This window comes from Amphritea sp. 1_MG-2023 (assembly GCF_030547545.1).
Taxonomy (GTDB): domain Bacteria; phylum Pseudomonadota; class Gammaproteobacteria; order Pseudomonadales; family Balneatricaceae; genus Amphritea.
In genome coordinates, this window is the sequence record NZ_JAUOQE010000006.1 from 1 (window position 1) to 57,671 (window position 57,671).

Annotated in this window: 56 protein-coding genes and 1 riboswitch (1 of these 57 running past the window's edge); of the genes, 21 read left to right on the top strand and 35 right to left on the bottom strand. The window is 48.9% G+C overall.

Annotation, left to right across the window (positions count from 1 at the left end; all coding sequences use genetic code 11):
* Window positions 1-595: 595 nt before the first annotated feature.
* Both Q4488_RS04925 and aceK read right to left on the bottom strand, forming a co-directional pair.
* Window positions 596-1,576, bottom strand: a complete 981-nt coding sequence (locus Q4488_RS04925; RefSeq protein WP_303579354.1) for a TAXI family TRAP transporter solute-binding subunit — start codon at window positions 1,574-1,576, stop codon at window positions 596-598.
* 114 nt (window positions 1,577-1,690) lie between these two features.
* Window positions 1,691-3,427 carry a bifunctional isocitrate dehydrogenase kinase/phosphatase gene (gene aceK, locus Q4488_RS04930; protein WP_303579355.1) on the bottom strand — a complete coding sequence of 579 codons (1,737 nt, stop codon included), beginning with the start codon at window positions 3,425-3,427 and terminating at the stop codon, window positions 1,691-1,693.
* A 147-nt stretch (window positions 3,428-3,574) separates the two neighbouring features.
* Here aceK and pfkA point away from each other — a divergent pair, with 147 nt between their 5' ends.
* Window positions 3,575-4,579, top strand: coding sequence for a 6-phosphofructokinase (pfkA, locus tag Q4488_RS04935; RefSeq protein ID WP_303579356.1), 1,005 nt, complete (start codon window positions 3,575-3,577; stop codon window positions 4,577-4,579).
* A gap of 52 nt (window positions 4,580-4,631) precedes the next feature.
* Here pfkA and Q4488_RS04940 read toward each other — a convergent pair whose 3' ends face one another.
* A complete protein-coding gene (locus tag Q4488_RS04940) occupies window positions 4,632-5,366 on the bottom strand; it encodes a hypothetical protein (RefSeq protein WP_303579357.1) in 735 nt (244 codons plus the stop codon).
* Between the two features lie 93 nt (window positions 5,367-5,459).
* Between Q4488_RS04940 and zapE the strand changes: the two genes are divergently transcribed.
* Window positions 5,460-6,602 (top strand): cell division protein ZapE, encoded by a 1,143-nt coding sequence (gene zapE, locus Q4488_RS04945; RefSeq protein WP_303579358.1) that lies wholly within the window; start codon window positions 5,460-5,462, stop codon window positions 6,600-6,602.
* Between the two features lie 73 nt (window positions 6,603-6,675).
* Window positions 6,676-7,281: a DUF502 domain-containing protein gene (locus tag Q4488_RS04950; protein ID WP_303579359.1), complete on the top strand. Its 606-nt coding sequence runs from the start codon at window positions 6,676-6,678 to the stop codon at window positions 7,279-7,281.
* Here Q4488_RS04950 and Q4488_RS04955 read toward each other — a convergent pair.
* On the bottom strand, window positions 7,278-7,919 hold the full coding sequence (locus tag Q4488_RS04955) for an MBL fold metallo-hydrolase (RefSeq protein WP_303579360.1): 642 nt from the start codon (window positions 7,917-7,919) through the stop codon (window positions 7,278-7,280). The genes Q4488_RS04950 and Q4488_RS04955 overlap by 4 nt on opposite strands.
* Window positions 7,920-8,057: 138 nt before the next feature.
* Between Q4488_RS04955 and Q4488_RS04960 the strand changes: the two genes are divergently transcribed.
* The 3 genes from Q4488_RS04960 to Q4488_RS04970 all read left to right on the top strand — a co-directional run bounded on the left by Q4488_RS04960 (window position 8,058) and on the right by Q4488_RS04970 (window position 9,453).
* Entirely contained in the window at window positions 8,058-8,522 is a 465-nt protein-coding gene (locus tag Q4488_RS04960) for an aminoacyl-tRNA deacylase (protein WP_303579361.1), read from the top strand.
* A 147-nt stretch (window positions 8,523-8,669) separates the two neighbouring features.
* Complete coding sequence (locus Q4488_RS04965) at window positions 8,670-8,933, top strand: DUF5062 family protein (RefSeq protein WP_303579362.1); 264 nt, start codon at window positions 8,670-8,672, stop codon at window positions 8,931-8,933.
* Between the two features lies 1 nt (window position 8,934).
* Entirely contained in the window at window positions 8,935-9,453 is a 519-nt protein-coding gene (locus Q4488_RS04970) for a nucleoside 2-deoxyribosyltransferase (RefSeq protein WP_303579363.1), read from the top strand.
* A 122-nt stretch (window positions 9,454-9,575) separates the two neighbouring features.
* On the opposite strand, the gene thiC is transcribed toward Q4488_RS04970, so the two are convergent.
* The 10 genes from thiC to radC all read right to left on the bottom strand — a co-directional run bounded on the left by thiC (window position 9,576) and on the right by radC (window position 19,877).
* Window positions 9,576-11,456, bottom strand: coding sequence for a phosphomethylpyrimidine synthase ThiC (gene thiC / locus Q4488_RS04975; RefSeq protein WP_303579364.1), 1,881 nt, complete (start codon window positions 11,454-11,456; stop codon window positions 9,576-9,578).
* A gap of 90 nt (window positions 11,457-11,546) precedes the next feature.
* Complete coding sequence (locus Q4488_RS04980) at window positions 11,547-11,951, bottom strand: hypothetical protein (RefSeq protein ID WP_303579365.1); 405 nt, start codon at window positions 11,949-11,951, stop codon at window positions 11,547-11,549.
* Window positions 11,952-12,000: 49 nt separating this feature from the next.
* A riboswitch (TPP riboswitch) is annotated at window positions 12,001-12,108 on the bottom strand.
* A 668-nt stretch (window positions 12,109-12,776) separates the two neighbouring features.
* Complete coding sequence (locus Q4488_RS04985) at window positions 12,777-13,796, bottom strand: MJ1255/VC2487 family glycosyltransferase (RefSeq protein ID WP_303579366.1); 1,020 nt, start codon at window positions 13,794-13,796, stop codon at window positions 12,777-12,779.
* Window positions 13,797-13,830: 34 nt separating this feature from the next.
* Window positions 13,831-14,364: a phosphatase PAP2 family protein gene (locus Q4488_RS04990; protein WP_303579367.1), complete on the bottom strand. Its 534-nt coding sequence runs from the start codon at window positions 14,362-14,364 to the stop codon at window positions 13,831-13,833.
* Window positions 14,365-14,436: 72 nt separating this feature from the next.
* Complete coding sequence (locus Q4488_RS04995) at window positions 14,437-16,722, bottom strand: bifunctional diguanylate cyclase/phosphodiesterase (RefSeq protein ID WP_303579368.1); 2,286 nt, start codon at window positions 16,720-16,722, stop codon at window positions 14,437-14,439.
* Between the two features lie 55 nt (window positions 16,723-16,777).
* A complete protein-coding gene (locus tag Q4488_RS05000) occupies window positions 16,778-17,686 on the bottom strand; it encodes an alpha/beta hydrolase (protein WP_303579369.1) in 909 nt (302 codons plus the stop codon).
* Window positions 17,686-18,498, bottom strand: a complete 813-nt coding sequence (gene mutM, locus Q4488_RS05005) for a bifunctional DNA-formamidopyrimidine glycosylase/DNA-(apurinic or apyrimidinic site) lyase (protein WP_303579370.1) — start codon at window positions 18,496-18,498, stop codon at window positions 17,686-17,688. Before mutM ends, Q4488_RS05000 begins: the two co-directional genes overlap by 1 nt.
* Before the next feature lie 90 nt (window positions 18,499-18,588).
* Window positions 18,589-18,744, bottom strand: a complete 156-nt coding sequence (gene rpmG, locus Q4488_RS05010; protein WP_019622531.1) for a 50S ribosomal protein L33 — start codon at window positions 18,742-18,744, stop codon at window positions 18,589-18,591.
* Window positions 18,745-18,755: 11 nt separating this feature from the next.
* Window positions 18,756-18,992, bottom strand: a complete 237-nt coding sequence (gene rpmB, locus Q4488_RS05015; RefSeq protein ID WP_126160021.1) for a 50S ribosomal protein L28 — start codon at window positions 18,990-18,992, stop codon at window positions 18,756-18,758.
* A 210-nt stretch (window positions 18,993-19,202) separates the two neighbouring features.
* Complete coding sequence (gene radC, locus Q4488_RS05020; protein ID WP_303579371.1) at window positions 19,203-19,877, bottom strand: DNA repair protein RadC; 675 nt, start codon at window positions 19,875-19,877, stop codon at window positions 19,203-19,205.
* Between the two features lie 158 nt (window positions 19,878-20,035).
* Here radC and coaBC point away from each other — a divergent pair, with 158 nt between their 5' ends.
* From coaBC to Q4488_RS05045, 5 genes are all read left to right on the top strand, one after another.
* A complete protein-coding gene (gene coaBC, locus Q4488_RS05025) occupies window positions 20,036-21,271 on the top strand; it encodes a bifunctional phosphopantothenoylcysteine decarboxylase/phosphopantothenate--cysteine ligase CoaBC (protein ID WP_303579372.1) in 1,236 nt (411 codons plus the stop codon).
* Window positions 21,272-21,274: 3 nt separating this feature from the next.
* A complete protein-coding gene (locus Q4488_RS05030) occupies window positions 21,275-22,714 on the top strand; it encodes a phosphomannomutase/phosphoglucomutase (RefSeq protein ID WP_303579373.1) in 1,440 nt (479 codons plus the stop codon).
* Window positions 22,698-23,612 carry an acetylglutamate kinase gene (gene argB / locus Q4488_RS05035; RefSeq protein WP_303579374.1) on the top strand — a complete coding sequence of 305 codons (915 nt, stop codon included), beginning with the start codon at window positions 22,698-22,700 and terminating at the stop codon, window positions 23,610-23,612. Before Q4488_RS05030 ends, argB begins: the two co-directional genes overlap by 17 nt.
* On the top strand, window positions 23,612-24,208 hold the full coding sequence (slmA, locus tag Q4488_RS05040; protein WP_303579375.1) for a nucleoid occlusion factor SlmA: 597 nt from the start codon (window positions 23,612-23,614) through the stop codon (window positions 24,206-24,208). Before argB ends, slmA begins: the two co-directional genes overlap by 1 nt.
* Window positions 24,209-24,273: 65 nt before the next feature.
* Window positions 24,274-25,044, top strand: coding sequence for a sulfite exporter TauE/SafE family protein (locus Q4488_RS05045; protein ID WP_303579376.1), 771 nt, complete (start codon window positions 24,274-24,276; stop codon window positions 25,042-25,044).
* Window positions 25,045-25,226: 182 nt separating this feature from the next.
* Here Q4488_RS05045 and Q4488_RS05050 read toward each other — a convergent pair whose 3' ends face one another.
* From Q4488_RS05050 to gpmI, 4 genes are all read right to left on the bottom strand, one after another.
* A complete protein-coding gene (locus Q4488_RS05050; protein WP_303579377.1) occupies window positions 25,227-26,024 on the bottom strand; it encodes a divergent polysaccharide deacetylase family protein in 798 nt (265 codons plus the stop codon).
* Window positions 26,025-26,062: 38 nt separating this feature from the next.
* Window positions 26,063-27,412 carry a S41 family peptidase gene (locus Q4488_RS05055; RefSeq protein WP_303579378.1) on the bottom strand — a complete coding sequence of 450 codons (1,350 nt, stop codon included), beginning with the start codon at window positions 27,410-27,412 and terminating at the stop codon, window positions 26,063-26,065.
* Between the two features lie 52 nt (window positions 27,413-27,464).
* Window positions 27,465-28,577 (bottom strand): murein hydrolase activator EnvC, encoded by a 1,113-nt coding sequence (locus Q4488_RS05060; protein ID WP_303579379.1) that lies wholly within the window; start codon window positions 28,575-28,577, stop codon window positions 27,465-27,467.
* Window positions 28,578-28,640: 63 nt separating this feature from the next.
* Complete coding sequence (gene gpmI / locus Q4488_RS05065) at window positions 28,641-30,191, bottom strand: 2,3-bisphosphoglycerate-independent phosphoglycerate mutase (RefSeq protein WP_303579380.1); 1,551 nt, start codon at window positions 30,189-30,191, stop codon at window positions 28,641-28,643.
* Window positions 30,192-30,516: 325 nt separating this feature from the next.
* On the opposite strand from gpmI, the gene Q4488_RS05070 reads away from it, so the two are divergent.
* Genes Q4488_RS05070 through secB form a run of 3 tightly spaced genes read left to right on the top strand, consistent with a single transcriptional unit; the run spans window position 30,517 to window position 31,700 of the window.
* Complete coding sequence (locus tag Q4488_RS05070; protein WP_303579381.1) at window positions 30,517-30,930, top strand: rhodanese-like domain-containing protein; 414 nt, start codon at window positions 30,517-30,519, stop codon at window positions 30,928-30,930.
* 2 nt (window positions 30,931-30,932) lie between these two features.
* Entirely contained in the window at window positions 30,933-31,187 is a 255-nt protein-coding gene (gene grxC / locus Q4488_RS05075) for a glutaredoxin 3 (protein ID WP_303579382.1), read from the top strand.
* 24 nt (window positions 31,188-31,211) lie between these two features.
* Window positions 31,212-31,700: a protein-export chaperone SecB gene (secB, locus tag Q4488_RS05080; RefSeq protein ID WP_303579383.1), complete on the top strand. Its 489-nt coding sequence runs from the start codon at window positions 31,212-31,214 to the stop codon at window positions 31,698-31,700.
* 78 nt (window positions 31,701-31,778) lie between these two features.
* Here the strand turns inward: secB and trmL are convergent, their stop codons facing one another.
* The 4 genes from trmL to glnA all read right to left on the bottom strand — a co-directional run bounded on the left by trmL (window position 31,779) and on the right by glnA (window position 36,451).
* Window positions 31,779-32,243, bottom strand: a complete 465-nt coding sequence (gene trmL, locus Q4488_RS05085) for a tRNA (uridine(34)/cytosine(34)/5-carboxymethylaminomethyluridine(34)-2'-O)-methyltransferase TrmL (RefSeq protein ID WP_303579384.1) — start codon at window positions 32,241-32,243, stop codon at window positions 31,779-31,781.
* 56 nt (window positions 32,244-32,299) lie between these two features.
* Window positions 32,300-33,724 carry a nitrogen regulation protein NR(I) gene (gene glnG, locus Q4488_RS05090; RefSeq protein ID WP_303579385.1) on the bottom strand — a complete coding sequence of 475 codons (1,425 nt, stop codon included), beginning with the start codon at window positions 33,722-33,724 and terminating at the stop codon, window positions 32,300-32,302.
* Window positions 33,717-34,787: a nitrogen regulation protein NR(II) gene (glnL, locus tag Q4488_RS05095; RefSeq protein ID WP_303579386.1), complete on the bottom strand. Its 1,071-nt coding sequence runs from the start codon at window positions 34,785-34,787 to the stop codon at window positions 33,717-33,719. The genes glnG and glnL overlap by 8 nt, the downstream gene beginning before the upstream one ends.
* 260 nt (window positions 34,788-35,047) lie before the next feature.
* Entirely contained in the window at window positions 35,048-36,451 is a 1,404-nt protein-coding gene (gene glnA / locus Q4488_RS05100; RefSeq protein WP_303579387.1) for a glutamate--ammonia ligase, read from the bottom strand.
* Window positions 36,452-36,892: 441 nt separating this feature from the next.
* Here glnA and typA point away from each other — a divergent pair, with 441 nt between their 5' ends.
* The 4 genes from typA (at window position 36,893) to Q4488_RS05120 (ending at window position 41,125) form a co-directional block, all read left to right on the top strand.
* Window positions 36,893-38,710 carry a translational GTPase TypA gene (typA, locus tag Q4488_RS05105; protein ID WP_303579388.1) on the top strand — a complete coding sequence of 606 codons (1,818 nt, stop codon included), beginning with the start codon at window positions 36,893-36,895 and terminating at the stop codon, window positions 38,708-38,710.
* Between the two features lie 99 nt (window positions 38,711-38,809).
* Window positions 38,810-39,760, top strand: a complete 951-nt coding sequence (gene pip / locus Q4488_RS05110; protein WP_303579389.1) for a prolyl aminopeptidase — start codon at window positions 38,810-38,812, stop codon at window positions 39,758-39,760.
* A 29-nt stretch (window positions 39,761-39,789) separates the two neighbouring features.
* A complete protein-coding gene (gene dtd / locus Q4488_RS05115; protein WP_303579390.1) occupies window positions 39,790-40,227 on the top strand; it encodes a D-aminoacyl-tRNA deacylase in 438 nt (145 codons plus the stop codon).
* A 4-nt stretch (window positions 40,228-40,231) separates the two neighbouring features.
* Window positions 40,232-41,125, top strand: coding sequence for an AEC family transporter (locus Q4488_RS05120; RefSeq protein WP_303579391.1), 894 nt, complete (start codon window positions 40,232-40,234; stop codon window positions 41,123-41,125).
* A gap of 133 nt (window positions 41,126-41,258) precedes the next feature.
* Here Q4488_RS05120 and Q4488_RS05125 read toward each other — a convergent pair whose 3' ends face one another.
* From Q4488_RS05125 to gyrA, 12 genes are all read right to left on the bottom strand, one after another.
* Entirely contained in the window at window positions 41,259-41,540 is a 282-nt protein-coding gene (locus tag Q4488_RS05125) for a ComEA family DNA-binding protein (RefSeq protein WP_303579392.1), read from the bottom strand.
* A gap of 80 nt (window positions 41,541-41,620) precedes the next feature.
* Window positions 41,621-42,328: an orotidine-5'-phosphate decarboxylase gene (pyrF, locus tag Q4488_RS05130; RefSeq protein ID WP_303579393.1), complete on the bottom strand. Its 708-nt coding sequence runs from the start codon at window positions 42,326-42,328 to the stop codon at window positions 41,621-41,623.
* A gap of 32 nt (window positions 42,329-42,360) precedes the next feature.
* A complete protein-coding gene (lapB, locus tag Q4488_RS05135) occupies window positions 42,361-43,533 on the bottom strand; it encodes a lipopolysaccharide assembly protein LapB (protein ID WP_303579394.1) in 1,173 nt (390 codons plus the stop codon).
* Window position 43,534: 1 nt separating this feature from the next.
* Window positions 43,535-43,840: a LapA family protein gene (locus tag Q4488_RS05140; RefSeq protein ID WP_303579395.1), complete on the bottom strand. Its 306-nt coding sequence runs from the start codon at window positions 43,838-43,840 to the stop codon at window positions 43,535-43,537.
* 27 nt (window positions 43,841-43,867) lie between these two features.
* Complete coding sequence (ihfB, locus tag Q4488_RS05145; RefSeq protein WP_303579396.1) at window positions 43,868-44,167, bottom strand: integration host factor subunit beta; 300 nt, start codon at window positions 44,165-44,167, stop codon at window positions 43,868-43,870.
* A gap of 70 nt (window positions 44,168-44,237) precedes the next feature.
* Window positions 44,238-45,914, bottom strand: a complete 1,677-nt coding sequence (gene rpsA / locus Q4488_RS05150) for a 30S ribosomal protein S1 (protein WP_303579397.1) — start codon at window positions 45,912-45,914, stop codon at window positions 44,238-44,240.
* A gap of 26 nt (window positions 45,915-45,940) precedes the next feature.
* Window positions 45,941-46,624, bottom strand: a complete 684-nt coding sequence (gene cmk, locus Q4488_RS05155; RefSeq protein ID WP_303579398.1) for a (d)CMP kinase — start codon at window positions 46,622-46,624, stop codon at window positions 45,941-45,943.
* Window position 46,625: 1 nt separating this feature from the next.
* On the bottom strand, window positions 46,626-48,839 hold the full coding sequence (locus Q4488_RS05160) for a bifunctional prephenate dehydrogenase/3-phosphoshikimate 1-carboxyvinyltransferase (protein WP_303579399.1): 2,214 nt from the start codon (window positions 48,837-48,839) through the stop codon (window positions 46,626-46,628).
* Window positions 48,840-48,846: 7 nt separating this feature from the next.
* Entirely contained in the window at window positions 48,847-49,962 is a 1,116-nt protein-coding gene (gene hisC / locus Q4488_RS05165; RefSeq protein WP_303579400.1) for a histidinol-phosphate transaminase, read from the bottom strand.
* Between the two features lie 15 nt (window positions 49,963-49,977).
* Window positions 49,978-51,078: a prephenate dehydratase gene (gene pheA / locus Q4488_RS05170; RefSeq protein ID WP_303579401.1), complete on the bottom strand. Its 1,101-nt coding sequence runs from the start codon at window positions 51,076-51,078 to the stop codon at window positions 49,978-49,980.
* A 24-nt stretch (window positions 51,079-51,102) separates the two neighbouring features.
* The gene (serC, locus tag Q4488_RS05175; RefSeq protein WP_303579402.1) at window positions 51,103-52,185 is read right to left on the bottom strand and encodes a 3-phosphoserine/phosphohydroxythreonine transaminase; all 1,083 of its coding nucleotides are present in this window, start codon (window positions 52,183-52,185) and stop codon (window positions 51,103-51,105) included.
* A gap of 215 nt (window positions 52,186-52,400) precedes the next feature.
* Complete coding sequence (gyrA, locus tag Q4488_RS05180; RefSeq protein WP_303579403.1) at window positions 52,401-55,037, bottom strand: DNA gyrase subunit A; 2,637 nt, start codon at window positions 55,035-55,037, stop codon at window positions 52,401-52,403.
* Between the two features lie 243 nt (window positions 55,038-55,280).
* Here gyrA and ubiG point away from each other — a divergent pair, with 243 nt between their 5' ends.
* The 3 genes from ubiG to Q4488_RS05195 are packed head-to-tail and all read left to right on the top strand — an operon-like array spanning window position 55,281 to window position 57,451.
* Complete coding sequence (ubiG, locus tag Q4488_RS05185; protein ID WP_303579404.1) at window positions 55,281-56,006, top strand: bifunctional 2-polyprenyl-6-hydroxyphenol methylase/3-demethylubiquinol 3-O-methyltransferase UbiG; 726 nt, start codon at window positions 55,281-55,283, stop codon at window positions 56,004-56,006.
* Between the two features lie 3 nt (window positions 56,007-56,009).
* Window positions 56,010-56,690 carry an HAD-IA family hydrolase gene (locus Q4488_RS05190; RefSeq protein WP_303579405.1) on the top strand — a complete coding sequence of 227 codons (681 nt, stop codon included), beginning with the start codon at window positions 56,010-56,012 and terminating at the stop codon, window positions 56,688-56,690.
* A 20-nt stretch (window positions 56,691-56,710) separates the two neighbouring features.
* Window positions 56,711-57,451, top strand: coding sequence for a YciK family oxidoreductase (locus Q4488_RS05195; RefSeq protein WP_303579406.1), 741 nt, complete (start codon window positions 56,711-56,713; stop codon window positions 57,449-57,451).
* Between the two features lie 93 nt (window positions 57,452-57,544).
* On the opposite strand, the gene rluB is transcribed toward Q4488_RS05195, so the two are convergent.
* Window positions 57,545-57,671, bottom strand: partial view of a 23S rRNA pseudouridine(2605) synthase RluB gene (gene rluB, locus Q4488_RS05200; RefSeq protein WP_303579407.1) — the 3' portion only. The gene runs 719 nt beyond the window's last position; only the last 127 of its 846 coding nucleotides appear in the window; the start codon falls outside the window, past its right edge; the stop codon is at window positions 57,545-57,547.

Below are 57,671 nucleotides of genomic sequence, written 5' to 3' on the forward strand. Positions count from 1 at the left end.
CGACCGTTTCCGGTGGCTGTCTCAAGCGAGGAGGCGCATTCTACACCGGACAGGCAGAGAGTCAACAGGGACAGCACGAAAAAGTGAAAAATTTGTTACGAAAGCGTGAATTGTGAGTAACGAGGGTTCTTTTAAGAGCTGGGGGTTAATCGCGGCGGGATAGCCAGAGGGCATGCCAGCGGCGTTCGCTACAAAGGTTGCTGCGCGTTGGTGATTAAATCAGGTTTTATCGCGACGGGGGCGTCGCTCGCTACAAAGATTGTTGGTTCTGGAGTTAATCGCGACGGGGGCGTTGCTCGTTACAAAGATTGTTGGTTCTAGGGTTAATCGCGACGGGGGCGTCGCTCGCTACAAAGATTGTTGGTTTTGAGGTTAATCGCGACGGGGGCGTTGCTCGTTACAAAGATTGTTGATTCTGAGGTTGATCGCGACGGGGGCGTTGCTCGTTACAAAGATTGTTGGTTCTGGAGTTAATCGCGACGGGGGCGTTGCTCGCTACAAAGATTATTGATTCTGAGGTTAATCGCGATGTGTACCCTGAGGGCATGCTAGCGTCGTGCTGGCATACCCCTTGGGCAGCTTACCTTTGAACGCCTTAGAGCAAACCTGCTTCTTTATAGTATCTTATCGCCCCTGGATGCAGGGGTGTCGAACCGACAGCAGTAACCATCTCCTGTTTATTCAGATCGGCAAAGGCGGGATGTAGCTTTCTAAAGATATCAAAACTTTCGAATACTGATTTAACTAACTGATAGACCACTTCATCCGATAGGTCTGTTGAGGCAACCAACAGACTCTCTACAGCAAAGCTTTTGATTGGCCGATCATTATTTCGATATAAGCCACCGGGTATTTCAGCTAAATGATAATAGTCATTATCCATTACTAGCTTATCAATCACCGGACCACTCACATCAACCAGCACACTATCACAAGATGTGGTGGCTTCTTTAACGGCATTACTCGGGTGTCCGATGAGATAAACCATTACATCAATGTCACCCGCGCACAGCGCACTGGCTTGTGCGGATGCAGTCAATTCAGCCGCAAGCGCAAAGTCTTGCTTACTCCAGCCTTTAGCCTTCATTAACAGATCCATGGTGCCGCGTTGACCCGAACCTGGAACCCCTACATTGACTTTTTTTCCTTTTAAATCGTCAAACTTGTGAATACCACTTCCGGCACGCGATAGCACCGTGAGTGGCTCAGAATAGATAGCAAACACCGCTTTGAGATCATGATTAGCGCCAGATTTGGCAAACTGCTCTGTGCCGTTATAGGCCTGTGCCAGCCGATCAGACTGAGTGATACCAAAAGAAAGCTCTTTATCGGCTAGCATTTCTAGATTCGCGACCGAACCTGCGGTACTTTCCGTTGAACAACGTATACCGTGGTCTGCTCTGGTTTTGTTAACCAGTCGACAGATAGCCCCTCCCGTAGGGTAGTAAACACCGGTAACACCACCGGTACCTATGGTAATGACTTCATTTATAGGTGCAGCCGCCATAGCACCCATTGACGCCACACCCAGCCCCAATGCGATCACTAATGCGTTTATTGTATTGCGAAAAGCCATAGCCCACTCCTTTGATTGTTTATCAGCACCCTATTTTCACGCTGATTATAACAGTAATAATGATTTATCATATGACGCCTGCTGCTTTTACCACGATGATGATTCAGCGCCCCTTTAGCTAGACACTTGACGATGAAATCGACACCGATTTCGATACGGAAAGAGATCGATAATAGTACCTTGCTTTACCTTCACCTGCATATCAATCCACCAGCCCGGTTCTAACAGATCACCATGCAGCCCATTAAACGTTTCTCTGATGCGTTGATCGCAAGCGGTCAATAAACCAAACTCTTCTGGAAATACATCCTTTTCAGAAACCGAATACCAGGGTTCGGCCGCTAACTCTTGCTCAGGATATAGCGGTTCTGGTATGTAGCGAAACTGACATTCCGTTAGATACATAATCTCATCGTAATCATAAAAGACAACTCGTCCATGTCGCGTCACGCCAAAGTTTTTAAAAAACATATCACCGGCAAAAATATTGGCCGCGGCTAGCTCTTTTATGCACTGACCAAACTCATTAATGGCTAATGAGATCGCCTGCTCGTTATTCTGTCGTAGCATCTCATCGAGATAGATATTCAACGGAATCATACGTCGCTCAATCCATAAATGCTTAATCACAACCAGATCATCAACCACATCGATCGATGACGCCGCTACGTCTAATAGCTCGTTAAGTAATGCATCGGAAAAGCGCTTTCGCGGCAGCGAAAAATTAACGAACTCCTGTGTATCTGCCATCCGCCCCGCTCTATCATGCCGCTTCACTAATTCATACTTACCCATGACGCCCGCTCGAGTGATCTTTTTGGAGGTTGCAAATCGATCCTTGATGATTTTGAACACCACCGGATAGGAGGGTAATGTAAACACGGTCATCACCATCCCTTTTGTCCCCAGCGCAACCTTAAACTGATCGCTAGAATTCGCTAAGTGCTCGATATAACCGCGATAAAATTCCGCTTTACCCTGCTTATAAAACCCAATCGCATTGTAAAGTTCGGCTATCGATTTCATGGGCATAAGGGAGTGTAAAAAGTGGATCAGGGCGGAGGGGTGATCGACTTCAACTAAAAAATAAGTGCGCGTGAAACTAAAGATAATCGACACATCATTTTCATCAATCAACGCGGTATCGATATAGACGCCACCTGCCTCATTATTCAATATCGGCAATATGAAAGGTACAGAGCGGGTCGATAACGTCACTCGTCCGACGATATAGGCGCCTTTATTGCGATAAAAACGGCTTCGAATCACGTGTACGACCGCATCATCATTGACGATCTCATTAGCTAGATGCGTACCAATATAACGTAGTAGATGACTGATATCCCGCCGCTTATTCTCCCAAGGAATGCCAAAACGGTAATCCTCGAGTAACTGATGAATAAACGCTAGCAACCCATGACGCAGGGTATAGGTACGATAGAGGTCCGCAATAACGGCGTTATCATCGGCCGGACACTGAGTATCGATAAACATAAACTGATCATCGATCTGTCGATGTTGACGTAAGCGACAATAAATAGAGTTATAAAACGTTTTGCCTAACTCGGCGTCCACCTGCTGAGCTATTTTAATAAGATAGTCAGCCTTGATCGATATCCACAATGCATTGTTGAGGCCAGCATTCATCTCTGCCTCGATTTTACCACTCACCTGATCGACCAAGGTGTTATAAAGATCTATTCGCTGAGTCGATAAACGTTGAATAGCGTGCCAATCAGCCGCTTCAAAATACACGTTTGCCTGACGGGTAAGCGCCCGAAACTGCTGCCGATAGGCATTAAAGCCTTCTAGTATAAGGCGAGCAATCGCGTCAGCTTGGCATGGATTCATTACACTTTAATTGTCATGGTGTGTTTTTATACTGTTTAGCAGTGATTAGGCCGTGTTGCCATTAATTAACCAAAAAGCGTAGCAACCTATTGTCTATTCCAACGATCTGCATAATATTAACTCAATCACTGTTTACGGAGGCTCGCTATGTATCATCTTCCTCAACTGACAAAAAACAGCAGTATTAGTGCTATCGCGGTGATGACCAGCGGGGGTGATTCGCCCGGCATGAATCCCGCGATTCGCAGTGTGACGCGGGCCGCGTTAAATCAAGGCGTTCGAGTATTTGGTATTAATAAGGGTTATAGCGGCTTAATCATCGGCGACCTTTTTGAATTAAAAAGCCATGATGTCTCCAATATCGTTCAACGAGGCGGCACCCTCCTAAAAAGTGATCGCTGTGAAGCGTTCAAAGACCCCATCGTGCGCCGTCAAGCCGCTGAGATTCTAAAAGAACATGGTATCGGTGGATTGATTGTGATTGGCGGCGATGGCTCCCTCACCGGTGCTCATCTACTCACCCATGAGTCCGGTATCCCTGTGATCGGCTTACCCGGCACCATCGATAATGATATCTATGGCACTGACGATACTATCGGCTTCGATACGGCACTCAATACGGCACTCGAAGCGATCGATAAAATTCGTGATACAGCAGTATCCCATGAACGTATTTTTCTGGTTGAAGTCATGGGGCGAAACTCAGGACATATTGCCTCGCAAGTCGGAGTCGCTTGTGGGGCGGAAATGATTATCGTACCAGAGATCGACTTTAAACTTGAAACACTGAGTTTTACACTGGCTAATCAACGAGCTGAAGGGCGTGGCAGTAGTGGTATTATTGTTGTCGCTGAAGGACCTAAACCTGGGTTAACCTATCGCTTAGCACGACAGCTAGAGCTCGATGGACAAACCGCTGGCGTCTGTATTCTCGGCCATATACAGCGAGGCGGTCGCCCTACAGGACACGATCGCGTACTGGCATCGTGCCTTGGCGCCTCGGCGGTGACTTATTTACTTGCTGGGTTTAGCGATATTATGGTGGGTATCCTCAATAGTAAAATTACGGCTACCCCGCTATTAGATATTGTAGAGAAGCAAAAGCCGCTTAACCCCGAGCTGGTGACGCTGGCTCAATTGCTCCACAAATAGGTCTTGCTGAGCGAGGCTACAAGGTTACACACCCTTAACATCAGAAAACAGCTTATGCTGTTTTCTGTTCAAACGCCGCTGACACTCGCTGCATCAATACATCGATCACGCGAGGCAGTAACTGTTCCACAGCAATACCCGATAAACTCTGCGCATCGCTATTGAGTCCTGCCAAAGTATCCCCCCGCTGTGGGTTATCCACCACAATTGAACTCAACTGCTGCCAATCACATGGCGATAGATGTAACCCACTCACCAGCGCGATGCCTTTGCGCTTACGAATCTGCGCTAATCCTACCAACTTGCGCCCATCGGGGCTGACGACTTCACCGTGTGATAACGACGCGTAACAGGCCCACTTTACATCTTCCTGTTGACTGATTATTTTCGATTGTTCAATCATCGCCTGATCAACCCCTCGGCAAGGAATATCACAGGCCATCAAGGTATCGACCCAAATATGCTCGAACCAAGAAAAAATCTCGATAATATTCTGTTTTGCTAACGGATGTTCGGTTGGAATAAACACTGTCACACTTAACATCCAAGGCCCAGCAAATACCGCACCGCCACCGGAACGACGTCGCATCAATGGATAACCCGCGCGCTCTGCTCGCCACTGCTGCCCTTCATCGGGGCGCTGCGAGCAACCCAAAATAATGGCCGCTTGATCATACTGCCACAGCAATACTTGCGGCTGCTCAACACCCGCCTCAAGCACATCGCTAATACGTTGCTGTTCATCCGGCATAGAACCGATGACCAATGACTGAAAATTGTTATGCATATTGTTCCCCTAGCGCCAGAGGCAGGAAGATTAACCTATCTATATGCTTGGGAAAACCATTATCATGCTGCTGTTATACATGGAACTTCAGTGATGCAAAACGACTTTATCGATATTTACCATCAGGCGCTTTGTCGCAACGGCTATCAACAGGACTCGCAGCAGCAATTATTAGCGCTAGCGCTGAATCGAATCTATCAAAGCTTGCAGTCAGGCGGCACCAAGAAAAACCAAACGCAAGGCCTCTATATATGGGGACCGGTGGGACGCGGTAAAACCTTTTTAATGGATCTTCTGTTTGCCCATCTCGATGATGGCATCGGCTTGCGCCATCACTTCCACCGTTTTATGGCACAGATTCACCAGCAGCTAGGTGATTTGCAAGGGCAATCAGATCCACTGACGTTGATTGCCACTCGACTGGCGCGTCAATATCGATTGATCTGCTTCGATGAATTTTTCCTCAATGATATTGCCGACGCCATGATTCTCGGAAAACTCATTAAGGGCCTACTCAAGCAGGGGGTTATTCTGATTACCACCTCGAACAGACCACCCGATAAGCTGTGTAAAGATCCGCTGTTTGAAGATCGAGTTAAGCCGATTATCGCGATGATCAAACAGCAGATGCAGGTCTTTAATCTAGCCGGTGAGACCGATCATAGGCTGCGCACGCTCACCCCCGCGCCGTGTATTTTTCACCCTGACGATCCACACCCCGATAGCGAACAACAACTGACCCAATACTACTCTCAGTTAAGCCAAACGCCGCCCTGCCCCGATGAAGTTGAAATATTACAGCGTACGATACCGGTACGGGGTATAAGCGCTAACTGTATCTGGTTTGAGTTTGAACATATCTGTATGGGTGCCCGTAGTCAGATGGATTACATCGATATCGCTAACCGATTTGAGCATGTCTTTGTCAGTCAGATTCCGCCCTTAGGGAGTCATCGTCGTGAGCAGATTAAAGCTCGCGGTACCGAGGATGGTGTCGAAGCGGTAAAAGCCGGTGACCGACAGGTATTATTAGGCAACATGGATGATCCGGCACGCCGCTTTATCAGCTTGGTGGATGAACTTTACGACCGTAACATTAATTTATTTCTCAGCCTTGAAGTGCCATTGGAACAGCTCTACGGTGAGGGCAGTCTATTGTTTGAATTTGCCCGCACATACAGTCGCCTAACGGAGATGCAATCGTTTGAATACCAACAATCGACTGCGTTGGATTAGGCATTCACGCCGTCTTACTCGAACATATGACCCTAAAGCCCACTCACGTTAACTTTCGACAGGAGCACTTTTAATGGCGATGCTATTACGCTTTTTCTTTCAAGGCTTACTGATTTTGCTGCCTTTCGTGCTGACGATCTATCTCGTTTTCCTCATTTTCACCGCGCTAGATGAGACACTCTTTTCGGCCGTAGGCTCACTCATCAGTTACTTTATTCCCGGCCTGCAGGCAGACGCCACCGAAACGCTACTGGGAATTCTCCTCACCGTTGCCATCATCATTCTCACCGGTATCGCCGGCTCTCTCTATCTGACTCGCTTTTTGATGGATATCATCGGCGCACTGATGGAACGGATTCCCGTGGTGAAACTGCTATACAACTCCCTCAAAGATCTATTTCAAGCGCTATTAGGGGATCAGAAAAGTTTTGATAAACCGGTGCTGGTCTACCTCAACCGAGAAAAAACCATCAAGGTGATGGGTTTCATTACCTGTGAAGATATGCGTAGCTTTGGTTTAGATGAAGATGTATCTGTGTACCTACCGGATTCCTATAATTTTTCAGGCAACTTAATCATCGTTCCTCGAGACTTGATTGTGCCGCTGAACGTCAGTTCCGGAAAAGTCACCACCTTTATCGTCAGTGGCGGAGTCTCGACCACTGACAAAACCCATTAACCGCGATGATCGCTGACAAACGGGTTGGTTTGACGTTCGTGTCCTAGGGTCGACATCGGCCCATGACCGGGAATAAAGGCGACCGTATCACCTAGCGGGAATAGCTTAGCTTTAATCGAATCGATCAGGGTCGCATGATCCCCTTGAGGAAAATCTGTACGGCCAATGGAGCCCTTAAACAGCACATCCCCGACCTGCGCCAGTTGACTCTCTGGGCTATAAAACACCACATGGCCAGGGGTATGGCCCGGACAATGCAGTACCTCGAGTGTTTCATTACCCACCGTAACTTTATCACCATCGTTCAGCCAACGGTCTGGAGTGAAGGAGGCAACCTCAGGAAAACCAAACATCTGACTTTGTTGCGCTAACCCATCGATCCAGAATTGATCCCCGATATGAGGCCCCTCAATCGACACACCGGTGCGCTTTACTAGCTCAGCCGTGCCACCCGCATGGTCAATATGCGCATGCGTCAGGAGTATTTTTTCCAATTGCAGCCCTAACGTCTCAAGCGTCGTCAATACCTTATCAATATCACCACCGGGGTCGACCACCGCCGCTTTTTTACTCGTTTCGCACCACAGCAAGGTGCAGTTTTGTTGGAATTGAGTCACCGGAATAATACTGTATTTCATAGAGATGCCGTGATGGTTGAAAAGTGATCTCCCAGTATACCTATTTCTGGACTATCCTTCGATGTACTAGGCGGATAAACAGTGTCCGCCTGCAACAGCGTTCAGAGCCCCTGATTGACTCTGAAGGAGGTTATTTAAATGCCTGTATCTCCAACCCTGCAAAAGTTCCTCAATCGAGGCGATATCCCCTATCGCTTGATTCGTCATCCCTATACTGAAACATCCCTCAGCGCTGCCTTGGCCGCGCAGGTGCCTGTACGACAAATGGCAAAAGGTGTCGTGCTCAACGATGATGAAGGCTTTATGATGGCGGTGGTCCCCTCTGATCGACGGGTCGATCTATATGCTATCAATCAACAACTGGGGCGAGTGTTTTCACCCGCCGCACAACAGGATGTCAAAATCCTCTTCGGTGATTGTACTAAAGGCGCAGTCCCCGCGCTGGGGCAAGCCTATAATATGCCGGTGATCTGGGATGATCACTTAGCGCATGAACCCGACTGCTACATGGAAGCCGGTGATCATCAAGAGCTGCTCTGTTTTTCCCAATCCACCTTTAAACAAGTGATGTCAGAAAAGCCTCACGGCATGATCAGTCACTAAGACACCCGCAGACGATTATCGGGATGGATTCATCCCGATAGCTCATTCCACTAATATCGCTTATATGTATTTACCCTACTCCGCTTGCTATGCGATAGTGTCAGCCCATTTTCAATAAGATTCCCGATAAGTGCGCTGGAGAGAACAATGAAAAAGCTAAAGCATGAAGCTGAACTGGTAAAAGAGGCCATTCGTATTGGTGGGGTCTATATGCAAAAGCGCGGCGCAGGACAGCTTGAAGCGACCGATAGCGCCAGTAATAAAGTCACCGCCATTTACCGTCTCCTGGTACTCGATAAACTCATTCAACCGTTGGCTAAAGGCGATGAAAGCGAGCCTAACATGAAGCATAAACTCGCCCTGTGGATAAGCCGTCAACTGCCTAAAGGTCATCCTTTGCTGGAGGAGTAATATGAGCACCCCGAGCATCTATCTTGCAGGCCCAGATGTGTTCTGGCCCAATGCCATCGAGCTGGGGGCGGCGAAAAAAAAGCTGTGTCAGCGATACGGTTTTACGGGGCTATTTCCCCTCGATAACAGCCTTGATCTCTCCTCGCTATCGCCCTATCAAGCAGGACTAGCGATTTATCGAGCGAATATTGAACTGATGAATCGCTGTGATTTGATTATCGCTAATATGACCCCTTTTAGAGGCCCGAGCATGGATGTCGGTACGGCATTTGAGATGGGTTATCTCACCGCGCTGAACAAACCGGTGTGGGGTTACTCGCTAGATGGACGTCTCTATAGCGATAGAATCGATGGTAGCCTTACCGATGCCGAAGGCTTTAGCATTGAGCGTTTTGATATGGCCGATAATCTGATGATGATTGGTGCGTTAGAACAACAAGGCGGATTGATTACAAAGGCGCATAGCGAAACACTGACGAACCATCTGACACTCTTCGAACAGGTTCTAAAACAACTTTAACGTCGAGCCCATAGCCCGACGAATTGATGCAAATATGGTTCGATTAGCACGACTAGTCAATCAAGCCGACTGCTTGCCAAGGCAGTCGGCAGATTAGCGCAGCATCGAAGCGCTCTTCAGTTTTATACTTTATGGTAGATCTCAGCGCCGGTTTGCTTGAACTCCTGAGATTTTTCCTGCATCCCCTTATCAGCCGCCGCTTGCATCGATGCAACCTGCGCCTCATCCAGATCACGCACTTCTTGAGAGATTTTCATCGAGCAGAACTTCGGCCCGCACATTGAACAGAAATGCGCCACCTTAGCGGATTCCTTCGGCAAGGTTTCATCGTGATACGCACGTGCGGTATCAGGGTCGAGACCGATATTGAACTGATCTTCCCAACGAAACTCGAAACGCGCCTTAGACATGGCATTATCACGAATCTGCGCACCTGGGTGTCCCTTAGCCAAATCGGCAGCATGCGCCGCAATCTTATAGGTGATAATACCGGTCTTGACATCATCTTTGTTCGGCAAGCCTAGGTGTTCTTTAGGGGTCACGTAACAGAGCATCGCACACCCATACCAGCCGATCATCGCCGCGCCAATACCCGACGTAATATGATCATAACCCGGAGCGATATCCGTGGTCAGTGGCCCTAACGTATAGAATGGTGCTTCCTGACACTCGGTCAGTTGCTTATCCATATTCTCTTTGATCATATGCATCGGCACATGCCCAGGACCTTCAATCATCACCTGTACATCATGTTGCCAAGCGATTTTGGTCAATTCACCTAGGGTTTCCAGCTCGGCAAACTGCGCTTCATCGTTGGCATCATAAACGGAACCAGGACGTAAACCGTCGCCGAGCGAGAAAGACACATCGTAGGTTTTACAGATCTCGCAGATCTCTTCAAAGTGCGTATAGAGGAAGTTTTCTTCATGATGTGCCAAACACCACTTCGCCATAATTGAGCCGCCACGGGACACAATACCGGTCATGCGTTTCGCCGTCATCGGCACATAGCGGAGCAGGACACCGGCATGAATGGTAAAGTAATCAACCCCCTGCTCGGCTTGCTCGATCAAGGTATCACGGAACACTTCCCAATTCAGATCTTCAGCCACACCGCTGACTTTTTCTAACGCCTGATAGATAGGGACGGTACCGATTGGCACCGGTGAATTACGCAGAATCCATTCCCGTGTTTCATGGATATTCTTACCGGTCGATAGATCCATAATCGTATCGGAACCCCAGCGAATGCCCCAAGTCATCTTTTCGACCTCTTCTTCGATCGAAGAACTGAGCGCCGAATTACCGATATTACCGTTAATTTTCACCAAAAAATTTCGCCCGATAATCATCGGTTCGAGTTCAGGGTGGTTAATATTAGCAGGGATAATCGCTCGACCTTCGGCCACTTCCTGACGCACAAATTCAGCGGTGATTTCATCAGGAAGCTGCGCACCAAAGCTATGGCCTGGATGCTGCTGTGCGACAATATTGCCTTGAGCACGAGACTTAGCCAGCTTCATATTCTCACGGATGGCGATAAACTCCATCTCCGGGGTAATGATCCCTTTACGCGCATAATGCAACTGCGTGACGTTTTCGCCAGGCTTGGCCTTCAACGGCTTGCGGGTGAGTTCGAAACGTAGACTATCCAGACGCAGATCCTGTTCCCGTGCACGACCATACTCTGAGCTCAATCCATCCAAACGTAGCGTATTATTGCGCTCGGCAATCCAGCCCGCCCGCAAAGGCGTCAAACCTTTACGCACATCAATCATTGCTTCAGGATCGGTATAAGGACCGGAGGTATCGTAAACATAAAGCGGATCATTCTTTTCACCGCCCATGTCGGTTGGCGTATCATCCAGTGCAATTTCTCGCATAGGCACCCGTACATCCGGACGAGAACCCTCCACATACACCTTACGAGAGTTGGGAAAGGGTTGCACAGAGGCTTCATCAACCTGAGCGCTGCGACTTAAAACCGTTTGATTTTCTGACATCGTATCACCTGCTTTTTAAGTTTCTTTTTATAAGCGTTGACTCTCTAAAGTCTGTTACTCATATTGCTAAAATAATCTCGACCTAATGGCTCAACGATCGATAACCGAGACCGTTCGATCCAATAATGACTGCTGCAGCGTTATCCTCTGAGTGTTGAACAACCACGGCTGTTCGAGCCTCCCGGTTATAAAACCGAAGAGTTGCGGTTTAAGGGAGTGAGATTTGAGGGGGTAAGACTTACTAGCCGCGGAGCCTAGCGTCACCTCGGGCAGATAAGAGATCATGCGTATTAAAGGAGAAAGTAAACGGGTTTTAAGTCTATTGATGGCGCGATTAAGCCATCGCACACCGTTATACTGAGTGACGCTAACGAGGCGATCGAGCAATATGATAAAATAGAGCCTGCTCACGGTAGCATACGCTGTTCGGCGATCACCGACACCCGTCAACAAAGGTGTCATAAGCAGTGCAATGAGAATATTTTTTTCAGGCATCTGTACAGATCCAGCTTGTGAGCTAAACCGAGTACAAAAAAAATACAGCAGGACGGTTTATCTCGATTTCCTACGCCGGTATTAACCGGATCAGGTTCGCGGGTTATTGGACGTCATCGTCCAACTCTCAGCCCCAAGGGCACCCCGACAAGATGGCAACTAGTTTATGTGTAAGCTCTAGAGATGTCCATCCAACAATCGAAATAGACGTAAGATAGCCTTAAGTGACACGCGCTTTGCAGCACAAGAAAACGTAAAAATAAGAATTTTTCCTATATTCACTCAACAGCACTTCATTCACTATATATCTCAGGAAGATTAATCGTTCAGGATTGAACAGCGGAAGGCCAAGATAAGCGGATCAGGAAGCATGGATTGCTGGCATGAAGCCTAGGATTAACCGCACGGAGAATGGATGCCATACGAAGAGAGCACTCAAGGGGAACTGAGTGCTCTTTTTTTTCGTCTGCAATCATCAGTATCATTCCCTGGATGATGAAATAAGACTTTTTCCTATGGTTCTCACCGCTTGAAGATAGGATACTGTTTTTGACGGATCGATCGCCTTCAAGGATGAGGGAAAGACAAATTAGGATTGTCGTTTAATGGACTGTTGCTTGGTTATATGATGAAAAGGGATACAAGGATGTCACGGCAGGGAGCCGAATAGATTTCATCAGCAAATGGATTTATGAATAACCTAAGCATGTAAAAAGATGTAAGAAGAGAGCACTTTACCCAAAGTGCTCTCTTTTTTTATGCCTGCCATAGTGCTAAAACCTGGCAAACCGTGATGAAAGAACGAACGAGTGGTATATCCGCGAATCAAACATCTTGCCATAAGCTTTGCGCCAACTGTGCCGCGCTGCGCTTGCAGCCTTCAGCGATCCAACCCGCCAATGACGCCGCCACATCGGGATACACGATGGCTTTAGGTGAAGGCTGACGGGTCCAACGATAAAATTGCTCCGCGGTAAGCTCATTAAAGACGTCTGCAAGCCTTAAACTCTTCAGTATGGCTGCATTCGACTGTTGCTCAGGCTGCCCAGATAAAGGCTTGGTGAGCAGTTTTTTACCACTTTGCAGCACCTCACTGGATAACCCAAAACCACTGTTAGCGATGACTCCTTCACAACTCGCCTGCGCGCGACGAAAGGCTTCACGAGATAACGGCCGCCATAACAGATGACCTTCATCTTCAGGCTGATCGATATCGCTATAAATATGAAACGTATAATCATGCAACGGTGCTAGCCAGCGGCGGATCTGTGCCCGCGTTTCAAAGGGCAAGTACACTAAAATCATGCCCTCTTGCTGAGTAATTGGATAGGGCTGAGGCTCGATCAGCGGTGGTAGAATAGGTCCATCGAAGTGATGCCAATGTAACCCTATACTCTGCTGCACCGGCGCAAAAAAGTAAATCATTGGCATCATGATGCGCCCAACCTTAGGCCCTGGGAGTGGATACCTAAAGGCATATTGATGAGCAATACCGATACAGGGCTTATTCTGTAACTTGGCGGCCCAAGCGGAAATGGGTTCGAAATCACTGATAATCAGATCATATTCCTGCAGATCCAGCGACCGAATATCTTTTATGAGTTGCACTAGGTTATTGTGTTTCAAACTCGCCCAACGATCTATGACTCCATCGCGGACGATAAACGTTAGCCCTCGGCGCAGTTGATAATCCCCAAAAGGCTCCATATTAAAAAGCTTATCGGCTGAGCGGCCACTGAATAAAAAGTCGACCTCAACGCCCGCTTGCTGCAACGCAGGTGCCATCACTCGCGCTCGCGTTATATGGCCATTGCCGGTCGCCTGTACAGCGTAAAGAATTTTCATGACAGATCACCCACACGATTGATTAATAGCGAGATTAAAACAACTCAAGCAGATTTAAGCCGATCACCGCAGAGAGCAATCCCAACAGCGCACCGGCAATAATATCGCTAGGATAATGTACGCCCAAAAACACACGCGCCAAGGCAATCAATGCGGCTAAGGTATAAGCAGGCAACATGAATGCTGGGTAATAAACACTGAGCAGCGTTGCAAACACAAATGCAGCAGCCGCATGACCCGATGGCAAGCTAAATTTATCGGCAGGCGTAATTTGAGGCGTCACATCAGCGAAACGATCACAGGGGCGATCCCGTTTAATCAGTTGCTTGAGCAGCAGGTAGACAGGCAGTTCAATCGTGAATACTAGCAATCCGGCGAGTAAAAATTCAGCCCCATTGATCGGTTCTAGCCAACCGATCAATAAGCCCATCATCAGATAAAGCCCTCCATCCCCCAACTTGGAAATGAAGCGACTGATGATCGGCATCACCGGTAACCGGCAAGTGCTAAAACAGAGGTAGTACAGTGTCGTATCGTAAGCGACTATACGCTGCTGTAATGCATTCATACTTCTAGACCCAATGTTTGCTGTTTGACAACATTTTCGGTCAAAAACTATGACAAAGTAGTGAACAACTATTTAAGCTTCAGTGACAGCTTCAGTGACAGCCTCGGTGCGTGAGGCCGAATTCTCTGACTGCGTAATCTGGGACAACAGTTTGGCAGTAATTAATTGCGGCTTGAGCGGCCGACTAAACAAATAACCTTGCGCATGCTCACACTTTAGATTGACGAGGGTTTGATATTCTTCACGGGTCTCCACCCCTTCCACAATGACATCCATATTTAGGGCACTGCCCATCTGCAGCGATGCTTTAACGATCTGCAAACTTGAATGGTCATGCGTGATCCCTTGAATAAACCCTTGATCGAGCTTAAGTTTCAGCACCGGCAACTCTTTCAGGTAGAGTAACGATGAAAAGCCCGTACCAAAATCATCAATTGAGAAACATACGCCTTGATGGGTCAGCTTGCTCATGGTCTCTTTCGCCTGCGTTAAATCGCCGAGAAAAACCGACTCGGTAATTTCAAGCTCAAGCTTTTCTGCAGGAAAGCCGCTCTGTTCAAGCGTATTTAATACTTTACTGGCAAAATCGGATTCAACGAACTGTTTCACCGAGACATTGACGGCTATGCGCTGAAACACCAACCCTTGCGCTAGCCATACGCAACCCTGCTGACAAGCCAGCTGTAGCACCCGATCACCGAGGGTAACAATCAGCCCCTCTTGCTCAGCCAAGAGGATAAATTTATCCGGCGGAATATTCCCCATCTGCGGATGCTGCCAGCGAGCCAGCGCCTCAAAGCCAACCACTTCATCCTTAAGTAACGCCATTTGCGGCTGATATTCCAGATAAAATTGATCCGATGATAGCGCCTCGGCTAAGGCAAAAACCAACTGCTGATTCTCATAGAGCTGATCACTCATCTCCGATGCATAAAACAAATAACTGCCGGCATTTTTCTTTTTTGCTTCATGTAACGCGAGATCCGCCTGTTCCAGCAAGCGCAGAGGATCATCAAGCTCAGCGGTTTGAATCGATATACCCGCCGTTGCCGTTAAGGCAAAACTCTGATCGCCAGAAACGATCGGCAAACTCATTTCAGCGATTAAACGATCGGCAAAATGGCTCAGGGACAGACGGTCCGCTGATTGCCTCAACACGACGGCAAATTCATCACCGCCATTACGCGATAAGACGGACCCGCCACTCAAACGCGCCTGCAATCGCTCACTCGTCCGTCGTAAAACATAATCGCCTATTTTCTGACCATAAAATTCATTGATCAAACTAAAGTTATCCAAGCCCAGTAAGATGACACAGGTGGTTTGCGCTTCAGTGCAGGGTAAGCGCGTGTATTCGGCTAAGGTTTCGGTCATAAACTGACGATTATAAGTCCCCGTTAATTCATCATGATAGGCAAGAAAGCTCACCTCTTTTTGAATTTCTTTACGATAGGAGACTTCACGTTTAAGTGAACGGTTCCACAACAGAAGCATCAGCAATAACACGACCGTCAAGCCAAAGCCGATGAATAACAGCCACTGCTTCAAGGTTTCTATATCAATCCGTTGACTGTCTTCTGGGTGTAGCCAACGATCATCGATACTCTGTTTCTGTTGTGTCGTTATATTAGCCAACCCTTTATCTAACAGCTCAATCAGTATCGGCTGATCATTTCGCGCAGCCAAGGCGATGTGATAATCCAGCCCTACATTACCCACGATGCTGATATTATCAATACCCTCTTTCACCGAATATAGGTAGCCGGCAGAGGCTGAAGCCCCAACCCCCTCTACCGCCCCTGCGGCAAGTAAATTGAAGGCTTCTCGTAGGGTGTCGACTTCGACTAGATTAACCTTGGGGTGCTGATCACGAATATAACTGACTAATGCGCTACCTCGTGGCACGGCAAAACGTTGCTGATTAAAATCCGCCATCTTCGCCCAACGAAAGTGATCTTTTTGAGCGAATATTTTATTCGAAAGCTGTGCGTACTCACGGGTAAAGTTTAGATAGTGGCGGCGCTCTTTAGTCTCACTCGCAGCAAACACGATATCAATAGAACGCGCTTGTGCGGCGTTAAGCAATGCCGCATAGCTATCAAATAGCTGATATTGAAAATCCGCGGCTAAGGCTTCATCGATCAGCCGCAGATAATCCATCGCCAAGCCATCAACACGGTTATCGTTAACACGATTTGATAGATAGGGTGGAACCTCGACTACTCCTACTCGAATGGATCCGCGATGTTGCGCCAACCAATGAGATTCATCCTCAGTCAGGTTGATAGCGGCAACAGCTGACGACGATAGCAGCAAGAGAAAAAATGAGCACAACAACGAGGCAGATTTAGATATCACAACAACCCGCAACTAGATGATTAACCATTGATGATTATCTGCAGCATAAGCACACCTATGCCGTCAGCCAGTCGGCGATAACAGTCGCCAATTTACGCGGTGCCGTCAGAGGCATCATGTGCCTTTCACCCGGCACTACCACCAACTCGATCGGCTGTTCGGCCTCAAACACAACTCGGCGAGCATAGCCGATCGATAAGACTTCATCTTCATCGCCCTGCACAATCGCAAGTTTAAAGGGATAACGCTTTTGCATGATACCCGCTTTACGACTAAACAGGCTGGCAAGGGTCTTAAACGGATAATCCAGCACCAGCATCGGGTCTTGATTGATTAACCGCCCTGCGGGATGCCCTGCCAACAACTGATCATAATCGACCAATAACGACAGCGGTAATCTGACTGATGGAAACAACATTGCACTCCCCCAAGTCCACTGCCAACCCAGCAGATGTAACAAGTCTGGTGGAACTTCTGTTGTTAAAAGCGTGCCACATACGACTTTACTGATCCGCTCATCCTGCTCTGCCGCCGCAACCGCTAACAGAGCGCCGATCGAGTAGCCGTAAATATAATAGGGGCCTTGATAACGCTGTTCGAGGGCATCAATAACCTCAGAAACACTCGCCTGTACGCTTTCAACCGAATACACACCGCGTTCACCACCGGAATAGCCATGCCCAGGCGGATCGATGGCGACAACATTAAAGCCTCGATCCGATAGATTGCTGAGCATCTCTGCGTACAGCTCGGCATAGGTACCAATACCGGGCAGGAATAACAACACAGGTGCATCCAACTGATGCTCGTAAATCTCACAGTGGAGCGGCAATTCACCGATATGAACAGTCTCTCGGCGGGCTAAAAAAGGCTGACTACCTAGAGCGCGCTGCAAGTCTTCTCGCGTTGGACTAGTTTCACCACCGGTTGGGGTTGGCTTTAGAAGAGGTTCGATGATTCCCATCAATGCTGACACTCCGAACAGTAAACTGTGGATCGCTGACCGAGACGAATCTCTTTCAACGTTGATTTACAGTGACAACATAACTCGCCACCACGACCATACACGTTCAGTTGTTGCTTAAAATACCCAGGCTTTCCATCACCACCGACAAAATCTTTCAGGGTGGTGCCCCCTTGCTCGATGGCACGCGCTAACACTAATTTTATTTCATCCACCAGCCGATTCAATCTCGCAGCAGCGATATGACCCGCGGCACGTTTAGGGTGAATGCCCGCACGAAACAGCGCTTCATTAGCATAAATATTCCCGACGCCGACCACCACCTGACTATTCATAATAAATTGTTTAATGGCTTGTTTTCGTCCAGCACAACGTTGCTGTAAATATTCTGCCGAAAAATCATCACTCAATGGTTCTGGTCCCAACTTCTCTAATAATGCATGGGTCTCGCCTTGCGGCTGCCACAAGACAGAACCAAATCGTCTCGGATCGGTTAACCGTAACGCCTGACCACTATCGAGCAACAGATCGACATGATCATGATAAGCCGCAGGTTGATCGGCATTCACCATATAGAGACTACCAGACATCCCTAAATGAATCATTATCGCACCACCGGTCAGGTTTATTAAAAGGTATTTACCTCGCCGTGTAACTGAATTGATACGATGATTAACAACCCACTCCGCCAATTGTGATGGAATAGGCCAACGTAATTTTGGCTGACGCACCGTTAAGGCCGTAATTGTATGACCCCCAAGATGAGGCTCAATGCCTCGACGGGTCGTTTCAACTTCAGGTAGCTCAGGCATACTCAATCAACTTCAAATTAATCGGTGATGATTTATTCAGGCACAAAAAAACCCGGACCAGCCGGGTTTTTTTCAGCGCTAAGATTATTATTACTTAATCTTCGCTTCTTTGTACATAACATGTTGACGAACAACAGGATCGAATTTCTTCATTTCCAGTTTGTCAGGGGTAGTACGTTTGTTCTTAGTCGTGGTGTAGAAGTGACCCGTACCTGCAGAAGAAACCATCTTAATTTTATCGCGCATAATCGTGCTCCTTAAACTTTAATGCCGTTCTTACGAACATCAGCCAGCACAACATCGATACCTTTCTTATCGATGATACGCATACCTTTAGAAGAAACGCGCAGACGGACAAACTTCTGCTCGCTCTCTACCCAGAAACGGTGCCAGTGCAGGTTCGGCAAAAAGCGACGACGTGTGCGGTTCAATGCGTGGGAAACGTTGTTTCCTGCTACAGGGCGTTTACCTGTAACCATGCAAACTCGAGACATGACAAATACCTTAACTCTATAGTTTATGTAACTTCTATCAGATACTTATTGGATCTGAAGCGCACTATCCCAGAAAAAATTGGGGCGTTTCATTATCCTCAGGCGGAGCGTCCAAACCAAAGACTCAAATCCCGTACCGGTGGATAGAAGAGCGCGCATTGTACAGAAAACAAACGCCACTGGCTATATAATTATCACTTTTATTAGCTATCAAATCATCCCTCTTTCCGCCAGCGAAACCGTTACCCCAGCCCCAACCACCATATGATCTAACAAACGAATATCCACCAACGTTAACGCCTCTTTAATACGTTTGGTAATATTCTGATCGGCTAGACTCGGTTCAGCGACACCCGAAGGGTGATTGTGAGCCAGAATAATAGCGGCGGCATTATGACTCAATGCTAGCTTTACCACCTCTCGCGGGTAAACCGTCGCGCTATCTATGGTGCCTTTAAATAGCTCTTCAAAGCAGATAACCCGATGTTGACTATCTAATAACAAACAGGCAAAAATTTCACGTCCACGATGACTCAACTGTAACTGTAGATAATCTCTGACTAAATCCGGTGATGTCAGTACCGAATGTCGCTGCAATTGCTCTGATTGACAGCGTCGACTGATCTCCAATACTGCTTGTAACTGCACATATTTGGCGGGTCCAAGCCCTAGTTGAGCACAAAAAGCCTGCTGATCCGCATGAATTAATGCGCCTAAACCACCAAACTGAGTGAGTAATTGACGCGCCAAATCGACCGCACTACAGCCTTTCACGCCGGTACGAAGAAAAATCGCTAATAACTCACCATCCGATAAACTGCTCGCCCCCTGAGCCAATAGTTTTTCCCGAGGCCGCTCGGCTTCCGGCCAATCCGTAATCGCCATATTGCACATCCTTGTGTTGTGTTAGCACAGCATATTCCTCCTGATTCAGTGTAGACCAGCCCACCCTTCAGTGCTTCGGGAATGTAACTCGATCGGAGATAGTGGTATCTTATGCTCCCTTAACCGCCGCAGAACAAGCAGATAGAAAGATATCCGGTATGCAAAGACTGACAAACAAACAGATCGTTTTAGGTATTACGGGAGGCATTGCCGCTTATAAAAGTGCAGAGCTCACGCGTCTATTAAAAGGCGCCGGCGCCGATGTGCAGGTGGTCATGACGCCAGCGGCAATCGAATTCATTACACCGCTCACGTTACAAGCCCTGTCTGGTCATCCGGTACATCAGCATCTACTTGATCCCGACGCCGAAGCCGGCATGGGGCATATTGAACTCGCCAAATGGGCCGATATGGTCCTCATTGCGCCGGCCAGTGCCGATTTCATGGCGCGACTCAATAGTGGTCAGGGTAATGATCTACTTAGCACGATTTGTTTAGCCACCGACGCGCCTATTGTGCTAGCACCCGCGATGAATCAAGCAATGTGGCGCGATCCACAAACTCAATCGAATGCCACTAACTTACAGACAAAAGGTATTCGTTTACTCGGCCCTGGTGTGGGCGAGCAAGCCTGCGGAGATACCGGCCCTGGGCGTATGCTCGATCCATTAGAGATTGCCGAACAAACCGCAGCACTATTTGATCGCGGCCTATTAACAGGTAAACACGTCTTCATTACCGCCGGACCCACGCGGGAAGCCATCGACCCGGTTCGCTATATCAGTAATCATAGTTCTGGCAAAATGGGCTACGCCCTCGCCGAAGCTGCTCTCGATGCGGGTGCTCAGGTGACGTTAATTAGTGGGCCGGTCAACCTACCGGCACCGCCTCGGTGTCAGCGCATCATGATCGAAAGCGCCGCGCAGATGTTAACGGCTTCGTTACAGCATATTGATCAATGCGATATCTTTATCGCGGCCGCCGCCGTTGCCGACTATCGCCCCTCCGCGGTTGCCGAACATAAGCTTAAAAAAGGCAAAGAGGAGATCATGGAACTCCATCTGATCAAGAATCCCGATATCGTTGCCAGTGTGGCGGCACTGCATAATAAACCGTTTACCGTCGGCTTTGCCGCTGAAACCCGTGATGTGATTCACTACGCGCAAAGCAAACTTCAGCAGAAAAACCTCGACCTCATTATTGCCAATGATGTCTCTCGTAGTGATATCGGCTTTAACAGCGATGATAATGCGGTCACGGTCGTCAGTCAGTCTCAGACACAGCCGTTACCGTTATGCAGCAAACGACAATTGGCCGCTCAACTCATCGAGATCATTGCCATCCAACAAGCAGCGCTGAGTTCTGATCACACCCCGATGCCCGAGAAGAGTTAACCCTTGAAACAACAGGAACTTAATCCGGCGATCTTTCGTGCCTATGATATCCGCGGTATCTACCCTGATAGCCTTAATCGCTATAGCAGCGCGCTCATCGGTCAGGCGATTGGTAGTGAAGCCCAGGCGAGACAACAAACCAGGATCTGTGTCGGCTATGATGGACGACTATCCAGCCCTACACTGCATCAGGCGCTCATTACCGGTTTGTTACGCAGCGGTATTGATGTTATCGATCTTGGGATGATCCCTACGCCAGCGCTGTACTTTGCCACGCATGCCTTACAGACGGGCTCTGGCGTCATCATCACAGGCAGTCATAATCCGGCGAATTATAACGGCTTTAAAATCATGCTCGCCGGCCATACACTCTCAGGCGATGAGATTAGCGGGCTTTATCAACGCTGTATCGCTGATCAGCTCACCTCGGGCAACGGCACATATCAACAGCAAACGATTGATGACGCTTATCTGTCACGTCTATTGCAGGGCCGACAATTACATCGTCCACTGAAGGTTGTCGTTGATTGCGGTAATGGCGTGCCTGGCCCGTTAATCGTCAAGCTGTTGCAACAATTTGGCTGTGATGTTGAGCCGCTATATTGTGAGGTTGATGGCCACTTTCCTCATCATCACCCCAATCCAGAAAAACCTGAAAACCTTGTCGACTTGATCGCTGGCGTGCGTCAATCACAGGCAGATATCGGCCTTGCATTGGATGGCGATGGCGATCGACTGGCCGTCATCAGTAATCAAGGCGATATTATCACCCCTGATCAACTGATCTGTCTGTTTATTGAAGATCTGCTGCAACGTCATATCGGCGCCAAGATTGTCTATGATGTGAAATGCTCTCTCAATATTGGACTATTAATCAAGCAACTTGGCGGTCAGGCAGATATGTGGCGCTGTGGCCACTCGATGATTAAAAACCGCATGCAGGAGAATGGCGCGCTGTTTGGCGGAGAGTTCAGCGGCCACCTTTTTTTCGCTGAGCAATGGTATGGCTTTGATGACGGACTCTACGCCGCGATCCGGCTATTAGAACTGCTGAGCCGCTCGAACGGCTCAGCCGCCGAACTGTTTGATCCGTTCCCAATACTGCCGGCGACCCCGATGATCAATATTGCGATTAGCGATAGTGATAAATTTAGCCTCATCGACACACTCAAACAGACTGACTTTGCACCCGCGAGCGTCTGTGATATCGATGGTTTACGCGTCGAATACAGCGATGGCTGGTTCGGTATCAGACCCTCCAACACGACCCCGATGCTAACCCTAAGAATCGAAGCCTTAACGGTGACAGCACTGCAGCGTATCAGTGAAACGGTGATGCAAACACTCAATCCGCTAATACCTGACTTGCAAATTCCGGAGTTAGCGGTTACAAACTACACAAACCCTACAGATAGAGACAATACTCATGCCACTGTCACGTAAAGAAGCGATCAATACCGCTAACGTGCTAAGCGAAGCACTACCCTACATTCAGCAATTTTCTGGTAAAACCGTGGTCATTAAGTACGGCGGTAATGCGATGATTGATGAAAAGCTGAAGGACAGTTTCGCGCGCGATATCGTTATGATGAAGCTGATCGGTATTCATCCCGTTGTGGTTCACGGCGGTGGTCCACAGATCGGCGAATTATTAGATAAACTATCCATCGAATCTCACTTCGTCAATGGTATGCGAGTCACAGATGCCAAAACGATGGATGTGGTAGAGATGGTACTAGGCGGCATGGTCAACAAAGATATCGTTGGCTTAATCAACCGCAATGGCGGTCAAGCTATCGGTTTAACCGGTAAAGACGGTATGTTGCTAGGCGCACGCAAACTCAAGGTGAAGCATAAATCACCGGAGATGTCGGCGCCCGAAATTATCGATATCGGACATGTCGGTGAAGTAGATCATATCAATACTAAAGTGCTGGATATGCTCAGTAATTCCGACTTTATCCCCGTGATTGCCCCCATTGGGGTTGATAGTGACGGTGCGTCTTACAACATCAATGCAGACTTAGTGGCCGGAAAGGTTGCCGAAGTGTTACAGGCAGAAAAGCTCATTCTGCTGACAAACATTAACGGCTTGCTTGATAAAACGGGCAATGTCCTCACGGGCCTGACGACGCAAGAGGTTGATGCATTGATCGAAGATGGCACCATCTACGGCGGCATGTTACCTAAAATAGATTGCGCCCTGAGTGCGGTGAAATGCGGCGTCAACAGCGCACATATTATCGATGGTCGAGTCGAGCACGCCTGTATTCTAGAACTCTTTACCGATGAAGGTGTCGGCACACTGATCACCAATCAGACCCGTAAGGTACAAGAATAATGGATGTAGAGGCGCAGGCAAAACCATCCCGACGGGAACAAATTTTACAATCACTGGCAATGATGCTGGAAAATGATCCTGGGGCTCGTATCACGACCGCCGCCTTGGCAAAGCACGTGGGCGTTTCAGAAGCGGCACTGTATCGTCACTTTCCCAGTAAAGCGCGCATGTTCGAGGGCTTGATCGCGTTTATCGAAGACACGGTTTTCAGTCGCATCAATATCATTACCAGCTCTGATGCCAACGCAATGAAGCAGTGCGAACAAATTCTCACGCTGCTACTGGCCTTTGTTGAGAAAAACCCAGGTATGGCCCGTATTCTCACGGGTGATGCACTGTCCGGCGAAACCGATCGATTACGTCAGCGTATTAATCAGTTTTTTGAGCGCATGGAAACGCAATTGAAGCAGATTATGCGCACCGCGGAACAAATCGAAGGCTTACGCACTGAACTGCCTACCGGCGCAACAGCCAATCTCATGCTGGCCTGTGCTGAAGGACGTATTCGTCAGTTTGTGCGGACGGAATTTAAAGCCCGTCCGACACACAATTGGGCCGATCAATGGAGTATTTTAGCCTCAGCGGCCAGCCGATAACGTCTGCGGAGTGGCTTAACTGCTTAACTGCATAGCTGCAAGAGAAACCCGAGACTCGCGCTGACATGATCATCGAACAAATCAGTCTGCTATTGATCTCTCTGCTAGCCAATGGCCTTTCAGCCATGGCTGGCGGCGGAGCCGGTTTGTTACAACTCCCCGTGCTGTTATTTCTCGGCCTCAGTTTTAGTAGCGCCTTAGCGACCCACAAAGTAGCGAGTGTGGCACTCGGTGTTGGCGCCACACTGCGTCATCTCCGTGAAAAATCGCTGGACCGCCGCTTTTGCCTCTTCATTCTCGCATGCGGCCTTCCCGGCGTCATACTCGGTGGCGTGCTGGTACTTCGATTACCCGAATCACTGACCATTTTTAGCCTCGGGATACTCACCAGCAGCTTAGGGCTTTATTCCGTCTTAAGATCTCAGCTGGGGATCTCCGCCGAACCTCGTCATCGTGATACGGTCGGTCTACTGATCGGTGGAATGGTACTGAGCCTGATTGGCATTCTCAATGGTTCACTTACCTCGGGCACCGGCTTATTCGTTACCCTCTGGCTGGTGCGTTGGTTCGGCTTGGACTATAAATCCGCCGTCGCTTATGTGCTGGTGCTCGTTGGCATCTTTTGGAACGGTGGTGGCGCCATCACCGTGGCATGGCAACACCCCCCTCATTGGCAGTGGTTACCCGCATTAATTATCGGTGCCATTATTGGCGCTTATAGCGGCACTCACTTCGCCTTGAGTCGCGGAAATGGCTTGATCAAGCGCGCCTTTGAAACACTGACGATCGCGGTGGGTATGAAGCTTATCTATGATGGCTGCATGTTATTCGGATAGACAGGCTTTGCCATCGCATCTCAGGACTGTCTATTTCGGGACTGACTATTTCAGGGCTTGCTTCAAGCTAGTCTCGTTTACTCGCGCTCAGAAAGAGCGCTTAACGCTTATTATCGCAGCCTCAACCTCAGTTACTGACGCAGTAACCCCTTAGCCGCTTTAAAGAACGCTAGATTTTTACCTTAGCAGCTGTGCTGCTGAACACAAGCCGATGCTGACACGGAGGCGATTCGCTCAGCCTCCACCAGTCGACGTGCCTCGGCCTGCTGTAAGAGAAAGCCGCTCGGACTAACCAGCTGCACGCCTCGCTCACCAAGCGCCGGTAAGGCTTGTTGCAGATAAGCAATCGTCACAGGGTAAGGATGACAAATAAGCACCGCAAAACCCTGCTGTTGCGCCAATGTCAGGCCCGTGCGAAACTGCTTATCGACAAATGCCGTCGTCTGTTCATGATCGAGAAACACATCCCGCATCAACCAAGGAATCCCCCGAGAATAGGCCGATTTCCAAGCGACCGTCTGACTCGTGGTTCTGCTATCGAGAAAAAACAATCCCTGCTGTGCCAACACTTCCATCACCCAGTCCATTTTCTGACGGCGTTGAGTTAGCAAACTTCCCATATGATTATTCATCCCCGTCACATGCGGCACCGCCGCGATCGCATCAGCTAACACTCTTTGTAGTTGCGCTTGACTGAGCGTATCGGTGAGCGCCCCCGGCCCGAGTCGCAAATTAGCCGCATTAGCCATCGGCGCATGTAACATCACTTCTTTACCCTGACGGAAGGCTAATTGAGCCAGCGAAACACTGTGAGGCGTATGAGGAAGAATGGAATAGGCGATAGGGCCCGGCAGATTTATCGCCGCGACCCCTTGCTCAAGATTATTGCCAATATCATCAACGATGATCATTAATCGGGCTTGCACCGTATCGGCTAAGGCGGCCTGAGAGCCGAGCGATAACCAACACAGCAGTGCCACATAACGGACAAGCCGCGTTTGAGATAAGCTAAAAGGTATCACTGCCCCTCAGCTTGTATGGCCGTAGCGGCGGCCTTGGTGGTTGATTTAGCACTAGATCGAACCACCGATAGCCCTTTGAGTAAGTTCAATGCCTCATAAAGCTGAAAATCATTTTCAACAATCGATACCAACGCTGCCGATGGATCGTTCAATTCCGCTTCAGCATTTTCAAGGTGGCCAGTTAAATCCCGCTCTTTAATGAAATTACCCGACTCTTTCAGGTTAATATCCGCTTCCGCCACATAAATATCAGGCACAATGCCTTGTGCCTGAATCGAGCGACCTAAGGGAGTGTAATAACGAGCCGTTGTTAACTTCAAAGCCCTTTCTTTAGTCAGCGGCAAAATCGTTTGCACCGAGCCTTTACCAAAGCTATCAACCCCCATAATCACCGCGCGAGATTGATCTTGTAGCGCACCGGCCACGATTTCAGACGCTGATGCCGAGCCCTGATTAATCAACACAACCAGGGGTATCTCATTTTCAATCAAGGTTTTTTGCGTCGCATGGTAACGCAGTTCGGAATTCGCCACCCGCCCCTCGGTATACACGATCAAACCCTGATCGAGGAAGGCATCACACACGGCAACGGCCGCGCGCAAAACGCCACCCGGATTATTTCTCAAATCCAAAACCACGCCGTTCAATTCCCCTTCTGCTTGCAGCTTTTTCACCGCTAGCTGAAGATCTCTGCCGGTATTCACCTGAAACTGTGTAATCCGTAGATAACCAATTCCGTCTTCTAACATTCGCTGTTTGACGCTGGTCACGCGGATAATATCCCGTACCACCACAATCTCCAACGGCTTATCTTCGCCTTCGCGCATCACGGTCAATGTCAGCTCAGAACCGGGCTTACCGCGCATCAGTTTAACCGCATCGGCCAACCCCATTCCTTGAACGGGTAGATCGCCAAGCTTAATAATCAAATCGCCCGCTTTAACCCCCGCCCGTTGAGCGGGCGTATCGTCAATCGGTGCAATAACGCGGATAAAGCCATCCTCTATGCCGACCTCGATGCCTAAGCCGCCGAACTCACCACTGGTATGACTCTGAAGATCACTAAATGCTTCCGCCCCAAGGTAGGCCGAATGAGGATCAAGCCCCGCCAACATACCGCGTACCGCATCTTCCAATAACTTGGCGTCATCGATGGGCTCAACATAGCTATTTTTAATGCGCTCGAATACTTCAGTAAACAAGCGAATCTCTTCTAGCGGAATACTCTTAATCGCCTCATCCGTCGGCGTAGCGTCCGCGGCAAACAGCGGCGTAGCTGCCCCGCTCATTAGGCAGGTCAGCAACAGAGGTTTCATTAGGCTGGATAGCTGTTGCTTCAGCGTCATGGTTTATCCTTATTAACATCGATAAAATATTAAAGCAGCATAACCGCTCGGGCTACCTTCTCGCCAGCCATTTAAGCGGATCCACTGAATTTCCCTTATAACGTACCGCAAAATAAAGCCCCGCTACGCTACTTCCACCACTACGACCAACCGTGGCCAATTGATCCCCGGCAGAAACCCATTCACCCACATCGCGCAATAGTGACTCATTATGACCATAGAGACTCATATAGCCGGCACCATGATCGACGATAATCAATAAGCCATAGCCTCTTAACCAATCGGAAAAAACGATCCGTCCATGATGCACCGCCTTAACCGACCGATCCGCAGCCTGCGTCAGTAAAACCCCTTGATAACGGATACCATCACGCACACTACCAAAACGGCGACTCAGTTTACCTTGTGCCGGCCACGGCAGCCGCCCTTTCAATTGCGTAAACGCACGCTCATCATCGCCAATAGCTATTTTCTCTATCGATTGACGAATCTGCCTTAGCAGTTTTTCCAAACGCTGCTGATCGGCTTGCATCGCTTGTAGTTTCTGACTGTCACTACTCAATTTTGTTGTCAGTTCAGCCAACACTTGACGACGCTCTTGACGGACTGACTCTAGATCATCAGCCCGTGCTTTGAGTAAATCGCGGCGATCAAAAATATCTTGCTGCGCAGCCCGAATCGCCTGCTGCGCCTGTTCCAACTGAAGCAACCCGGCACGAAATGATGCGAGCCGCTGACTCAGCGCTTGATTAATACGATCATAATAATGCAACATTCGCGACACCTGTTCGGGGTCTCGTTGCATCAACAGCAACTGTAAACGCGGCTGTCGTCCCGCTTTATGCTGCTGACGGAGTTGCTGCTCCAGCCCTGCGGCTTGTTGCTGTAACTCGGCCAACAGCGGTTGTTTATCTTGCTCTAACCGGCGTAAGCGCGCTTCAGCACTCGTCAGTTGAGTATTGAGTCGCAGAATTTCACTCGCCAACTCACCAATGCGCTGATCGGTGCGCCGCACCTCTCGTTGCACCGATGCCTGCTGACCTTGTAATGCGCCCAAACGCTTACTCAGCTGAGCGATGGTTTTCTTAAGCGAAGTAATCTCGGCGGCAGTCGCTTTCTCTTGCGCAGCCATCAGCGGCTGCGTCAACGCTAGCAACACAGCCATAACACAAGCCTTAAATATGTGTGTCGACATATTACTAGGCCGTTTAAACAACGGCACCGAACCTTACCCGATATCAGCCAGTGAATGACCCGTCATTTCTAGCGGCTGCTCTAATCCCATCAATGCCAATAAGGTTGGTGCTAAATCACACAACGCACCATCGTTGAGTTGCAATTGAGCTCGACGGGGGCCGTCATACACCAACGCAACGGGCCAGAGCGTATGTGCCGTATGCGCCTGACCGGTTTTAGGGTTGACCATCAGTTCAACATTACCATGATCGGCGGTAATTAAGGTTTCACCTGCGACTGTCTGCATCGCCTCAAGCACGCGAGCAATACACTGATCAACCACCTCGACGGCTTTAACCGCTGCCTCAAAGTTACCCGTGTGACCCACCATATCGGGGTTAGCAAAATTACAGACGATCAAATCAAACTTACCACTCTCAATCGCTGACACGAGTTTATCGGTGACTTCCGGCGCGCTCATCTCCGGCTTTAGATCATAGGTGGCGACATCTGGTGAAGGCACCAAAATACGTTCCTCGCCCTCATAGGGTTGTTCTTCACCCCCATTGAAAAAGAAGGTCACGTGAGCATATTTTTCTGTTTCAGCGATACGTAACTGCGTTTTTTGCTGTTTGGCCAGAAAATCACCCAAGCTATTCACCAATTTAACCGGCGGATAGGCACAGTGAGCTTGAATATCCGATGCATACTCGGTCATCATCACATAATCCGACAGCGCCGGTGCAGCATTGCGGACAAAGCCATCAAACTCGACATCGACAAAGGCACGCGTGATCTCCCGTGAGCGATCGGGACGAAAGTTGGCACAGATCAGCGCATCATTATCCCGAATTAACCCAATTGGCTGGCCATCGTCAGCCATAATCGTCGTCGCCTGCACGAACTCATCATTTTCATCACGCTCATAAGCATGCTGCAGTGCATCCAACGCCGAAGTTTCATAACAGGGCGCTAAACCGCTGGTCATGGCATCATAAGCTAACTGCACTCGATCCCAACGATTATCTCGATCCATCGCAAAGTAGCGCCCCACGATGGTGGCGATCGCCCCAGTTCCGAGTTCGGCGAACTTCGCTTCGGCGGCTTTAATGGATGCCTCAGCGCTACGTGGCGGCATATCCCGACCATCTAAAATGCCATGCAAGAAAACCTGTTTGGCCCCCCGTTTAACCGCCATTTCCAACAAAGCAAAGATATGCTGTTCATGACTATGCACACCACCGGGTGATAATAAGCCGGTTACATGCACCGCACCATCAACGGCAATCGCTTTATCAATCGCCGCCGTCAGCGCGGTATTGGTATAAAAGTCACCCTCTTCAATGGCTTTATTGATACGAGTAAAGTTTTGATAGACCACCCGACCGGCACCAATATTCATATGCCCCACTTCTGAGTTACCCATCTGCCCTTCAGGTAAACCCACCGCTAAGCCGGAGGTCGATATACGGCTGTGCGGCGCTTGTAGCATCAATCGATCCCACGTGGGGGTATGGGCGGCGGTAATCGCACTGGATTCGGTCGCTTCTACACCGAAACCATCAAGAATAATTAACGCTTTAGGGGATCGCTGATCAGTCATAGAAGTTCTTTTCGCTCAAAGTTGTTTTAGAGTTTAACGCGGTTATTCGCCGCTAACACCGAGGCCAACTATTTTACTGGCAAAACATCACAATGGCGAATTCTCGCCGCAAACGAGTTGCTAATTAAAAAAATCAGCCGACAGATTCAATATCCTCTGCATTGATGATTTTTCATCGTTATTTAGCCTCGGTGACTGTTACCTGTTGCCCTTTGGCAAGGTATACTTACCGGCTTTAAAAACTATCATCGCGATCAGCTTAGATTTCAGCATCTGAATAAACAGACCTAATTTAAGTATTGTCGAAACTGGCCGGATACAGAGAATGGAACAAGTGCTCGAATTCATCACCAATAATATTATGCTGGTAGCCGCGTGGGGTCTAACCCTAGCAATGCTACTGTGGACGGAACAAAATAAAGCGGGCAAATCAGTGGGCACCCATGAAGCCACCCGCCTGATCAATAAAGATAATGCCGTCATTCTCGATATAAGGCCTAAAAAAGAGTTTACCGCTGGTCATATTACTGATGCCGTGCATATTCCCGTGACGGAACTCGACAAGCGCATCTCTGAGTTAGATAAGCATAAGCAAAAACCGATCATCGTTGTCTGCAATATCGGTCAGACAGCCGGTGCGGCCAGCAAAAAACTCAAAACAGCGGGTTTTGCAAACGTTGTCCGCCTATCCGGTGGCATGACCGAGTGGAAGTCGCAGAGCTTACCGGTGATTAAATAGTCATGCCGCAGATAACCCTATACAGCAATAGCTGGTGCCCCTTTTGCCGCCGAGCAAAAATGTTGCTGGATCATAAAAATGCCCATTACGACGAAATCAATGTTGAAGCTGTCGCGGGTGCCCGTCAGGATATGATTCAGCGCAGTGGCCGAACATCGGTGCCACAGATTTTTATTAACGAACTTCATATCGGCGGATGTGATGATCTATTTGCGCTGGAACAACAGGGCAAACTGGATCAATTACTGGCTGATTAACTTCTATTATCAGGATATAAAACCATGGCAGAGAACGATCAGAGTTCACAAGAACAACAAAACCCTCAGTTTGCGATTCAGCGTGTCTACTTAAAAGATGCGTCATTTGAAGCACCTAATTCACCGAAAGTGTTCACCCATCAATGGAAGCCAGAAATCAATCTGGATATGAATACCGCCACGGCAACACTCGATGAAGGTGTATTTGAAGTCGTGCTAACCCTGACGGTCACCGCCAAAAACGAAAATGACACCGCCTTCCTTGTCGAAGTACAGCAAGCGGGTATTTTCACAATCACCGGCCTTAGCGATGCTGAACTGCATCACACACTCGGCGCGTTCTGCCCAAGCATTCTCTTCCCATATGCACGTGAAGCCATCGATAACATGGTCAACAAAGGCAGCTTCCCAGCCCTAATGTTGTCACCGGTTAACTTTGATGCACTGTATGCTCAACAGCTGCAACAGCAAGCTCAAGCGGCTGCCGCGTCAGAAGAAGCGCCACAGCACTAAGCCGAAGGCTACGTTCGCGCATAAAAAAACCGGACATGTTCCGGTTTTTTTTTAGCCCTACCCTTTGACTTGAAATACTCAAGTTCCGCCATCAAAGCCCAACTGACGCCAAGCTTCATAAACCACAACTGCCACCGTATTCGATAAGTTCAAACTCCGGCTATCGGCCTTCATCGGTAACCGCAGGCGCTGCTCATTAGGCAGACTATCTAATACTTCTGCCGGCAAACCTCGCGTTTCTGGACCAAATAACAAGACATCACCGGCGGAGAATGCTGCCCCCGTATACGCATGACTCCCCTTGGTTGTCAGCGCCCAAATATGCCGCGGCGATAATGTATCTAAACAACTTTGCAGATCAGGATAGCGCCCGACCTGAGCGAATTCGTGATAATCGAGCCCCGCACGCCGTAGCTTTTTATCATCTAAATCGAAGCCTAACGGCTCAATGAGATGTAATTTAAACCCAGTATTGGCACACAAACGAATAATGTTACCGGTATTAGGTGGTATTTCCGGTTGGTAAAGCACAACGTGAAGCATAAAAAAAATCCCTGACACTCGATGAGGCAGGGATTATAGCTGAAACTGACTGAAGATTACTCCTCTGCCGTTTCAGGCACATCATCCATGCCTAACTCTTTAATCTTTCTGGTCAGAGTATTACGCCCCCAACCTAATAACAACGAGGCATCTCGACGACGACCCGCGGTTTGTTTTAAGGCCGCTTCAATCATGATTTTTTCAAATGCCGGTACAGCGGTATCCAAAATCGATGTCGATCCTTGCTGCAACTGTTTTTCAGCCCAGTTACGCAAGGCCTTCTCCCAATTGGAGGTGATAATTTGTTCATCACCCGTCTGTTCCAGCAGCTCAGGCGGCAGATCGCCAACCAACACTTCACGCCCAGACGCCATGACGGTTAGCCAACGACAGGTGTTCTCTAACTGACGTACATTACCGGGCCAAGGCAGCGTACTCAAAAACACTTCGGTATCCGGATGCAGCAGCTTTGATTCAACACTCAACTCTTCCGCTGAACTCTGCAGGAAGTGACGCGTCAAACGAGGAATATCTTCGCGACGCTCAGCCAGCTTAGGAATATGGATACGGATAACATTAAGACGGTGGAATAGATCCTCACGAAACCGCCCTTGTTGTACCAGAGACTCTAAATCTTGGTGAGTCGCCGCAATAATACGCACATCCACCTTAACCGAGGTATGCCCACCCACTCGATAAAATTCACCCTCTGCTAGCACACGCAAAAGTCGTGTCTGCGTATCCGCAGGCATATCACCAATTTCATCGAGAAACAGCGTACCACCGTCCGCCTGCTCGAAGCGCCCGGGACGGGCTGCGGCAGCCCCCGTAAACGAGCCTTTCTCATGTCCAAACAGCTCGGATTCGATCAAATCTTTAGGAATAGCCGCCATATTGAGCGGAATAAAGGGCTTCGATGCGCGCGGACTATGTTGATGTAATGCATTGGCGACCAGCTCTTTACCCGTGCCCGACTCACCATTAATGAGCACGGTAATGTTTGATTGAGATAAACGCCCGATGGCACGAAACACTTCCTGCATGGCCGGTGCTTCACCAATAATTTCAGTTTGCGCTTCGGGCTCTTCGCCTCGTTGTTGCTGTTGTTCACGCGCATGCTCCACCGCACGCATGACCAATGCCGCTGCCTCGTCGATATCAAACGGCTTAGGCAGATACTCAAACGCGCCGCCCTTATAAGAGGCCACGGCACTATCTAGGTCGGAATGCGCCGTCATTATAATAATGGGCAACTCGGGATGTTCCGCATTGACCCGTTCGAGTAAGTCGAGGCCATCAATACCCGGCATTCGAATATCACTGACAACGACATCGGGCGCTTCCCGCTGCAGTTGCTGCAACATCGCATCGCCACTTTCAAACAAGGTAACATTGACCCCTTCACTGGTCAGCGCTTTATCCATCACCCAACGAATTGAACGATCATCATCTACAATCCAGACAGATGCGGCCTTAGTCATTATGTTGCTCCAGTGGTATTAATAGTTGAAAACAGGTTTCACCCGGAACACTGCGACACTCGATCAGCCCCCGATGTTTAGCCAGTACCGATTGCGCAATGGACAATCCAAGCCCCGTACCGACTGCTCGTCCACTCACCATCGGATAGAAAATCTTCTGCAAAAGTTCTTCAGGTATTCCCGGCCCGTTGTCCGTGATCTCGACACAACAGACTAAGCGATGCATCTCAGCTCCCAGCGTTAGGTTACGAATAACCCGGCTACGCAAAATAATCCGTGGATTATCGATGTCAGCTTCTTGCAACGCCTGCATACTGTTTCTGACAATATTCAGTACCGCTTGAATCAGCTGTTCACGATCCCCCATAAATTCAGGCAGACTCGGATCATAATCACGCAACACCGATACCTGACCGGCAGACTCAGCGGTCACCAAGCTACTCACATGCTCGAGAATAGAATGAATATTCACCTCTTCCATACGCGGCATTTTATGTGGCCCGAGCATTCGATCGACCAAATTACGTAAGCGATCCGCTTCATCAATAATCACTCGGGTATAATCGTGCAATGCGACATCGGGTAGTTCTCGCTCCAGTAACTGTGCCGCGCCACGCAAGCCCCCTAAAGGGTTCTTAATCTCATGCGCTAAGCCCCGCACTAACGAAATCACCGTTTCATGATTACTCAGTAGCTCCTCTTCACGAGAGATACGGATCAAGCGATCCCGTGGGGTTAACTCAATCAATACCAATTGACCATATTTTTGCGGCATCGGATTAACACTGTAATCGATGGTAATCTCACGCCCACCTAGGGTTACCAGCTTTGCCTCACGCTTGGTAAAAGGATGACCATTTTCGAGCGCCCCAACCAACGCATTCTGATCATCATCAACCAAAAACCAATCGTGAAAAGGCAACTGAGCCAAACGACGCGCACTCGACTCAAGCAACATTTCTGCCGCCGGATTCATATACACCAGTTGTAGCTGACCATCGACCAATACCGTCGCGGTAGATAAACTATCTAATATATGTTTATGTAAATCTGGAGCAATCATCTTCGATGCTATACCTCAAGAACTTGCCATCATTCCGATTGTGAAATAAATACGGCGTTTAAAAAGATAACTGCAAAAAACAAACCAACTCGGTGCATGCAAAAAAATAAGCAGCTAAACGAGCACTGACGGTATCTTCAAGCCTATGTTTAACCATCTTCGCAGTATGAGTATAGCAGGCTTCGCACTACAATAGTGCGGATAAGTTTTAGGCAAAAAAAAGCCTCCATGAAGGAGGCTTGGTATCATTTACTGATCAATTAAACAGAGTAATACAGATCGAACTCAACAGGGTGAGTTGTCTGACTAATCTTCTCACACTCTTCAGTTTTCAGCGCGATATAAGCGTCAATCATGTCGTCAGTGAAAACACCGCCGGCGGTCAAGAACTCACGATCGGCATCCAAGGCTGCCAATGCTTCTTCGAAAGAGGCCGCAACGGTTGGAATTGCCAACGCTTCTTCTGCTGGCAGATCATATAGATCTTTATCCGCAGGATCGCCAGGGTGAATTTTGTTTTTGATACCATCAAGACCCGCCATCATCAGTGCCGCAAAGCACAGGTATGGGTTAGCCGATGGATCAGGGAAACGTGTCTCGATGCGGTATGCTTTCGGGTTAGTCACGTATGGAATACGGATAGAAGCAGAGCGGTTACGGGCAGAATATGCCAGCATTACAGGTGCTTCAAAACCTGGCACCAAACGCTTGTAAGCGTTAGTTGATGCGTTAGTCAGGGCATTCAAGGCTTTCGCATGCTTGATGATACCACCGATGTAGAACAACGCCGTTTCACTCAGACCCGCATAAGCATCACCGTGGAAGATGTTAACACCATCTTTAGACAGCGACTGATGCACATGCATACCCGAACCGTTATCACCCACCAAAGGCTTAGGCATAAACGTAGCTGTTTTACCATAAGCGTGAGCAACGTTGTGGACACAGTATTTCAGGATTTGAACTTCATCAGCCTTAGCCGTCAGCGTGTTAGGACCGACACCGATCTCACACTGACCTGCTGTCGCCACTTCATGGTGATGTACTTCGATGGTCAATCCCATCGCTGACATCGCATCACACATAGCCGCTCGCAAATCATGCAGTGAATCAACCGGCGGCACTGGGAAATAACCCCCTTTAACCCGTGGACGGTGACCCGTATTACCACCTTCGAAGGTGCTGTTAGTCGACCAAGAAGCTTCTTCAGAACCAATAGAGTAGCCACAACCACTGATATCATGATGCCACTTCACTTCATCAAACACGAAGAATTCAGGCTCAGGACCAAAAATAGCGGTATCAGCAATACCCGTCGACTTCAAATACGCTTCAGCACGCTTAGCAACCGAACGTGGATCACGCTCATAACCTTGGCCAGTGGTCGGCTCAACGATGTCACAACGCACGATAATAGTCGTATCTTCGGCAAATGGATCCATAACAGAGGCAGAATCGTCTGGCTGCAGAATCATGTCTGATTCATTGATACCTTTCCAGCCACCGATGGAAGATCCATCAAACATTTTGCCTTCTTCGAAGAAGTCTTCACTAATTTCGGTTACTGGGATGGTAACGTGCTGCTCTTTACCGTGAGTATCGGTAAAACGCATATCAACCCACTTAACATCATGCTCTTTGATCAGATTCAGAGTCTCTGACATGTGACTTTCTCCACTAGATTAAATTGCCAGACCCCTAACTGATTACGTAAGGCTCATTTAAGAGCCTAACCAGTCAGGCTTATTTCGCTTTTAGGCAGCAAGAGGTATGCCAGTCAATGAAAGCACCGAAAACACGCGACCAACAGCCTTTTTGATCGAATTTGAAACAATGATAACTCTGAAAAACGAACCAAAATAGAGCAATCAAAACAAACAACGAACCAAAATAGTGCGGTCTACATTTTTACGTTTTGCCGCCATCCTCTCTGCTTCAAAAAGGTGCCATCATAATACGCTAACGAATAGGACTTATCCTCAAAAACAGACAGCGAAACCAGAAAAAAAACTATTTTTACTAATCTAGACACAAGAAACACGCAGCCGCCTTATAACTCATGTATAATGTGCGCTTCTAAAATTTGTCTGCACAGGTTCCCAGACGTGATTGAAAAATTAAGAAATATTGCAATTATAGCCCACGTTGACCATGGTAAAACCACTCTGGTTGATAAACTGCTTTCTCAGTCCGGTACGCTGGGACGTCGCGACGAAGGCACTGAACGGATCATGGATTCCAATGATCAAGAGAAAGAACGTGGTATTACCATCTTAGCGAAAAACACCGCTATTGAATGGAATGACTACCACATCAACATCGTAGACACCCCTGGACACGCCGACTTTGGTGGCGAAGTAGAACGGGTTCTGTCGATGGTTGATTGTGTATGCCTGTTGGTTGATGCCGTTGATGGCCCAATGCCACAAACGCGCTTCGTGACGCAAAAAGCCTTTGAACAAGGCCTACGCCCTATCGTTGTGGTTAACAAAGTTGACCGCCCGGGTTCTCGTCCTGACTATGTTGTTGATCAAGTGTTTGATCTATTTGATAGCCTCGGTGCAACGGATGAACAGCTGGACTTCCCGATCATCTACGCCTCAGCGCTAAACGGTATTGCCGGTCAAGAACCCGATGCACTGGCTGATGATATGACGCCTCTGTTTGAAGCCATCGTGGAACATGTTAATCCACCACAGGTTGATACTGATGGTCCATTCCAAATGCAGATCTCTGCATTGGATTACAACAGCTATGTCGGCGTTATCGGTGTCGGTCGTGTTAGCCGTGGTATGGTTAAGCTGAATCAAGTGGTTAAAGTCATCGATCGTGATGGTAATGTCCGTAACGGTAAAGTACAGAAGATCATGGGTTACCTCGGTCTAGACCGTGTTGACGTTGAATCAGCACAAGCGGGCGATATTATTTGTATCACCGGCATTGATGCCCTGAACATCTCCGACACCCTGTGTGATCCTGCTACTGTAGAAGCACTACCTGCACTGTCGGTTGATGAGCCAACCGTGTCCATGACCTTCCAAGTCAATGACTCACCATTTGCCGGTAAAGATGGTAAATACGTTACCAGCCGTAACATCAAAGACCGTCTGGATCGCGAACTGATTCATAACGTTGCACTGCGCGTTGAACAGGGCGATTCACCAGAGAAATTCAAAGTCTCTGGCCGTGGTGAACTACACCTGTCAGTACTGATCGAATCAATGCGTCGCGAAGGCTTTGAGCTGGGTGTATCCCGTCCTGAAGTAATTCAAAAAGAAGTGGACGGAAAAACCCACGAACCTTTTGAAACCGTGATGATTGATGTTGAAGAACAGCATCAAGGCAGCATTATTGAAGAGCTGGGCAAACGTCGCGGCGATATGAATAACATGGAAGTCGATGGTAAGGGTCGTGTACGTCTGACGTTCCTGATCCCGTCTCGTGGACTGATCGGTTTCCGCTCGCAGTTCCTGACCATGACTTCCGGTACCGGTATCATGACATCTGTCTTCGATCACTACGGTGAAGTTAAAGAAGGTGAAGTGATCAGCCGTAATAACGGTGTTCTGGTATCCATGGTGACCGGTAAAGCACTGGGTTATTCACTCTGGAACTTACAAGAGCGTGGCCGTCTGTGCGTTGAGCCCAATGTCGAAGTATATGAAGGTATGATTCTGGGTATTCATAGCCGCAGCAACGACTTGGCCGTTAACCCAATCAAGGGTAAGCAGTTGACCAACGTCCGTGCTTCGGGTACTGATGAGAATATTCAGTTAACGCCGCCTGTTCGCTTCACCTTGGAACAAGCACTGGATTTCATCGAAGATGATGAACTGGTCGAAGTAACACCTCTTGCTATCCGTATTCGCAAGAAGTTACTGACTGAAAACGAGCGTAAACGCTTCTCACGTTCAGGTAAATAAACGCTTTTAGTTTATTGCCCTACCTGCAAATAGCTCGGACAGCGACCCCTGTTCCGAGCTATACTTCCGGTGTCTGTCAGCCCACAAGGACACCTAAATATGAACATCCTTTTTCCTGATATCAATCCCTATAAACAGCACCATTTAGCGGTTGATGATCGACATACCCTCTATATTGAAGAAAGCGGTAACGCTCAAGGCATTCCTGTACTGTTTATTCATGGCGGACCCGGTGGCGGCACCAGCCCCACGCATCGTAAATTCTTCGATCCAGAAAAATACCGTATCATCCTCTTCGATCAGCGTGGCTGCGGACTCTCAACACCCCATGCCGAACTCGCCGACAACAACACTCAAAACCTCATCAACGATATCGAACAGATTCGCAACTATCTGAATGTTGATCAATGGTTACTGTTTGGTGGCTCCTGGGGCTCAACTCTTAGCTTACTGTATGCCGAAAGCTTTCCCGAACGGGTCTGCGGAATGATTCTACGAGGCATTTTTCTCTGTCGTAACGAGGATATTCGCTGGTTCTATCAACAAGGTGCTAGCGCCATCTTCCCAGACTACTGGCAAGAATATCAGCAGGTTATCCCGCAGCAGGAACGTGCAGATATGTTACGCGCCTACTATCAGCGTCTCACCTCGGATAACGATATCGCCAGAATGTCAGCCGCCAAAGCTTGGTCGGTGTGGGAAGGTCGCTGTTCAACATTGAATCCAAATAATGATATTGTCGATCATTTTGGTGATCCTCATATCGCCTTAGCTATGGCCCGCATAGAAGCCCATTACTTTACCCATCATGCCTTTATCGATGCCGATCAGATCCTGCGCGATGCCCATAAGATCCAACAGATACCCACCGTCATCGTCCACGGTCGCTACGATATGGTTTGTCCTATCCAGCAAGCTTTCGCCTTATATAACGCCCTACCTCAAGCAGAGCTACATATTGTCAGAGATGCCGGTCACAGCGCCTTTGAAGTGGGCATTACTGATAACCTCATCAAAGCCACGCAACAATTTGCACTCTCCAAAGCCTAACGGCTGCAGCCAACGATTAAGGAATACTGTTGAAAGCACTTATTCAGCGAGTCAGCTCCGCATCTGTCGAGATTGCTGGCGAATGCCACGGTAAAATAGCCTCCGGCACACTCTTGTTACTCGGTATCGAAAAAACAGATACTCAAGCGAGTGCCGATAAACTCCTGCAGAAAGTATTGAATTATCGCATCTTCAGCGACGCCGATGGCAAGATGAATCTCAACCTTCAACAACACGCCGGCGGCTTGTTAATCGTCTCACAGTTCACTCTGGTGGCCGATACGGCGAAAGGCTTGCGCCCGGGATTTTCCAAGGGCGCCACCCCAGAACAAGGTGAAGCACTGTATGACTACTTCGTCCAACAGGCCAAAGACCGCCATCCCAGCGTCGCCACCGGTCGCTTTGGAGCCAACATGCAAGTCAACCTTGTTAATGATGGCCCCGTCACCTTTCTATTAGAAGTGTAAGCCGATGGAGACGACAACCTTCGCCCTCGCCGAGCGTATCTTTCTGACGGTCTTTCCTCTGTTTGCTATCGTTCTGTGTGGCTACCTCTACGGTCGCTATAAAAAGCCCGATATGGCGTTAGCGAATCAGTTGAATATGGATATCTTTGTCCCGGCATTGGTCTTTTTTGTGCTCTCTGATAAGTCGTTTGATTTAGTTAAATATCAAGGACTCGCCGTGGGCGCCGCCGTTATTATTATCGGCTCTGGAGTGCTGCTTTGGCCTCTCTGTCGGTTACTCAAAGTACAGCCAAAAACATTCTTACCGCCGATGATGTTCAGTAATAGTGGTAATCTAGGCCTGCCGCTCATCATTCTTGCCTTTGGTGAAGCCGCACTGCCTGCCGCAATCATGCTGTTTATTGTTGAGATGACGCTGCACTTTACCCTCGGTATCTATATGATGGATCATCGTACCAACCCTTGGCGCTTGCTACGCATGCCGATTATCATTGCCACCATAGCCGGCCTTAGCTGGAGTAGCCTCAGCCTGTCGGTTCCCGCCTCGATTGCTACCAGTCTTGATATGCTAGGGCAAATATCGATTCCATTATTACTATTCACCTTGGGCGTACGACTGATCAGCGTTGATTTTAGCGCTTGGCGAATTGGCGTGACGGGGGCACTGCTTAGCCCGCTCGCGGGCATATTACTCGCCTACGCGGTACAGCAATGGTTGCAGCTTGAAGCCGAGCAGTTTGTCTATCTGATTATATTTGGGGCACTACCACCGGCGGTATTAAACTATATTGTCGCTGAGCAATATAACCAAGAGCCAAAACAGGTCGCCTCCATCGTGCTGTTAGGCAATATCGGCGCGCTACTGATCATTCCCGCCACCCTAGTGCTGGTATTATAAAAAAGGCTGCCATACGACAGCCTTTATATAACACTAAGTTTAAGGTTTATATTTCACATCGATCAAGGCGCTTACTCAGACTCCTATCTAAGGATAAAGCTGAGTCGCAAGCTCTTGATTAACCCGCGACAACTTATTGTGGATCTTCAACCGCAATACTCGACAAGTTTTTCGCCACCGTCGCGCTACCAATACCTTTCACATTGGCCAGCTCATCAATCGTTTTGAACGGCCCGTTGGTTTCACGGTAAGTAATTATCGCTTTCGCCTTAGAGGGCCCAATGCCTTGCAACACCTCGGCGAGTTGATCCGCCGTGGCGGTATTGATATTCACCATCGGTTCGGCAAACGCGCTTAAGGGTAAGCTCAGACACAGCATCAGTAACAGCGATTTTAAACATGAACTCCATTTCATCATCATTTCCTTCCGTAGACTAAAAAAAATACCGGCATAAGCCAGTATTTAATTAATAGCACAGAATAAAAAGATGACAACTAATGAGCAGTCAATAGCTCTTGCTCAATCGCCGCTAACGCCATCATCGGCGTTGCTGCCTGCGTAATAGGCCGTCCGATGACTAGATGCGTACTACCGGCAATAATGGCTTCACTCGGCGTCATAATGCGTTTCTGATCTCCCTGCTCGGCATTTGCCGGACGAATACCCGGTGTCACCAATTGAAACTCAGGCGGGACAAGCTCACGCAGCGGCTTAACTTCCTGAGCAGAACACACCACACCATCGAGACCGCTTTGCTGAGTCAACAACGCCAAACGTTTAACATGCTCTAAGGGTTCGATATCCAAACCAATATCCGCTAAATCTTGACGTTCCATACTGGTCAACACCGTCACCGCGATCAGTAACGTCGCCGCACCGTTCACCTGATCTAACTCATTGCGTGCCGCTTCCATCATGCGCCGCCCGCCAGAAGCATGAACATTGACCATCCATACCCCCATCTCCGCCGCTGCCCGCACCGCTTTGGCCGTGGTATTCGGAATATCATGGAATTTCAAATCGAGAAAAACATCAAAACCTTTACTATGTAGCGCCTCAACCACCGCCGGCCCCGCCCGCGTAAAGAGCTCTTTACCCACTTTCACGCGACACTTGTTAGGATCTAGCTGATCAGCCATTGTCAGTGCTGACAACTGATCCGGATAATCCAACGCAACGATAATCGGTTTAACATCATTCATTAATTAACATCTCATACAAATTAGGACTCGAGCTATTCACCTTCGAGTCCATGGATCGGTTTAGTCGTCCCCCAGTTTTGACAGGAAGGACATTGCCAATGCAAGGATTTACCTGAAAAGCCGCATCGCTGACAGTGATAAATGGGCTTACTTTGCTCTAACTGCCCGGTTAAACCACGCAACACCATCAAACTTTCATTCGCCCCCTTGGATGCGTGTTCGATATACAGATCTATCAATTGATTAAAGCCTTTCAGCGAAGGCCGCTGCTTTAATTGATCGGTAATAAAAGCCCCAGCAGGATAAGCCCCCTGCTGCTCTAACACTCTATCGGCAAGCGCCAGCATAATGCTGGTTGAAGGGTATTTATTCAACCATAGTTTCATCAGCCGCTCAAACTCGAGTAACTGATTCAAGGCTGCGTAACATGCCTGCAAACGCGCGATGGTCTCCGACAAAAACGCACTGTCTTGTAGCGCCACCTGTTTTAGCGCATGAATAGCCTTCTTCCACTGCTGCTGTTGCATAGCAATATCGGCTAAGAGGAAGCTAGCACGCACAGCCGCCTGATCAAACGCTAAAGCGCTCTGTAGTTTTTCAGTCGCATGTCGATAGCGTTGTTGTCCGATAAGGCGTTCAGCCAGCTCACAACAATAATGGCTCAGTTCAACCTCAAGCCCCTGTAATTCAGCCGTGCTCAACTGTTTGGCCACATCCAAGGCTTGCTGCCACTCCTGCTCTTTGGCATATAGCTTAATCAGTAAAGCCGCTGCTTTTTGACGAATCTCAGGATTAGAGCGTTGTGATCGAATTTCGAGTAACAGATTCTCAGCACGGTCGAGTAAGCCGAGTGCATAATAGTCACGCGCCAAAGCCATTTGAACGCGCATAAAGTCAGCGTGACAAAGATCTGAGCGAGCCAGCAAACTCTGATGAATTTGTAGCGCCCGCTCAACATCTCCTTTTTTGCGAAATAACTTCGCGAGGGCAATGTGTGCAGGTATGGTATCGGAGCTGATTTCCAGTGCCCGAATAAAGCTATCAATCGCTTCATCGGTTTTTTCACTCAATAAGAAATCTAGGCCAATAAAGTATTCCTGCTGTAGCGTATCCTGCAACGAGTGTTCATTATTCTGCCGACGACCGAGTAACCAACCGATAGCGACCGCCACAAACAGTGGAATAATAAACAGGTATTCATTCATTTCAGGTCGAACGTTTAAGCGCCGCGGTACGCAGCTGATCCAGCTCCTTATCGGCTGAACTAATCTTACGTTTTGCCGCCTGCAGCTTCAGCTTTAATATCATTACGAACAGACTGCTCACCACGACACCCGCTATTCCACCAACCACAAAACTTGCCATCAACCATAGCGAAAGACTTGCCTCAGGCAGTGTAAAGAAAAACAGATTAATTGAAACCAGCTCGGTATTCAGTGTGGCAAACGTCCAGCCACAAAACAGGAATACGATACATAACGCCAGTACCAATAATATTTTTAACAAACCCATCGGCGATTCCCTCGATTATTCAATCCCTTAAGATCGTTCATTTTGTAAACTCTCATTAACCTGTTCGCGTAACTCTTTACCCGGTTTAAAGTGAGGTACGTGTTTAGCCTCCAGCGAAACAGAATCGCCGGTTTTAGGATTACGACCTACTCGGGGCTCACGATAATGAAGGCTAAAACTGCCAAAGCCTCTGATCTCTATACGGTCGCCTTGAGATAAAGACTCGGTCATATGGTCCAGCATCGTTTTAACTGCCAGCTCGACATCTTTGATAGAAAGCTGTTCATTCTGGTCAATCAAACGCTCGATCAGTTCAGATTTAGTCATGCTCACCCCCTGATATGGACAGTCCTAACCAATTGTCAGCCTGCTTATCAGATATTATATTTATCCGTTACTATTTCTTTTCCAGCTGAGCCCTAATCAGATCACCGATGGTTGTCGGTCCTTCAGAGTCAATCTGTTGATGCCTAATTGCATCTAAAGCCTGTTGCTCCTGCCGTTTTTCCAACTGTTTTATCGATAAGGCAATGTTGCGGCTACGTCGATCGATATTCACAATCAGCACATCGATGCTTGCCCCCACACTAAATAGCTGATTCAGATCATCGACTCGCTCAGCAGACGCCTCTTGCGCCTTAACTGTCGCTTCAACCCCGTCTGCGAGTTGCAACCGTAATTGCTTCGCTTCAACCTGAATCACTTCTCCTGAAACAACCTCTCCTTTGGCGTTTATCGCGCAATAGGCGGTAAACGGATCTGAAGATAACTGCTTGATTCCGAGCGAAATACGCTCTCGCTCACTATCTACCGATAAGAGCACCGCCGTTACCGTATCTCCTTTATGATACGCCTTGACGGCCTCTTCCGCCGGTTGCTCCCAAGACAGATCAGATAGATGCACTAGACCATCGATACCACCCTCTAAACCGACAAACAGACCAAAATCAGTGATCGATTTGATGACTCCAGTTACCTGCATCCCCTGAGCATGCGTTTCGGCGAAGATATCCCATGGATTTGCCTGACACTGTTTCATCCCCAATGAGATACGCCGACGCTGATCATTGATATCCAAAATCATCACCTCGACCGTGGCGCCTACCTGCACCGCTTTTGAGGGGTGGATATTTTTATTGGTCCAATCCATCTCAGAGACATGCACTAAACCTTCAATGCCCGGCTCAAGCTCGGCAAAACAGCCATAATCGGCAATATTGGTGACTTTGGCGTTAACACGACTACCGACCGGATGCGCCACCTTAAATTCATCCCAAGGGTCGGCGGTTAATTGCTTCATCCCCAGCGAAACACGGCTCTTGTCGCGCTCGTAACGTAATACCTTAACATCAATCTCATCACCGATACTAAGTACTTCACTGGGATGCTTAACGCGCTTCCAAGCGATATCGGTAATATGCAACAAACCATCCACACCACCGAGATCAATAAAGGCACCATAGTCGGTCAGATTTTTAACGACACCTTTGAGCGTCATCCCCTCATCGAGAGTCGCCAATAATTTATCACGTTGCTCATGATAAGCGGTCTCAAGTACCGCTCGACGTGATACCACGATATTATTGCGTTTGGCATCAAGCTTAACCAGTTTAAACTCGAGTTCTTGATTTTCGATATGAGAGGTGTCGCGTAGCGGACGGATATCGACCAAGGAGCCCGGCAGAAAAGCACTAATCGAATGAACATCAACGGTAAAGCCGCCACGGACCTTGCCGCTTATGCGCCCGGTAACGATTCTATCGTTTTCAAAGGCTTGTTCAAGCACCTGCCAAGCCTCAGCGCGCTTCGCCTGTTCCCGTGATAGTCGGGTTTCACCCGAGCCATCTTCGAGAGCAACCAAGACCACGTTGACCTGATCGCCTACCTCGACGAGCAGTTTGCCAGTCTCATCGAGAAACTCATGACGCGAAATGATCCCTTCCGATTTGAGGCCCGCATTAACGACAACAAAATCGCCGTCGAGTGCGACAACAGTAGCACTGATAATAGAGCCGGGCTGCATATCCAGCTCTTTCAAACTCTCCTCAAATAGCTCAGCAAAACTCTCACTCATACCGGCCAAACCTCATCTGTTTACCGTTAACGCAGTCCTTTATGCCGTGCTTGATCCATTACCGAGGCTAATACTTCATCGATACTTAACTCAGTGGTATCAAGACATATCGCATCTTCAGCGGGCTTGAGAGGCGCTACTGCGCGATTCATATCGCGTGCATCCCTCGCCTGAATATCTGTCAATATTGTTTGAAGACTAGCACCCAGTCCCTTATTTATCAACTGGTTATACCGGCGGTTAGCGCGCTCTTCCGCGCTCGCTGTTAAATACACTTTTAGCGGCGCTTGCGGGAACACAACCGTCCCCATATCACGGCCATCCGCGATTAAACCAGGCTCCGTAACAAAGGCCCGCTGACGCTCTAACAGCGCCGTTCTGACAGATCCGATCGCTGCAATCACCGAGGCATCCGCACCACACTCTTCCGTCCGAATCGTATGCGTCACCTCTTCGCCTTCAAGAACAATTGTCACTTCATGCTGATTAGCCGAGGTGGTAAATTGCACATCGAGGTGTGCTGCTAGCACCACCAGAGCACTCTCATCATCCAATGCAACCCCATGATGACGGGCTGCTAATCCAACTAAACGGTACAGGGCACCACTATCAAGTAGATTCCACCCCAACTCCCTAGCCAGAAGGCTACAAACTGTTCCTTTACCCGAGCCACTAGGACCATCGACTGTAATCACTGGGAACTGTCCCATGTTACTTCTCCTCTTTGCGAACCCTGATACCGACCTGCTGAGCAAGCTCAACAAAATTAGGAAATGATGTCGCCACATTGGCACATTCATGAATTTCAATAACGCCCTTAGCCCGCAGCGATGCAATCGCAAATGACATGGCGATACGGTGATCATCATGACTCTCGATCACGCCGCCCCCCATCTCACTACCACGAATAATGGCGCCATCCGGTGTGCCTTCAATATCAGCACCGAGGATTTTTAAGCCATCAACCATCGCCTGAATACGATCGCTTTCTTTGACGCGTAGCTCTTCAGCGCCGGTCAGCACCGTTTCACCTTCAGCGCAAACGGCGGCAATAAAGAGCGCCGGAAACTCATCAATCGCCAAAGGCACTTGATCTTCCGGAATATGAATGCCTTTCAGTGGTGCATAACGGATACGAATATCAGCCACAGGCTCGCCGCCGACTTCCCGTTCATTGAGTAGCTCAAGATGGCTCCCCATGGCGCGTAAAATATTGATAACACCGATACGCGTCGGATTAATACCAACATGTTCGAGGGTAATATCAGAATCAGGCGAGATCGCAGCCGCCACCATAAAGAAGGTTGCTGAGGAGATATCAGCAGGCACATCGATTTTTGTCGCTTGCAGCGATCCACCACCGCTGAGTGAAACCTGATTACCGGCCACATCCACGGCATAACCAAAGCCACGCAACATACGTTCAGTATGATCTCGAGTTGGGGCTGGCTCAATCACACGGGTTTCACCCGCGGCGTAGAGGCCGGCCAACATGACACAGGATTTAACCTGAGCACTGGCCATCGGCATCTCATAACGAATCGCTTGTAGCGCTTGACCGCCTTTAATTTTAACCGGAGGACAACCATTCTCGCCGGTTTCAACCTGTGCTCCCATGAGCCTTAATGGCTTAGCAACCCGTTCCATTGGTCGCTTACTCAAGGAGGCATCACCACTGAGTTCAGAATCAAATGCTTGACCGGCTAACAAGCCCGATAGCAAACGAATCGTGGTACCGGAGTTACCGACATAAATAGGCCCCGGCGGCTGACGCAGACCGTGAATGCCCACGCCATAAATTTTAACCGCACCCTGATGCGGCCCTTCAATCACCACCCCCATGTCACGAAAAGCCTGCAATGTCGCCAGACTGTCTTCGCCCTCTAAAAAGCCGGTCACCTCAGTGGTGCCGTCGGCTAAAGAGCCCAACATAATGGAGCGATGCGAGATCGACTTATCACCGGGTACACGGATGGTGCCTTGCACCTGCCCGCCGGGCTGAGCAAAAAATGTAGCGTCTTTTATTTTCATATTTTGAGTGTAGGCCGAACCTGATAAAATTTTTGAAAAATGTTCTCGAGCCGCTTTGGCACGGGTAAAAATACCCAACATCGCCTGACTCTCTTCTGTTTCAATCGCATCTCTGAGACGTTGCACGCCGGCAGAGAACTCATCAATTTTTTGCAAAATTGCCGACTTATTCGCTAAGCCAATATCGTGCCACATGGTGGGATCGCTCGCAGCAACCCGCGTAAAGTCTCTAAAACCACCGGCGGCATAACGAAAAATCTCGGTGCAGTCCTGTTCTCGAGCAAGCGTATCCACCAATGAAAATGCCAATAGATGCGGCAAATGACTGGTTGCCGCCAAAACTTCATCGTGACGTGCTACATCCATCTGCAACACCTCAGCGCCGACGGTCTGCCACATCCGCGCAATTAGGGTAACCGCCTCACGATCACTCTGCGGTAACGGCGTCAGAATAACCTTATGATGTTCAAATAAGGTCGCATCCGCCGCGGTGATACCGCTTTTTTCTGATCCCGCTATGGGGTGACCTGGAATAAAGCGAGGTGGCACTTCGCCAAACAAGGCTTTAGCGGACTTGACGACATTCCCCTTAACACTGCCGACATCGGTAATTATCGTCTCTGTGCGTAATACCGGTAGCAACTCTGCCAGCACTGATTCGATCGCTTTAACCGGTACCGCTAAGACAATCACATCGGCCTGAGCCGCTTCCATGAGAAGGTCTTCAGCGGCGACATCGATAATCCCAAGCCGCAACCCAGTGGCCATTTCTTCACTGTCTCGATCATACCCGATCACCGTGCGACAAATACGATGGCTACGTAACGCACTAGCGAGAGAACCACCGATCAATCCTAAACCAATGACTAAAACTCTGTCAGTCAAACATCTCACGATCTATTTACCCTTTATTACCGCTTTTCAGCACTTTCGTAAATGCAGTCAAGAAACGACTATTTTCATCAGGCAATCCAACCGTGACGCGCAGATGATTAGGCATCCCGTAGTTGGCCAGCGGCCTAACGATGACTCCTTCCTGCAACAGCGCAGCATACACAGGGGCTGCATTAGCGCCACAATCAACCGTGATAAAGTTACCCACAGAAGGAATCCAGCTAACCCCCAACGGCGCCAACCCCTTCTCTAACTGAGCTAAGCCGGCACGATTAATCGCGACACTGCGCTGTAAATAGTCAGTGTCGCTGAGCACGGCGGCAGCGGCTTCCAATGCGGGAATATTGACATTGAAAGGCTGACGTACTCGGTTCAATAGATCGGTTATGGCGGCATTGGCAACACCATAGCCAATCCGTAACCCCGCCAGACCAAAGGCTTTAGAGAACGTTCGCGTAATAATCAGATTGGCGAACTCATCTTGCATCGTCAAGCCCGTGACGTAATCGGCTTCAGTCACATATTCGGCATAGGCTTCATCCAATACCACGATCACTCGCTCGGGAATCTGCGCCATAAAGACCCGTAACGCGTCTTCTGAAAACCAGGTACCGGTTGGATTGTTGGGGTTTGCAAGAAAGATTACCCGCGTTTTATCGGTCACCGCCGCGGCCATCGCAGCCAGATCATGCCCCCAATTTTTCGCCGCCGTCACCACCGCTTTAGCACCGCTCGCTTGCGCCACCAACATATACACAACAAACGCATATTCTGAGTAGATAACCTCATCACCGGGCAAAATAAACGCGCGGCCGATCATCTCTAAGACATCATTCGAACCGTTACCCAGTGTCAGTGTATTGGGGGCATAGCCGTAATGCTCAGACAGCACCTTTTTTAATTTAAAACCACTCGCATCGGGGTAACGAGCACTCTCAGACAGGGCCGCTTGCACTGCCTTAATAGCCACCTGACTTGGCCCCAACGGGTTTTCATTACTGGCCAACTTAATACTGTCACTAATACCCAGCTCTCGCTCTAACTCTTCGACCGGTTTGCCAGGCTGATAGGGATGCAACCCCTGTACCCCAGGCGTCGCCAATTGATAGTAATCACATGTCATTAAATATGCTCCAGATCAGAGGACCGCAATCGGATATGAACCCAATAATTTCAGCTCGACTGTCTCAGACTGCAGCTCGCGTAGCACGGTCTGAATATGAGCAGTGGCTGCATGCCCCTCGAAGTCAATATAAAAAGCTGAATGAGCGTTTTCAGCGTTCGCTGGCCGAGTTTCAATGCCTGTCAGGCTGATCTTATGTTTGTGGAAATGTTCGAGTAATTCATACAGCGCGCCCGATTTATCTCGCACGGTGACCAAAATAGAGGTTTTATCATGGCCGCTTTCACCCACTTCTTGATCACCAACGATCAGATAACGCGTACTATTATCGGATTGATCATCAATATTGCGCGCCACGACATTCAGTTGATACAGATCGGCCACCAACTCACTAGCAATCGCCACGGCACCCGTGCCCTGTTTAATCGCCATACGCGCGGCTTCGACATGACTGCTGACCAGAATACGCTCAGCAGACAAGAAGTGACTATCCAGCCAACTGCGGCATTGTGATAGCGTTTGTTGGGACAAGTAGATACGGGTGATATTGTCGAGTCCATTTTCATCGGCCCGCAGTACATGATGATGAATACGTAACTCGACTTCACCACAGATGGTCAAATGAAAACGTTTAAACAGATCCAGTGTATGACTAACCACCCCCTCAGCAGAGTTTTCGATCGGCACAACACCATAATGCGCGCCACCAGACTCTACTTCACGGAACACTTCATCACCGCTATTAAAGGGAATACAGTGGGCTGAGTGACCAAAATGTTTACTCGCGGCCTGCTGCGTGAAGCTGCCTTCGGGCCCCAGAAAGGCCACATGCATCGGTTTTTCTAGTGCAAGACACACCGACATCACTTCACGGAATAGCCGCGCGACCTCATGATCGGCTAACGGCCCTTCGTTACGTGCCATCACTTGGCGTAGTACCTGAGCCTCCCGTTCTGGGCGGTAAAAAACCGCCTCTTTCGGGCCTTGATACTTCTCTTTTACCTCAGCAACGTGCTGTGCACAGCGCGCGCGATCATTCAACAACGTATGGATCTGTCGATCAATTGAATCGATTTGATCGCGTAGAAGCTTCAGTTCTTTTTCCTGATCACTCATGATTACCGCTCCCTACTGCCAAACTTAACCGTGACGCCGTGAAAAGTCCTGCATAAAGTCGATCAGCGCATCAACGCCCGCTTCAGGTACCGCATTGTAAATACTGGCGCGCATGCCGCCCACCGAACGATGGCCTGGCAGATTTAATAAGCCTCGGCTATTCGCCTCTTCCAGAAACAACTTATCGAGCTCGGCATTAGCCAGAATAAAGGGCACATTCATCCAAGAGCGGGCATTACGCGCCACTGGATTTGAATAGAAAGGGTTATTATCGATAGCCGCATAAAGCTTCTCGGCCTTAAGCTGATTAAGCTTCGCGATAGCCTCAACCCCTCCCTGTGCCTTAAGCCACTTAAATACTAGGCCAGCTAAATACCAACCAAAGGTTGGCGGCGTATTCAACATTGAATCCGCAGCGGCGGTAACTTTGTAATTATACAGCGCTGGGGTAGCCGGCAAGGCATCACCTAACAAATCTTCACGAATAATGATCACCGTCAAACCGGCGGGACCGATATTTTTCTGGGCGCCCGCGTAGATCATACCAAAACGACTTACATCCACCGGACGAGAGAGGATATTCGATGACATATCAGCCACTAATGGCACAGCACCCGTATCGGGAATATAATCAAACTCAACGCCGCGAATGGTCTCGTTTGGTGTGTAATGTACATAGGCCGCATCAGGATTGAGTTGCAACTCATTCTGAGCAGGAGCGCGAGTAAAGTTACCCTCTTCAGCGCTGGCGACAACATTTACATCACAATAGCGTGAAGCTTCTTTAATCGCTTTTTTAGACCAGTCACCGGTATTAATATAATCCGCGGTCGTCTTTCCCCGTAGTAGATTCATCGGAATCATACTGAACTGACTACTCGCACCACCCTGCATAAACAGGACTTTATAATTATCCGGGATCTGCATTAAATCTCGCAGATCTTGCTCAGCCTGCGCCGCAACACCAACAAATTCGGGACTGCGGTGGCTCATCTCCATAATAGAAAGCCCCAGGCCGTGCCAATCTAATAGCTCTTGCTGAGCCAGTTTTAATACTTCTTCAGGCAGTGCAGAAGGACCCGCACTGAAATTATAATTACGTGTCATGTTGATAGATCTGCTACAAAGTTTGTAAAAATGGTTCTGTCTAAACTTGTGTAAAACCGATTATCCAAAACCGATTGTGTTATCCCGGCTAAACCATCAACCGGTCATCGAAGCCGCGACTTACGGCGGCTAAATCCAACTCGCAAAGCGTACTGACCACATAGCACCAAGACAAAAATGTGCGGTCAGTGCCGCACATTTTTTAGCCTCAATGGTTACGCTTGATCATCATCAAGCGGCGCCTCAGGGCTGTCCGGCACATCCGGAACATCATCCGCGACCTCACTCCCTAACTCGCCTTCGAGTAACGCCTCGACGGTTGCTTCTGGTTCTTCGATCCGTGCCACGCCAACCAGATTTTCATCCTCAGCCACCCGAATCACTCGAACCCCCTGAGTATTACGACCCAAAACAGAGATCTCATCACTGCGGGTGCGTACTAAGGTTCCCTGATCACTAATCAGCATGACATCATCGCCTTCGAACATCTGCACCGCACCGATCAACTCGCCATTACGGTCGGTACACTGCATCGCAATCACACCTTGCCCACCACGACCATAAGTCGGGAAATCATCAACCGAGGTCTGCTTACCATAACCATTAATACTGGTGGTCAGAATACGGCCATGTTGCTGTGGAATAATCAGCGAGATCACTTTTGCCTCGGCTTGCAGTTTAATACCGCGAACCCCGCGAGCCGTTCGTCCCATCGGACGCACATCATCTTCGGCAAAACGGATCGATTTACCCTGACTCGACACTAACATCACCTCGGCGGTGCCATCAGTAATGGCGGCACCGATCAGCGTATCACCCTCATCCAAAGCCAATGCAATTAACCCGGTAGAGCGTGGCCGAGAAAAGTTAACTAATGGTGTCTTCTTCACCGTACCATCGGCAGTGGCCATAAACACATAATGTTCATCGGCATATTCATTCACCGGCAGAATCGTGGTGATACGCTCGCCTTCCTGTAACGGCAGGATATTGACGATTGGACGCCCGCGCGCGGCACGACTGGCCTGCGGAATTTCATACACTTTCAGCCAATACACTTTACCTAAATTGGTAAAGCACAAAATCGTATCATGGGTGCTGGCGATCAGCAGTTTTTCAATAAAGTCTTCATCTTTTACCGCCGTTGCCGATTTACCTTTACCACCACGACGTTGCGATTGATACATGGTCAACGGCTGAGTTTTGGCATAACCGCCGTGGGAAATGGTCACCACCATATCCTCTTCGGCAATCAAATCGGCTACGGTAAAGTCTTGCTGCGAGGCAATAACATCGGTACGCCGTTCATCGCCAAACTCTTCAACGATGAGCTCTAACTCTTCACGAATCACTTCCATCAACCGTGCGGAACTGTTCAAGATTGCCAATAACTCGGCGATCCGTTCCAGCAGTTCACGGTATTCCGCTATTAATTTTTCATGCTCGAGTCCGGTCAGACGGTGCAGACGTAACTCAAGAATCGCTTGAGCCTGAGCCGGAGACAGGTGATACACTCCATCATGCATGCCGTATTGTGCTTCAAGATCTTCTGGACGACAGGCATTTTCACCGGCCCGTTCCAACATCAACGTCACATCACCCGGCTGCCATGGAGTTTCAATCAAACGCTCTTTGGCTTCGGCGGGACTAGGTGAGCTCTTAATCAGTTCGATTACCGCATCAATGTTCGCCAATGCGATCGCCAAACCTTCGAGAATATGACCACGTTCACGCGCCTTACGTAGCAAATAAACCGTACGTCGGGTCACCACTTCACGACGGTGGCGGATAAAGCATTCCAGAATGGACTTGAGATCGAGGGTACGTGGCTGCCCATCAACCAAGGCCACCATGTTGATACCAAACACGTTTTGCAGCTGCGTCTGAATAAAGAGGTTATTCACCACCACTTCAGACACTTCACCTTTACGGAGTTCGATAACAATACGCATACCGTCTTTATCGGACTCGTCACGTAGTTCGGTAATGCCTTCGAGTTTTTTCTCTTTAACGAGCTCGGCGATCTTCTCAATCAAGCGCGCCTTGTTCACCTGATAAGGAATCTCAGTAAAGATAATGGATTCTTTACCATTTTTATCATTGGTCTCGATATGATGCTTGGCACGTAAATAGATACGTCCACGGCCCGTTTGATACGCCTGTAAAATACCTGCACGACCATTAATAATGGCGCCGGTAGGAAAATCTGGCGCCGGAATATATTCCATCAAGCCATCGATACCTAACTCTGGATTATCAATCAGCGCGATACAGCCACGCACAATCTCACCCAAGTTATGTGGCGGAATATTGGTCGCCATACCCACCGCGATACCCGCAGAGCCATTCACAAGCAGTGTTGGCACCTTAGTTGGTAAGACTTCCGGGATCTGTTCAGTGCCATCATAGTTAGGCACAAAATCAACGGTTTCTTTATCGAGATCGGCCAGCAGTTCATGCGAGATTTTCGCCATGCGAATCTCGGTATAACGCATCGCCGCGGCTGAGTCACCATCAACGGAACCGAAGTTCCCCTGACCATCGACAAGCATATAACGCATCGAGAATGGCTGAGCCATCCGCACGATAGTGTCATAAACCGCACTATCACCATGCGGGTGATATTTACCGATCACGTCACCTACCACACGGGCAGATTTTTTGTACGCCTTGTTCCAGTCGTTGTTAAGCTCGCTCATGGCGAACAACACCCGACGGTGCACAGGCTTAAGTCCATCCCGTACGTCTGGCAACGCACGCCCTACGATTACGCTCATGGCGTAATCCAGATATGACTGCTTCAGTTCATCTTCGATGTTGACTGGCAGAATCTCTCTGGCTAAATCACCCATAATAGCTCTGGCTATCCTTGAATCTGACTGCTGAGAATTAAGTGGTTAATCCCACTCTAAAAGCGGTAAACCTTAAGCGCCCAAGTATACCATAAAGAAAGCCCAATACTCTCGCAAAATTAAGGCCTTGGAGAGCAGACACCTGGTTCGCAGCAGTTCCCTTGCAGAGAACCTGTATTCGCCCCTGCAGCAGTGCTAGAATGACGCAGAATTATGACCTGACATGAGCTTTTGGCGCAGACTATGACACACACCCAGAACAACGCGGGCGCAAATATTGACCCCCAGGAAATTGCAAAATTCGAAGAATTAGCCAGCCGTTGGTGGGACCGTGATAGTGAATTTAAACCACTGCACGATATCAATCCGCTACGCGTCGACTTTATAGACCGTATCGCATCGCTGAGCGGCAAATCAGTGCTCGATGTCGGCTGCGGCGGGGGCATCTTATCCGAAGCGATGGCGCATCGAGGCGCAGAAGTTACCGGCATCGATATGGGTGAAGCCCCCCTCAAAGTTGCCAAACTACATGGTCTCGAAAGCGGCGTTAATGTTGCTTACCGACAAGTCACCGTTGAAGAACTGGCGACCGAGCAACCACAACAGTATGATATCGTCACTTGCATGGAGATGATGGAACACGTACCCGACCCATCCTCTATCGTTGACGCTTGCAGTCGACTGGTAAAACCCGGTGGCTACGTCTTTTTCTCCACTTTAAACCGCAACCCTAAAAGCTATATGATGGCGATAGTCGGGGCCGAATATTTGTTAAAACTGGTACCGAAAGGCACGCATGATTTTAATAAATTCATCCGTCCATCGGAGCTAGCTAATTGGATTCGTCAAAGCGGACTACAGAGTAAAAAAATCACTGGTTTAACCTATAATCCATTGAATAAAAGCTACAAACTCAACGATAAAGATGTGGATGTCAATTACATGGTCGCCACTCAGAAGCCCGATTAAACCATGCACCACACTCTACCAGAAGCCGTGCTGTTTGATCTCGATGGCACCCTGATTGATACCGCGCCCGACTTTCATGCCGTTATTAATCGCCTACTAGCTGAACAGCAACGCTCACCGGTTAGCTACACCTTTTTGCGCCGCTATGTCTCTCATGGCGCACGCGCAATGATCGCGGCGGCGTTTCAACTGACCGAGCAGGATAGCACGTTTGACTCGCTACATCAGCGGATGCTTGAACTTTACCTGCAGCACCTTGATATCGATACCAAGCCGTTCACCGGCATTCCTAACCTACTTCACTGGTTGGGTGAGCAGCAGATCCCTTGGGGAATCGTTACCAATAAACCCGAATGCTACACCACCCCCGTGATGCGTGGCCTCAACCTTCAGCCAGCCCCAGGCAGCATCATCTGCCCCGACCATGTGAAACAGAAAAAGCCACACCCAGAAGCGCTATTTCTCGCCTGCCAACAGCTAGACTGCAACCCAGCGCGCAGTGTCTATATTGGTGATCATCGCCGAGATATTGAAGCCGGACTAAGCGCCGGCATGCAAACCATTGGGGTCAGTTATGGCTATCTCGATGAGCATGAAGATATCGCTAGCTGGAACAGTCATTTCCAAGTTGATCACGCCGATCAGATTCGCCCGATCTTAGAAACCCTTTATTGTAATCGCTAGCCACGCATACAGGAGCCGTCATGTACGACTATCAGGCAGCAGAAAACTTACTGCAAGACAAAATCATTCTGGTTACCGGCGCCGGTGACGGCATTGGCCGCGCAGCCGCCCTTAGCTTTGCCGCTCATGGTGCAACGGTTATCCTACTCGGCCGTACCGAAGCAAAGCTCAATCAAGTCTATGATGAGATCGAAGCCGCGGGTTATCCTCAGGCCGCGATTATCCCGCTCAACCTAGAAATGGCAACAGACACCGATTTTGATCGCCTCGCGGCTCTGCTTGAAGAAGAGTTTGGTCGACTCGATGGCATTTTGCATAATGCCAGCTTACTGGGTTTACGGACGCCGATAGAAAGCTATGATCCAATTACGTGGCAGCAGGTAATGCAGGTGAATGTCAACAGCACCTTCATGCTGACGCAAGCCCTGCTATCGCTGACCAACGCTTCAGCAGACGCTTCGATCATCTTTACCTCATCGGGCGTTGGCAGAACAGGCAAAGCATTTTGGGGCGCCTATGCGGTCTCTAAGTTTGCCACCGAAGGCCTGATGCAAGTACTCGCGGATGAACTCGATCACAACCCCAATATCCGCGTCAATGCGATCAACCCTGGAGCGACTCGTACCAATATGCGCGCCAGTGCTTATCCGGCCGAAAACCCAGAAAGCAATCCTACTCCCGAAGAGATCATGCCCGCCTATCTTTATCTCATGGGACGCGATAGCCGTGGTACCACCGGTAAATCGATCGATGCGCAATAATTGCTCTCAATATGACATATAAAAATGCAGCCTCATGCCGTGCCACCTCAAGCGGAGCACCTCATTTGGCTGCGTTGTTAGCTGCGTTGTTTTTTAACGATCAGTGCGTTTCGGGCCCACCGAGCGGCGCGTCTTCTGACGTTTAACACGTCGCTCCGCGACTTCCTGCTCTTTCACCGACAATGGTTTATTCCGCTTCTGCTTCATATCCATCATACTC

Excerpts from the sequence above, each read along its gene's own strand:
- Q4488_RS04925 (WP_303579354.1), bottom strand. The coding sequence starts at position 1,576 with ATGGCTTTTCGCAATACAATAAACGCATTAGTGATCGCATTGGGGCTG.
- aceK (WP_303579355.1), bottom strand. The coding sequence starts at position 3,427 with ATGAATCCATGCCAAGCTGACGCGATTGCTCGCCTTATACTAGAAGGC.
- pfkA (WP_303579356.1), top strand. The coding sequence starts at position 3,575 with ATGTATCATCTTCCTCAACTGACAAAAAACAGCAGTATTAGTGCTATC.
- Q4488_RS04940 (WP_303579357.1), bottom strand. The coding sequence starts at position 5,366 with ATGCATAACAATTTTCAGTCATTGGTCATCGGTTCTATGCCGGATGAA.
- zapE (WP_303579358.1), top strand. The coding sequence starts at position 5,460 with ATGCAAAACGACTTTATCGATATTTACCATCAGGCGCTTTGTCGCAAC.
- Q4488_RS04950 (WP_303579359.1), top strand. The coding sequence starts at position 6,676 with ATGGCGATGCTATTACGCTTTTTCTTTCAAGGCTTACTGATTTTGCTG.
- Q4488_RS04955 (WP_303579360.1), bottom strand. The coding sequence starts at position 7,919 with ATGAAATACAGTATTATTCCGGTGACTCAATTCCAACAAAACTGCACC.
- Q4488_RS04960 (WP_303579361.1), top strand. The coding sequence starts at position 8,058 with ATGCCTGTATCTCCAACCCTGCAAAAGTTCCTCAATCGAGGCGATATC.
- Q4488_RS04965 (WP_303579362.1), top strand. The coding sequence starts at position 8,670 with ATGAAAAAGCTAAAGCATGAAGCTGAACTGGTAAAAGAGGCCATTCGT.
- Q4488_RS04970 (WP_303579363.1), top strand. The coding sequence starts at position 8,935 with ATGAGCACCCCGAGCATCTATCTTGCAGGCCCAGATGTGTTCTGGCCC.
- thiC (WP_303579364.1), bottom strand. The coding sequence starts at position 11,456 with ATGTCAGAAAATCAAACGGTTTTAAGTCGCAGCGCTCAGGTTGATGAA.
- Q4488_RS04980 (WP_303579365.1), bottom strand. The coding sequence starts at position 11,951 with ATGCCTGAAAAAAATATTCTCATTGCACTGCTTATGACACCTTTGTTG.
- Q4488_RS04985 (WP_303579366.1), bottom strand. The coding sequence starts at position 13,796 with ATGAAAATTCTTTACGCTGTACAGGCGACCGGCAATGGCCATATAACG.
- Q4488_RS04990 (WP_303579367.1), bottom strand. The coding sequence starts at position 14,364 with ATGAATGCATTACAGCAGCGTATAGTCGCTTACGATACGACACTGTAC.
- Q4488_RS05000 (WP_303579369.1), bottom strand. The coding sequence starts at position 17,686 with ATGGGAATCATCGAACCTCTTCTAAAGCCAACCCCAACCGGTGGTGAA.
- mutM (WP_303579370.1), bottom strand. The coding sequence starts at position 18,498 with ATGCCTGAGCTACCTGAAGTTGAAACGACCCGTCGAGGCATTGAGCCT.
- rpmG (WP_019622531.1), bottom strand. The coding sequence starts at position 18,744 with ATGCGCGATAAAATTAAGATGGTTTCTTCTGCAGGTACGGGTCACTTC.
- rpmB (WP_126160021.1), bottom strand. The coding sequence starts at position 18,992 with ATGTCTCGAGTTTGCATGGTTACAGGTAAACGCCCTGTAGCAGGAAAC.
- radC (WP_303579371.1), bottom strand. The coding sequence starts at position 19,877 with ATGGCGATTACGGATTGGCCGGAAGCCGAGCGGCCTCGGGAAAAACTA.
- coaBC (WP_303579372.1), top strand. The coding sequence starts at position 20,036 with ATGCAAAGACTGACAAACAAACAGATCGTTTTAGGTATTACGGGAGGC.
- argB (WP_303579374.1), top strand. The coding sequence starts at position 22,698 with ATGCCACTGTCACGTAAAGAAGCGATCAATACCGCTAACGTGCTAAGC.
- slmA (WP_303579375.1), top strand. The coding sequence starts at position 23,612 with ATGGATGTAGAGGCGCAGGCAAAACCATCCCGACGGGAACAAATTTTA.
- Q4488_RS05045 (WP_303579376.1), top strand. The coding sequence starts at position 24,274 with ATGATCATCGAACAAATCAGTCTGCTATTGATCTCTCTGCTAGCCAAT.
- Q4488_RS05055 (WP_303579378.1), bottom strand. The coding sequence starts at position 27,412 with ATGACGCTGAAGCAACAGCTATCCAGCCTAATGAAACCTCTGTTGCTG.
- Q4488_RS05060 (WP_303579379.1), bottom strand. The coding sequence starts at position 28,577 with ATGGCTGTGTTGCTAGCGTTGACGCAGCCGCTGATGGCTGCGCAAGAG.
- gpmI (WP_303579380.1), bottom strand. The coding sequence starts at position 30,191 with ATGACTGATCAGCGATCCCCTAAAGCGTTAATTATTCTTGATGGTTTC.
- Q4488_RS05070 (WP_303579381.1), top strand. The coding sequence starts at position 30,517 with ATGGAACAAGTGCTCGAATTCATCACCAATAATATTATGCTGGTAGCC.
- grxC (WP_303579382.1), top strand. The coding sequence starts at position 30,933 with ATGCCGCAGATAACCCTATACAGCAATAGCTGGTGCCCCTTTTGCCGC.
- secB (WP_303579383.1), top strand. The coding sequence starts at position 31,212 with ATGGCAGAGAACGATCAGAGTTCACAAGAACAACAAAACCCTCAGTTT.
- trmL (WP_303579384.1), bottom strand. The coding sequence starts at position 32,243 with ATGCTTCACGTTGTGCTTTACCAACCGGAAATACCACCTAATACCGGT.
- glnG (WP_303579385.1), bottom strand. The coding sequence starts at position 33,724 with ATGACTAAGGCCGCATCTGTCTGGATTGTAGATGATGATCGTTCAATT.
- glnL (WP_303579386.1), bottom strand. The coding sequence starts at position 34,787 with ATGATTGCTCCAGATTTACATAAACATATATTAGATAGTTTATCTACC.
- glnA (WP_303579387.1), bottom strand. The coding sequence starts at position 36,451 with ATGTCAGAGACTCTGAATCTGATCAAAGAGCATGATGTTAAGTGGGTT.
- pip (WP_303579389.1), top strand. The coding sequence starts at position 38,810 with ATGAACATCCTTTTTCCTGATATCAATCCCTATAAACAGCACCATTTA.
- Q4488_RS05120 (WP_303579391.1), top strand. The coding sequence starts at position 40,232 with ATGGAGACGACAACCTTCGCCCTCGCCGAGCGTATCTTTCTGACGGTC.
- Q4488_RS05125 (WP_303579392.1), bottom strand. The coding sequence starts at position 41,540 with ATGAAATGGAGTTCATGTTTAAAATCGCTGTTACTGATGCTGTGTCTG.
- pyrF (WP_303579393.1), bottom strand. The coding sequence starts at position 42,328 with ATGAATGATGTTAAACCGATTATCGTTGCGTTGGATTATCCGGATCAG.
- lapB (WP_303579394.1), bottom strand. The coding sequence starts at position 43,533 with ATGAATGAATACCTGTTTATTATTCCACTGTTTGTGGCGGTCGCTATC.
- Q4488_RS05140 (WP_303579395.1), bottom strand. The coding sequence starts at position 43,840 with ATGGGTTTGTTAAAAATATTATTGGTACTGGCGTTATGTATCGTATTC.
- ihfB (WP_303579396.1), bottom strand. The coding sequence starts at position 44,167 with ATGACTAAATCTGAACTGATCGAGCGTTTGATTGACCAGAATGAACAG.
- rpsA (WP_303579397.1), bottom strand. The coding sequence starts at position 45,914 with ATGAGTGAGAGTTTTGCTGAGCTATTTGAGGAGAGTTTGAAAGAGCTG.
- cmk (WP_303579398.1), bottom strand. The coding sequence starts at position 46,624 with ATGGGACAGTTCCCAGTGATTACAGTCGATGGTCCTAGTGGCTCGGGT.
- hisC (WP_303579400.1), bottom strand. The coding sequence starts at position 49,962 with ATGACATGTGATTACTATCAATTGGCGACGCCTGGGGTACAGGGGTTG.
- pheA (WP_303579401.1), bottom strand. The coding sequence starts at position 51,078 with ATGAGTGATCAGGAAAAAGAACTGAAGCTTCTACGCGATCAAATCGAT.
- serC (WP_303579402.1), bottom strand. The coding sequence starts at position 52,185 with ATGACACGTAATTATAATTTCAGTGCGGGTCCTTCTGCACTGCCTGAA.
- gyrA (WP_303579403.1), bottom strand. The coding sequence starts at position 55,037 with ATGGGTGATTTAGCCAGAGAGATTCTGCCAGTCAACATCGAAGATGAA.
- ubiG (WP_303579404.1), top strand. The coding sequence starts at position 55,281 with ATGACACACACCCAGAACAACGCGGGCGCAAATATTGACCCCCAGGAA.
- Q4488_RS05190 (WP_303579405.1), top strand. The coding sequence starts at position 56,010 with ATGCACCACACTCTACCAGAAGCCGTGCTGTTTGATCTCGATGGCACC.
- Q4488_RS05195 (WP_303579406.1), top strand. The coding sequence starts at position 56,711 with ATGTACGACTATCAGGCAGCAGAAAACTTACTGCAAGACAAAATCATT.